The 56,139-nt window shown below is 60.5% G+C and carries 53 protein-coding genes and 2 tRNA genes (2 of these 55 running past the window's edge); 18 read left to right on the top strand and 37 right to left on the bottom strand.

What is annotated here, in order from left to right:
- Window positions 1-326: the 5' portion of a CDP-alcohol phosphatidyltransferase family protein gene (locus HQL44_15740; protein MBF0270036.1), read on the bottom strand. 292 nt of this gene lie to the left of the window's left edge; the window shows 326 of its 618 coding nt (coding positions 1-326); its start codon is at window positions 324-326; the stop codon falls past the left edge of the window.
- 78 nt (window positions 327-404) lie between these two features.
- Here HQL44_15740 and HQL44_15735 point away from each other — a divergent pair, with 78 nt between their 5' ends.
- Window positions 405-1,049 (top strand): CDP-alcohol phosphatidyltransferase family protein, encoded by a 645-nt coding sequence (locus tag HQL44_15735; GenBank protein MBF0270035.1) that lies wholly within the window; start codon window positions 405-407, stop codon window positions 1,047-1,049.
- Window positions 1,050-1,056: 7 nt separating this feature from the next.
- On the top strand, window positions 1,057-2,043 hold the full coding sequence (locus HQL44_15730) for a flippase-like domain-containing protein (protein MBF0270034.1): 987 nt from the start codon (window positions 1,057-1,059) through the stop codon (window positions 2,041-2,043).
- Window positions 2,044-2,050: 7 nt separating this feature from the next.
- On the opposite strand, the gene HQL44_15725 is transcribed toward HQL44_15730, so the two are convergent.
- Window positions 2,051-3,166 (bottom strand): 2-aminoethylphosphonate--pyruvate transaminase, encoded by a 1,116-nt coding sequence (locus HQL44_15725; GenBank protein ID MBF0270033.1) that lies wholly within the window; start codon window positions 3,164-3,166, stop codon window positions 2,051-2,053.
- A 114-nt stretch (window positions 3,167-3,280) separates the two neighbouring features.
- Between HQL44_15725 and HQL44_15720 the strand changes: the two genes are divergently transcribed.
- Both HQL44_15720 and HQL44_15715 read left to right on the top strand, forming a co-directional pair.
- On the top strand, window positions 3,281-4,030 hold the full coding sequence (locus tag HQL44_15720) for a phosphocholine cytidylyltransferase family protein (GenBank protein MBF0270032.1): 750 nt from the start codon (window positions 3,281-3,283) through the stop codon (window positions 4,028-4,030).
- A 175-nt stretch (window positions 4,031-4,205) separates the two neighbouring features.
- Window positions 4,206-4,484, top strand: a complete 279-nt coding sequence (locus HQL44_15715) for a hypothetical protein (GenBank protein MBF0270031.1) — start codon at window positions 4,206-4,208, stop codon at window positions 4,482-4,484.
- A gap of 53 nt (window positions 4,485-4,537) precedes the next feature.
- Here HQL44_15715 and HQL44_15710 read toward each other — a convergent pair whose 3' ends face one another.
- The 8 genes from HQL44_15710 to HQL44_15675 all read right to left on the bottom strand — a co-directional run bounded on the left by HQL44_15710 (window position 4,538) and on the right by HQL44_15675 (window position 9,015).
- Window positions 4,538-5,290: a hypothetical protein gene (locus tag HQL44_15710; protein MBF0270030.1), complete on the bottom strand. Its 753-nt coding sequence runs from the start codon at window positions 5,288-5,290 to the stop codon at window positions 4,538-4,540.
- Between the two features lie 37 nt (window positions 5,291-5,327).
- Window positions 5,328-6,152, bottom strand: coding sequence for a hypothetical protein (locus HQL44_15705; GenBank protein MBF0270029.1), 825 nt, complete (start codon window positions 6,150-6,152; stop codon window positions 5,328-5,330).
- Window positions 6,149-6,736, bottom strand: coding sequence for a hypothetical protein (locus HQL44_15700; protein ID MBF0270028.1), 588 nt, complete (start codon window positions 6,734-6,736; stop codon window positions 6,149-6,151). The genes HQL44_15705 and HQL44_15700 overlap by 4 nt, the downstream gene beginning before the upstream one ends.
- Before the next feature lie 2 nt (window positions 6,737-6,738).
- Window positions 6,739-7,035 (bottom strand): hypothetical protein, encoded by a 297-nt coding sequence (locus tag HQL44_15695; GenBank protein MBF0270027.1) that lies wholly within the window; start codon window positions 7,033-7,035, stop codon window positions 6,739-6,741.
- A 13-nt stretch (window positions 7,036-7,048) separates the two neighbouring features.
- A complete protein-coding gene (locus HQL44_15690; GenBank protein ID MBF0270026.1) occupies window positions 7,049-7,534 on the bottom strand; it encodes an OmpA family protein in 486 nt (161 codons plus the stop codon).
- A 38-nt stretch (window positions 7,535-7,572) separates the two neighbouring features.
- On the bottom strand, window positions 7,573-7,815 hold the full coding sequence (locus HQL44_15685) for an excisionase family DNA-binding protein (protein MBF0270025.1): 243 nt from the start codon (window positions 7,813-7,815) through the stop codon (window positions 7,573-7,575).
- A complete protein-coding gene (locus HQL44_15680) occupies window positions 7,812-7,973 on the bottom strand; it encodes a hypothetical protein (GenBank protein ID MBF0270024.1) in 162 nt (53 codons plus the stop codon). Before HQL44_15680 ends, HQL44_15685 begins: the two co-directional genes overlap by 4 nt.
- 271 nt (window positions 7,974-8,244) lie before the next feature.
- Entirely contained in the window at window positions 8,245-9,015 is a 771-nt protein-coding gene (locus HQL44_15675; protein ID MBF0270023.1) for a hypothetical protein, read from the bottom strand.
- Window positions 9,016-9,260: 245 nt separating this feature from the next.
- On the opposite strand from HQL44_15675, the gene HQL44_15670 reads away from it, so the two are divergent.
- Both HQL44_15670 and HQL44_15665 read left to right on the top strand, forming a co-directional pair.
- Window positions 9,261-9,809 carry a thioredoxin fold domain-containing protein gene (locus tag HQL44_15670; protein ID MBF0270022.1) on the top strand — a complete coding sequence of 183 codons (549 nt, stop codon included), beginning with the start codon at window positions 9,261-9,263 and terminating at the stop codon, window positions 9,807-9,809.
- Between the two features lie 34 nt (window positions 9,810-9,843).
- Complete coding sequence (locus HQL44_15665; GenBank protein ID MBF0270021.1) at window positions 9,844-10,269, top strand: hypothetical protein; 426 nt, start codon at window positions 9,844-9,846, stop codon at window positions 10,267-10,269.
- On the opposite strand, the gene HQL44_15660 is transcribed toward HQL44_15665, so the two are convergent.
- Together HQL44_15660 and HQL44_15655 are read right to left on the bottom strand one after the other, a co-directional pair.
- Window positions 10,260-10,712 (bottom strand): cache domain-containing protein, encoded by a 453-nt coding sequence (locus tag HQL44_15660; protein MBF0270020.1) that lies wholly within the window; start codon window positions 10,710-10,712, stop codon window positions 10,260-10,262. The two genes, HQL44_15665 and HQL44_15660, sit on opposite strands and share 10 nt — an antisense overlap.
- Before the next feature lie 47 nt (window positions 10,713-10,759).
- A complete protein-coding gene (locus HQL44_15655) occupies window positions 10,760-12,571 on the bottom strand; it encodes an ATP-binding cassette domain-containing protein (GenBank protein ID MBF0270019.1) in 1,812 nt (603 codons plus the stop codon).
- Between the two features lie 150 nt (window positions 12,572-12,721).
- Between HQL44_15655 and HQL44_15650 the strand changes: the two genes are divergently transcribed.
- Complete coding sequence (locus HQL44_15650) at window positions 12,722-13,330, top strand: hypothetical protein (protein MBF0270018.1); 609 nt, start codon at window positions 12,722-12,724, stop codon at window positions 13,328-13,330.
- Between the two features lie 9 nt (window positions 13,331-13,339).
- Here the strand turns inward: HQL44_15650 and HQL44_15645 are convergent, their stop codons facing one another.
- The 10 genes from HQL44_15645 to ettA all read right to left on the bottom strand — a co-directional run bounded on the left by HQL44_15645 (window position 13,340) and on the right by ettA (window position 26,110).
- Window positions 13,340-14,998, bottom strand: a complete 1,659-nt coding sequence (locus HQL44_15645; GenBank protein ID MBF0270017.1) for a response regulator — start codon at window positions 14,996-14,998, stop codon at window positions 13,340-13,342.
- Window positions 14,995-16,095, bottom strand: coding sequence for a chemotaxis-specific protein-glutamate methyltransferase CheB (gene cheB / locus HQL44_15640; GenBank protein MBF0270016.1), 1,101 nt, complete (start codon window positions 16,093-16,095; stop codon window positions 14,995-14,997). Before cheB ends, HQL44_15645 begins: the two co-directional genes overlap by 4 nt.
- 6 nt (window positions 16,096-16,101) lie before the next feature.
- The gene (locus tag HQL44_15635) at window positions 16,102-18,360 is read right to left on the bottom strand and encodes a response regulator (GenBank protein ID MBF0270015.1); all 2,259 of its coding nucleotides are present in this window, start codon (window positions 18,358-18,360) and stop codon (window positions 16,102-16,104) included.
- A 2-nt stretch (window positions 18,361-18,362) separates the two neighbouring features.
- Complete coding sequence (locus tag HQL44_15630) at window positions 18,363-19,937, bottom strand: HAMP domain-containing protein (protein ID MBF0270014.1); 1,575 nt, start codon at window positions 19,935-19,937, stop codon at window positions 18,363-18,365.
- Window positions 19,934-20,575, bottom strand: a complete 642-nt coding sequence (locus HQL44_15625) for a chemotaxis protein CheW (GenBank protein MBF0270013.1) — start codon at window positions 20,573-20,575, stop codon at window positions 19,934-19,936. Before HQL44_15625 ends, HQL44_15630 begins: the two co-directional genes overlap by 4 nt.
- Window positions 20,572-21,987 (bottom strand): protein-glutamate O-methyltransferase CheR, encoded by a 1,416-nt coding sequence (locus HQL44_15620; GenBank protein ID MBF0270012.1) that lies wholly within the window; start codon window positions 21,985-21,987, stop codon window positions 20,572-20,574. Before HQL44_15620 ends, HQL44_15625 begins: the two co-directional genes overlap by 4 nt.
- A complete protein-coding gene (locus tag HQL44_15615; GenBank protein ID MBF0270011.1) occupies window positions 21,987-22,484 on the bottom strand; it encodes a chemotaxis protein CheW in 498 nt (165 codons plus the stop codon). The genes HQL44_15620 and HQL44_15615 overlap by 1 nt, the downstream gene beginning before the upstream one ends.
- A gap of 100 nt (window positions 22,485-22,584) precedes the next feature.
- Complete coding sequence (locus tag HQL44_15610) at window positions 22,585-23,277, bottom strand: hypothetical protein (protein ID MBF0270010.1); 693 nt, start codon at window positions 23,275-23,277, stop codon at window positions 22,585-22,587.
- Window positions 23,274-24,347 (bottom strand): response regulator, encoded by a 1,074-nt coding sequence (locus HQL44_15605; GenBank protein MBF0270009.1) that lies wholly within the window; start codon window positions 24,345-24,347, stop codon window positions 23,274-23,276. Before HQL44_15605 ends, HQL44_15610 begins: the two co-directional genes overlap by 4 nt.
- Window positions 24,348-24,430: 83 nt before the next feature.
- The gene (gene ettA / locus HQL44_15600) at window positions 24,431-26,110 is read right to left on the bottom strand and encodes an energy-dependent translational throttle protein EttA (protein ID MBF0270008.1); all 1,680 of its coding nucleotides are present in this window, start codon (window positions 26,108-26,110) and stop codon (window positions 24,431-24,433) included.
- Window positions 26,111-26,180: 70 nt separating this feature from the next.
- Between ettA and HQL44_15595 the strand changes: the two genes are divergently transcribed.
- On the top strand, window positions 26,181-26,561 hold the full coding sequence (locus HQL44_15595; protein ID MBF0270007.1) for a hypothetical protein: 381 nt from the start codon (window positions 26,181-26,183) through the stop codon (window positions 26,559-26,561).
- A gap of 8 nt (window positions 26,562-26,569) precedes the next feature.
- Here HQL44_15595 and HQL44_15590 read toward each other — a convergent pair whose 3' ends face one another.
- The 5 genes from HQL44_15590 to HQL44_15570 all read right to left on the bottom strand — a co-directional run bounded on the left by HQL44_15590 (window position 26,570) and on the right by HQL44_15570 (window position 34,978).
- Window positions 26,570-30,283 carry a FecR domain-containing protein gene (locus HQL44_15590; GenBank protein ID MBF0270006.1) on the bottom strand — a complete coding sequence of 1,238 codons (3,714 nt, stop codon included), beginning with the start codon at window positions 30,281-30,283 and terminating at the stop codon, window positions 26,570-26,572.
- Window positions 30,284-30,500: 217 nt separating this feature from the next.
- Window positions 30,501-31,832, bottom strand: coding sequence for a glycosyltransferase family protein (locus HQL44_15585; GenBank protein ID MBF0270005.1), 1,332 nt, complete (start codon window positions 31,830-31,832; stop codon window positions 30,501-30,503).
- A gap of 31 nt (window positions 31,833-31,863) precedes the next feature.
- A complete protein-coding gene (locus HQL44_15580; protein MBF0270004.1) occupies window positions 31,864-32,262 on the bottom strand; it encodes a hypothetical protein in 399 nt (132 codons plus the stop codon).
- Complete coding sequence (locus HQL44_15575; GenBank protein ID MBF0270003.1) at window positions 32,259-34,040, bottom strand: tetratricopeptide repeat protein; 1,782 nt, start codon at window positions 34,038-34,040, stop codon at window positions 32,259-32,261. Before HQL44_15575 ends, HQL44_15580 begins: the two co-directional genes overlap by 4 nt.
- A complete protein-coding gene (locus HQL44_15570) occupies window positions 34,037-34,978 on the bottom strand; it encodes a radical SAM protein (protein MBF0270002.1) in 942 nt (313 codons plus the stop codon). The genes HQL44_15575 and HQL44_15570 overlap by 4 nt, the downstream gene beginning before the upstream one ends.
- 245 nt (window positions 34,979-35,223) lie before the next feature.
- On the opposite strand from HQL44_15570, the gene sdhC reads away from it, so the two are divergent.
- From sdhC to HQL44_15545, 5 genes are all read left to right on the top strand, one after another.
- Entirely contained in the window at window positions 35,224-35,607 is a 384-nt protein-coding gene (gene sdhC / locus HQL44_15565) for a succinate dehydrogenase, cytochrome b556 subunit (protein ID MBF0270001.1), read from the top strand.
- 15 nt (window positions 35,608-35,622) lie between these two features.
- The gene (gene sdhD / locus HQL44_15560; GenBank protein MBF0270000.1) at window positions 35,623-36,006 is read left to right on the top strand and encodes a succinate dehydrogenase, hydrophobic membrane anchor protein; all 384 of its coding nucleotides are present in this window, start codon (window positions 35,623-35,625) and stop codon (window positions 36,004-36,006) included.
- 6 nt (window positions 36,007-36,012) lie between these two features.
- Window positions 36,013-37,800 (top strand): succinate dehydrogenase flavoprotein subunit, encoded by a 1,788-nt coding sequence (locus tag HQL44_15555; GenBank protein MBF0269999.1) that lies wholly within the window; start codon window positions 36,013-36,015, stop codon window positions 37,798-37,800.
- Window positions 37,801-37,812: 12 nt separating this feature from the next.
- The gene (locus HQL44_15550) at window positions 37,813-38,595 is read left to right on the top strand and encodes a succinate dehydrogenase iron-sulfur subunit (GenBank protein ID MBF0269998.1); all 783 of its coding nucleotides are present in this window, start codon (window positions 37,813-37,815) and stop codon (window positions 38,593-38,595) included.
- A gap of 101 nt (window positions 38,596-38,696) precedes the next feature.
- Window positions 38,697-38,772 (top strand) — tRNA-Thr (locus HQL44_15545).
- A 76-nt stretch (window positions 38,773-38,848) separates the two neighbouring features.
- Here the strand turns inward: HQL44_15545 and HQL44_15540 are convergent.
- The 3 genes from HQL44_15540 to HQL44_15530 form a co-directional block, all read right to left on the bottom strand.
- Window positions 38,849-40,384, bottom strand: a complete 1,536-nt coding sequence (locus HQL44_15540; GenBank protein ID MBF0269997.1) for an ATP-binding protein — start codon at window positions 40,382-40,384, stop codon at window positions 38,849-38,851.
- A gap of 627 nt (window positions 40,385-41,011) precedes the next feature.
- On the bottom strand, window positions 41,012-41,485 hold the full coding sequence (locus HQL44_15535; protein ID MBF0269996.1) for a hypothetical protein: 474 nt from the start codon (window positions 41,483-41,485) through the stop codon (window positions 41,012-41,014).
- A 167-nt stretch (window positions 41,486-41,652) separates the two neighbouring features.
- On the bottom strand, window positions 41,653-43,680 hold the full coding sequence (locus tag HQL44_15530; protein MBF0269995.1) for a diguanylate cyclase: 2,028 nt from the start codon (window positions 43,678-43,680) through the stop codon (window positions 41,653-41,655).
- A gap of 182 nt (window positions 43,681-43,862) precedes the next feature.
- Here HQL44_15530 and HQL44_15525 point away from each other — a divergent pair, with 182 nt between their 5' ends.
- Window positions 43,863-44,582, top strand: a complete 720-nt coding sequence (locus HQL44_15525) for a hypothetical protein (GenBank protein ID MBF0269994.1) — start codon at window positions 43,863-43,865, stop codon at window positions 44,580-44,582.
- Between the two features lie 13 nt (window positions 44,583-44,595).
- Here the strand turns inward: HQL44_15525 and HQL44_15520 are convergent, their stop codons facing one another.
- From HQL44_15520 to mnmA, 3 genes are all read right to left on the bottom strand, one after another.
- Window positions 44,596-44,799 (bottom strand): hypothetical protein, encoded by a 204-nt coding sequence (locus HQL44_15520; GenBank protein MBF0269993.1) that lies wholly within the window; start codon window positions 44,797-44,799, stop codon window positions 44,596-44,598.
- A gap of 121 nt (window positions 44,800-44,920) precedes the next feature.
- A tRNA-His gene (locus HQL44_15515) sits at window positions 44,921-44,997 on the bottom strand.
- A 40-nt stretch (window positions 44,998-45,037) separates the two neighbouring features.
- The gene (gene mnmA, locus HQL44_15510; GenBank protein MBF0269992.1) at window positions 45,038-46,174 is read right to left on the bottom strand and encodes a tRNA 2-thiouridine(34) synthase MnmA; all 1,137 of its coding nucleotides are present in this window, start codon (window positions 46,172-46,174) and stop codon (window positions 45,038-45,040) included.
- 100 nt (window positions 46,175-46,274) lie between these two features.
- Between mnmA and HQL44_15505 the strand changes: the two genes are divergently transcribed.
- Genes HQL44_15505 through HQL44_15495 form a run of 3 tightly spaced genes read left to right on the top strand, consistent with a single transcriptional unit; the run spans window position 46,275 to window position 51,011 of the window.
- The gene (locus tag HQL44_15505; GenBank protein ID MBF0269991.1) at window positions 46,275-46,835 is read left to right on the top strand and encodes a TetR/AcrR family transcriptional regulator; all 561 of its coding nucleotides are present in this window, start codon (window positions 46,275-46,277) and stop codon (window positions 46,833-46,835) included.
- 28 nt (window positions 46,836-46,863) lie between these two features.
- On the top strand, window positions 46,864-47,976 hold the full coding sequence (locus tag HQL44_15500) for an efflux RND transporter periplasmic adaptor subunit (GenBank protein ID MBF0269990.1): 1,113 nt from the start codon (window positions 46,864-46,866) through the stop codon (window positions 47,974-47,976).
- Window positions 47,973-51,011: an efflux RND transporter permease subunit gene (locus HQL44_15495; protein MBF0269989.1), complete on the top strand. Its 3,039-nt coding sequence runs from the start codon at window positions 47,973-47,975 to the stop codon at window positions 51,009-51,011. Before HQL44_15500 ends, HQL44_15495 begins: the two co-directional genes overlap by 4 nt.
- Here the strand turns inward: HQL44_15495 and HQL44_15490 are convergent.
- Window positions 50,995-51,411 (bottom strand): hypothetical protein, encoded by a 417-nt coding sequence (locus tag HQL44_15490; protein ID MBF0269988.1) that lies wholly within the window; start codon window positions 51,409-51,411, stop codon window positions 50,995-50,997. The genes HQL44_15495 and HQL44_15490 overlap by 17 nt on opposite strands.
- 44 nt (window positions 51,412-51,455) lie before the next feature.
- Here HQL44_15490 and HQL44_15485 point away from each other — a divergent pair, with 44 nt between their 5' ends.
- Window positions 51,456-52,148, top strand: a complete 693-nt coding sequence (locus tag HQL44_15485; protein MBF0269987.1) for an RNA pseudouridine synthase — start codon at window positions 51,456-51,458, stop codon at window positions 52,146-52,148.
- Here the strand turns inward: HQL44_15485 and HQL44_15480 are convergent.
- The 3 genes from HQL44_15480 to HQL44_15470 form a co-directional block, all read right to left on the bottom strand.
- Entirely contained in the window at window positions 52,123-52,902 is a 780-nt protein-coding gene (locus HQL44_15480) for an alpha/beta hydrolase (protein MBF0269986.1), read from the bottom strand. The two genes, HQL44_15485 and HQL44_15480, sit on opposite strands and share 26 nt — an antisense overlap.
- A protein-coding gene (gene prfB, locus HQL44_15475; protein ID MBF0269985.1) for a peptide chain release factor 2 occupies window positions 52,899-54,012 on the bottom strand; the annotation gives its coding sequence in 2 pieces (ribosomal slippage) (window positions 52,899-53,942 and window positions 53,944-54,012; 1,113 coding nt in all). Before prfB ends, HQL44_15480 begins: the two co-directional genes overlap by 4 nt.
- A gap of 50 nt (window positions 54,013-54,062) precedes the next feature.
- Window positions 54,063-56,139, bottom strand: partial view of a penicillin-binding protein 1A gene (locus tag HQL44_15470; GenBank protein ID MBF0269984.1) — the 3' portion only. 374 nt of this gene lie beyond the right edge of the window; only the last 2,077 of its 2,451 coding nucleotides appear in the window; the start codon falls outside the window, past its right edge; it ends in the stop codon at window positions 54,063-54,065.

Raw genomic sequence — 56,139 nt, 5'->3', positions numbered from 1 at the left:
AATCCTTGTGAAAAGCCGATACCCATCGACAAAAACAAAGCGCCAAAACTGACGCCGCCCGCGACATAGTCCAGATAGTAGCCGAGTTTCGACGTTTTGCCCGTCTGGCGGGCCAGTTCGCCGTCGAAATGGTCAAGGAAGCGCGACAAGGCGAACAAGGTCGCCCCCCAGCCGACCGACGTCGCGTCACCCTTGGCGATCAGCCAAGCGCCGACAAGCGCCATCAGAATATTGAAAATCGTTACATGGTTCGGGTGGATCGGCGTTTTCGTCAATGGCCGAACCAGCACGCGCGCCGCTTTTTGATCCCAGGGGTCGGTTTTCATGGCGGAAAACTGATCTTTGGGGCCATTCCTGTCAAGACTTGTCTTCACGCCGGGCGGCATCTTGTCTAATCTTCGGCCATGAATCACGCATCCGCCTTTCCGCTCGTCCGCCGCCTGTCGTCCTTCGTGACGCCGGTTCTGCTTCGCCTGCCGATCTCGGCCAATCAGGTTACCGCCACAGCGATGATCCTGGGGCTGGCTGGCGCCTGGTGCCTAGCCATCAACGCCCAGATCATCGCCGCCCTGCTGCTGATCGGCGCCTACATTCTCGACAATTGCGACGGAGAGGTGGCAAGGAGCAAGAACCAGTGTTCCGAGTTCGGCAAGCGGTTCGATTCTTTCGTCGACTGGATCGTGCATGCCGCCTTCTTTCTTGCCCTGGGTTACGGCGTGTCGGCGCAAAGCCAGTCGGACATCTGGGCTTGGTTCGGCTATGCCGCCGCCGCTGGCAGCTCGATCAATTATTTTATCGGGCAATATCTTGAGACCGTCGATGCCAGATCGGCCAAGGACAAGCCGCCCGAGCCGTCTTCTCAGCCAGAAGGGTTCTTCCAATGGACGGTGTTTGTCTTTCGCGAATTGAGCCGAGCGGATTTCTGCTTTCTGGTGCTGATGCTGGCCTTGGTTGACGGCCTTTGGTTCTTGCTTCCGGCGGGCGCCATCGGCGCGCAGGTATATTGGGCTTTGCAATTTCTGTCATTCGCCCGCCGCTTTCACGTCTGATCCAGTCATGAGGCTATTAAAGCTCCTGTATATTCTTCTGGGGGTCGGGCTTCTCGTCGCGGTGGTTCTTCAGACGGATATCGGCGAAGTCTGGTCGATGGTTCTGAAGGTGGGCGCGCCCGGCTTTCTTGCCATTCTGCTTTTATATCTCGCGGCCTTCGCCATCGACGCCTTCACCTTCCATATGGCGTTGGTTGAAATCCCGCTGTCCTTCGCCTGGTTCAAGCGCATCTTCAATATTCGCCTGGTGGGCGAGATGTTCAATGCCGTCCTGCCCGCCGGCGGCATGGGCGGCGAACCCGTGAAGGCCCTGATCTTGAAGCGGCGGTTTGGCATCGGGCTTAAAGCGGGGACCGCTTCGCTGGTGCTGGGAAAAACCGTCAATATGATCGCCCTGGTGCTGTTCCTCGCCATCGGCTTTGCCTTCATGGTGCAGTCCGAGAAACTGCCGGTCGTTTACAAGTCTGTGGGTGGCGCGGGGCTTGGCGTTTTTGCTCTTTCCATTCTTGCTTTCTTTTTGATCCAGCGGGTCAGAATGACCTCGCGGATATCGAAGCGCCTGTCGGTCCTGCCTGGCGGACACAAGATTGCCCATCGCATCGTGCAAATCCAGGAATTCGACGACATGCTGGTGCGCTTCTACACCAAGCACCGAGCCAGATTCCTGGCCGCCATCGGTCTGGCCTTCGTCAATTGGCTGCTGGGCATTCTGGAAGTCTGGGCAATTTCCTGGCTGCTTGGCCAACCCGTCAGCATGACCGATGCCTGGATCATCGAGGCGGCGATCCAGCTTGTCCGCAGCGCGATTTTCATCATGCCCGCTTCGCTGGGCGTGCAGGAAGGAACGTTCCTGCTGCTTTATGCCGCCATCGCCGGTTCCGCGGATCTTGGATTGGCCGTCGCTCTGGTGCGCCGGGCGCGCGAATTATGCTGGTTGGGTTGGGGGGGGCTGGTCGGTCTCGTCTATCTGAAGAGTTCCGAAAAGCAGCAATAAAGCCACCTCAAGGTCTTCCGTCGGCAACGCCCATTTCCGCCATCGACTGTTTGACCGCTCCAACCGCCGCTTCCATGTCCTTGGCGCTCAGCCTGCCGATACATCCCATTCTGAAACTGTCGGCCACCGTCAGCTTGCCGGGATAGATCAGAAAGCCGCGCCGGGCCATCGCCTGATAGAAGGCCTGAAAATCGAAGGCAGGATCGGCAGGCATGCGGAAGGTGACGATGATCGGCGCTTGAACTTCGTCGGCCAGCAGCGTTTGGAAACCCAGGGCGCGCATGCCCAAGACGAGCATATCCAAATTTTCCCGGTAGCGCCCCCCACGGCCCTTGACCCCGCCTTCGGCGTCGAATTCGTCTAAAGCCTGGGACAAGGCCGCAATCACATGGGTCGGCGGCGTGAAACGCCATTGCCCATTTGTCTCGAATCCCTTCCATTGATCGTGAAGATCGAGCGACAGGGAATGGGAATTGCCGGCGGCGGCTTCCAACTCGCTCCTTCTAGCAATCACGAAGCCAAGGCCGGGGGCGCCCTCCAGACACTTGTTGCTGGAGGCGGCCAGGGCGAGAAAGCCTGTCGTTTCGGCATCGATGGGAAGGGCGCCGAAAGCGCTCATGGCATCGACCAGCAAAGCGCGGCCATGACGCCTTGCGACGGCGGCAACCTCTTCGACCGGGTTCAGGATGCCGGACGTGGTCTCGCACTGAACGATGGCGACATGGGTGACGCCGACATCCCTTTCAAGACGCTCATCCAGCATCACTGGCGATACGGCTTCATCCTCGGCCCATTCCATGAAAGCGACCGAACGGCCAAGCACCTGGGCGATCTTCACCATGCGACGCCCGTAGGCGCCGTTCACCAGAACCAACAGCTTGCCGCCGTCTCTAGGCAGAAGCGTTCCAATCATCGCCTCGACGGCGAAGGTGCCGCTGCCCTGCACCGGCACGGTGGCATAACCGGCTTCGCCCCCTGCGATGGCGCAAAGACGCTCAAGAATCCGCGCGTTCATGGCGATGAAGCCGGGATCGCGCGACCCCCAGTCGCGCAGCATGGCCGCTTTGACCGTCGCGGAAGTGGTAAGCGGACCCGGCGTCAGAAGCAGGGGGACCTTGTCCATGGTCGGCAATCCTTGAAGCCTGTGAGCAAAGCGGCCCTGACATAGCACGATTCGGCTTGAGAGGACCATGGGGCGACATTAAACTGTAACTTGATATTTCAAGGAAGGGAACAAATGCGCGCGATCATGCTGGCCGCCGGTATCGGCAAAAGACTGTTCGGCGGGGATGAAACGGCGCCGCCAAAGGTGCTGCTGGAATTCGAGGGCATGACGCTGTTGGAGCGCCATCTGTCGATCTTGAGAAATCTCGGCGTGAGCGACCTGACCATGGTGGTCGGCTACCGACAGGGACTGCTGCGCGAAGCGGTTGCCCGGCTGGGCGCTTCAAATTTCGTGCGCTTCGTCGAGAACCCCAATTTCCTAAAGGGGCCGATCCTGTCGCTGTGGCTGGCGCGCGACGTGCTGGATGGAAGTGACGATGTGCTGTTCATGGATGCCGACGTCCTCTATCCGCCCTTGATGATGCAAAGACTGGCTGGACGGAAGGGAACCGTCTTTTTGCTGGACCGCGACTACACGCCGGGCGACGAGCCGGTAAAACTGTGCCTGAAATCCGGGCGGATCGTCGAATTCGGCAAGGTCTTGCCCGCTGACCTAGACTATGACGCCATCGGCGAGTGGCCGGGATTCGCCAAGTTCGGTTCCGCCGACGGGCCGCGGCTGGTGGAATCTCTTCGCCCCTACATAGAACGGGGCGACCTGCACCTTGCCTATGAACCCGCGATGCGCGACCTTATGCTGGCCGAGCCTGAGATTTTCTCGATTGAAGACATTTCCGGGACGCCCTGGATTGAAATCGACTTCCCCGAAGACATCGAACGCGCCAGAAACACAATATTGCCCAGCATCAGCTTGGGCGTTTAGAGCGGATCGTCTGAAGCCGACGCCGTCACGGTCCCGCGAAGAAACGCCATCCAACCACCGAGCGGCGCAGTTGCGGCTTTAAGGCTAAAATACCATATTCCCGCCAACATAACGTCATGGTGCGGGGATAGTTTTGCTCTCCATAGTTTCCCAACAAGGGTACAGGAGAGGTTCCATGAAAATTCGCCCGCTCATCGCCGTCGCAGCGCTCAGCATGAGTCTGACCGGCTGCCTGATTGATCCCGCCTTGCTCAGCGGGCTTAACAGCTATCAGCAGCCAGCCAGCTCCTATGGATACGGGTACCAACCGCCCTCATCCTACGCCTACCAGCCGCCAAGCAGTCTTTACCCGGCCAGGAGTTATGGCCCCATATACGGCAATGCCAGACATGAGCGGCCCCAGCACGAGAGATCCCATGACGGGAAATTCGCCCGCCACCAGAACCATCGCTAAATTGGCGTGCGATCAAGCGTTGGCGGTCCTATTCGCCGTGGGAAAGAAGGCCGCTAACGTTTGTTGACGCAGGAAGACAGGTCTTCATTGCCAGTGTTTAGGCTGTCGATCATGTCGCTTAAGGCGGCGCGAACCCTGGACCAGCTCTCATGGCGATGCGCCGACTGGGCTGACCTGACATAGCCAAGCGCCTCGCGGAAATATCCAAGCGAGCCAGAGCAACCGGCAATGCCTTCCACAACCCTCATCTTGTCGTTGATGGCTTCGCCAATATAAGCAATCTCCTGATACTGCGACTGTCGGCCCGCCAGATTCTGGGCATCGGCGACTCTTTGCTTTAGCCGATTGTCGATTTTCGTCAGTTCGGAAAACGTCTCGTTGCGAGCCGCGCTCCTTTCCCAATCTTCAATCGCACTCATGAGATCGCGTCTTTCCTCTTCGTCCGGCGGAAGTTTTTCCATGTAGGCGCGAAGGCCCCGCGGATCACGATTGTTGATGGCCGTGAATTTGCTTTTGCCGTATTTCTCATAGGCCATCCAATAATCATCCTTGCTATTGGGCGCCCCGGCTGGTTGCACCTTGCGCCAGCGCTCATAGGCCTGCTGGCGCTTTTCAAACCGGTTGGGTTCAGGTTGCGCAGTCTCTGGCGGCGCAGCTTCGCCAAGGCATTTCTTCTGGATGCAGGCAAAATCACAGCCTGAATTGGTCAAGGACACAATCTCCTGGCTCGTGCAGGCGGCGCTGGCTGGTGTCGCCAATATCCACAACCCCGACGCAATGGCTATGACATTCAGCAAACGTTTCATGATTTCCCCGATATGATGACGATGGCCGATGGCAGGTTCAGCACTTAGGTCTGGGGTTCACCCTTAAGGCTAGGGTGAGTTTGCTGGTCGCAATCCCAGTTCCACCGTCTTTCATCGCGAAAACGATTTTAATCGTGCCGTATGAAGGCGTGCCGATGTGGAAATCGCCGTTCTCCATTTTTCTTGGCGCAACCTCGAGCGGCTGCCACGGCCCTTGCTTGTCAGCGCTCGGGTCGGATGAGGTTTGCATTGCATCAGCCACTTCCCACTGGTGGCCAGCCATCGCAGGCGGCAGACGGGCGAAAAAGGAACTGTAGCCATCAACCGAGGCCTTGCTGGCGTCTACGTCGCCCTCCACGACCATAACCTTCGGAACGAACACGTATGGCGCCAGCACCTTCACGATGATCGGCATGGGGATCAATCTTTTGCTCGGCCCATAGGCGGGCGATCCCTTCTGCGGCAGATAGGCCAGATGGAAACTGCTTTGGCCTTCCGCCTTTCCAGACACAAAAAGGGTGATCACATTTCCATCTCGCGTCCCACGCAGGGACATATATTCGTTTTCGACTGGCTTGAGAATGTCGTTCCAATTCCGCTCCGTGGAATGTCTGATTTCCCATTTGTCGTCTGGAGACAAGAAGCCAAGCCTGACATATCCGCTTTTGCCTGCCTGCAATTTTAGAAGCGGACTGATGTGCGTGAAAGACACATTCAGAAGATGCTCTTGATTGACAAGCTTGGAACTGGGAGCGAACGCAGGCTCGCCCGGATTGAGATCGGCATTGCCGCCACAGGCATAGGAGGGCGTCGCCAAGGCCGCCAAGCCAAGAAGGGACAGAGCAAAAAGATCTCGCTTCATGACTTAGTGACCCGCATCATTTTCACGGCTTCCCATGTATCTGGACTCCGATCCAGCAATGGTGCGAGATCTTCGTAGAACGCCTTTAATTGCTCTTTGGAAAAGTCTTTTGGGTGATCCCACGCGCCATAGTCGCGAGGCCGGAAGCCGTGCGCCAGAAGGAATGCGTCACAATCCTTATTGGAACCCTTCGGCCCCATATACCAATGCACCTCGCCACTTGACATGATGCGCATCGGGACATAGGTGGCCTCTTCGGGGGTCTTATCGGCGGGCTTGCCGCTCTCGATTCCGTCGGTCACCTGAAAGATGAAATGTCCTGGGGTTGCCAGAGCGATCAAGCCCCCGATCAGGGCAACTTCCTTGCCATCGTCATTTGTCGTTGTGATGGTGATGTGGTTTGCTTCTCGCGCAATTTTCGCCGGGGCGCTCATCGGCGTGCCCAGAACATAAACGCCATCGGCAAGAGGATAGCTGTATTCGCTGGTGGCGAAGTAGGTGCTTTTACTTTCCAGCACCAGGGGTACGCAGCCCGCCAGACTAACCGCCAATAGCGCCAATGTCGCACATAAACGTTTTTTCATGCTCAGTCCTCGTCAACAAGATTGAGGGCGCGAAAGAATGTCGAGGTTCCCACCCCGTCCGGGTCGTTCCAATATTCGTTGTAATCGGCGCGCCTTTCCGTCAAGGCGTCGCGCAAAGCGATGTCGAAGGGTTTGTCGTTTGCCATGGCGGCGGTTTTAAGCGCCAGCTTGACCCCGTCGATGGCCGCCCTGGCCAGTTTGGCGCGCCCAAACTCGCCGCCTTTCTCAAGGCCCGTTGCGTAACGCGACTCTTCGCGCAGGATCTTGTTCAACGCCACGGTCAATCCTTGTTGCGTCATTTGCATCGCACCTTCATTTGCCAAGCGTGATTTCGACCCGGCCGTTCAATTTTCCGCCCGCCTCTTGCGACAAGGGGCGCATGCGGCCCATGGTGACGACTGAAAGTCGGGAGGGCGATATGCCGTTGGCCGTCATATAGGCCAGCACGCTGTTGGCGCGCTTCTCGCCAATAGCTAGGTTGTATTCATCGCTTCCAGATTCGTCGGCATGACCTTCAAGTTTCGCCATGCGTTCCGGATGGGCCTGCAGCCAGGCGATCGCCTTGTCGAGACAGCCTGTTGCGTCTTTGCCAAGATGGAATGCGCCGACGGCAAAGGGAACGACTGCGCCACGATCAAGATTGGCCGACCGAATATAGCTGCCGGTATCGAGATTCATTTTTTCTTCGATACTGCTCTGGCTCTGGCCGCATGACGGCAAGATATCCTGGCTGGCTTCAGCGGTCATGGGCGCCACAGCGGCAACAAGGGCCGCGAACAGCATCAGACAAAACCGCATGATTCGTCCCCTTATGCAACTATGGTTGACGACAAATATCATGGCGCTGGCCCGTAATGCGCGCCAGCGATGGCCAGCGCTTGCTCAAACGCGCCGCGCTCGACTTTCAATTGCCTGCCGGTTCGCACCGCAGGCAAGTCACCCTTGGCGATGGAGCGACGAACAACCACGACATCGACGCCGAGCCTTGCCGCCACCTCGTCCAGCGTCATTAGATTGTCGCGATCAGACGATGGACTGCCCTTCTTGGCATGGATGAAATGCAGCAGGCGCTGGATCATGGCTGGTTCTCGCAGTCCATGCGGCTGAACAGAACCGTGCCGTCGGCAAGGAAGCTGCCGACCGTTGCCGTTTTTCCGCCGGGATGGATGGTGGCCAGCCTATCGACCCGCTCGCCCAGCCGCCCATCTTGTGGCTTGGCGTCAAAGGCGAACGACATTCCACCATCCTGGGCTTTGACCAATGCGACGCGGGCGCCGTAGCATCCTTCGCCAGCGCAATATGTAATCTCCCGGCTTTTGATATCGACCGTCAGCGCACTGTGCTGGGCTTGGCTCTCGCAGCCCGTTGGGCGACATTCGACTTCGCTTGCCGATTTGCAAGACAGAGAGGCGGCAATGACGGGCGCTGCAAACAAGGCATTAGACGAAAGCGCCAGCACAAAAATCGCAAAAGCTCTTAGATGGAGGACGCGCGCATATTTTTCCATGTCAGCACATTGCCGTGGGAGTAACATCAAGCAGCAGCGTTACCGTTTCTGCAGAATATTGCCCGTCACTTCCTTTCTGGACGAAGACGATGCGAGCGGATTGTCCTTGCGCCGACGTCATGAAATGCCCCTCCTCGCCCTGGCGCCGGGAAACGTCAATGGGCAGCCATTTGTCGCCGTTGCTGGTGTCCCATTCCTGATAAACGGCTTCCTTGACCTCCCAGCGATGGCCGGGCGCAAGCGGCTTCTTCAAGTGGATGAGAAATGTGCTGTGATTGTCGACGCGGCCCCTGAAGGTCTCGCCCTCGACTCTTAGCGTCTGCGGCTCGGGCGGCGACGGGGGAGGGGAGACGTAAAGGCGAAAGTGCAAGTCTTGCGGCGCGCCGCTCGCTGGCACATAGCGCAGGGGGATGTTCGTCGCCCCTTCCTTCTTGGCCGATACGCGCAGAACCAACCCGCCATCCCGCTTCTGATCGTTGCCCGTCGGCGTGAACCGCCATTTCGCCAACTCGTCTTCACCCTCAGAGATCGCTTCCCAGCGGTCGCCCGTCTCGGATGGCTGCAGGCGGATGAAGCCCGCGCCCTGCGCAGGCAGATGGCCAAAGAGTTTCCAGATCAGACCCTTCTCACCGGTTTCACTGTTGGAAAAGGCCAAGGGAATGGCGGGATGTCCGTGGCCCATGTCGATCTCTCGGTAGCCGCAGGCCCAGGCCGAACTGGCGGATGCCAACAAGGAGGCTCCAACAAGAAAGGATGCGACGCGCAGGGACATCTGAACTCCTCCTCGGCCGGGATCGAGGGGGCGCTCATTGGCCCAAATGCGAAAGCAGGCCGGACCGCTTGCTCCCCTCCCCTGATGGATGCCATCATGCGACAACAATCATGTCAACATTATGGATTGACTTAAGGGGGCACCGAAAACCGCAGTCATATTTTTGCCCCACTCTGTCCGCTTAATTCAACCTCCAGTTCGCACCCCAATTTCTAACGCGGCACGCAAGTTCAGGAGACACCCGCATGACAATCAACCGCCGCAAGGCGCTGGCCCTTGGGTTGGGCATGATGCTGTCCTTCCCCGCTTTGGCGTCAGAGACAGCGCCAGAGAATGAGGTGCTGAACGCCTTGTCCCAAGCGCCCTGGATCGGCGATGGGCCGCGAAGCAAGCGCTATGTCTATGTGGTGTACGCGCCTTGGTGTCCGGTCTGCAAACTTCTTTACCAGAGAACCAGAGAGGGGCGCTTGGACATACAGCTTAGATGGGTCGCCAGCGGCAGCCGCAACGACCGGGCGATCAACCAGAATCTCAATGCCGTCTCCAGCCGGTCGCTTGGAATGCTGGCGCGCATCTTCCTTCAACCGGACGCCGAGATCGAAGACCTGCAACAGAACACCCAGGCGCTGATGGCGCTGGCCCTGTCCGAGGCAACCGTCAAGACGATCGCTCCCAAAATAAACCTGACCGGCTATCCAACCCTGATTTTTGTCGATCGCAAGGGGGCCTTGCAGGTGATCGCGGGCGTGCCGAGAGACTTGGAAGGCGTTTTTGCGCAAGTGGGTGCGATTTGATTGACGCAATGGTTCATGCTGGCGGGAGACATGCTTGATAAGCCGTAGAATCGCAATCGCCTATGCCGTCTCGCCGGGAGCGACGGCACTTGCCATTTTTCTTCTGTTCGCCTGGGATTCCTTGGGCGGCGCCCTTCTTTTTGCATTCATCGGCGCCATCGTCAGCTATGGCGTGGCCCTGACGTTTGGAATTGCCTGTCATATCCTGCTGATCAAACTGAACGCCCGAAAGTTGGTCTGGTATCTCCTTGCAGGATTCGTCATTGGGACTGTCGTGCCGACATATTTGTTTTTGTTCATGGATGAATCGCTTGAGCAAGCCCAAGACTATTTCCAGTACGAGCCGCATCTTTTAGGAGCCGCCGCCTTGTCCTTCGGACCGCTGGGCGTTTTGAACGCCCTTGCGTTCTGGCTTATCGCCAGGCCCGACCGACAAGCGCGAAACGACTGTCAAGGATAGCAGCTATCCATGAACAGCAGTTCCCCGCTAGGCTTCACCCAAGTATGCTTGGGCACCCATTTCTTGGCCTCGGGATGGACCCATGTGTACTTGGCCCAGGCGCCGTCGGGACCGGATTTCCCGGCCTTGACCATCTCTTGAATAATCAGGATGCCATCCGTGTCCTTAAGCATCGGCAAATCGGTGTTGTCTATAAATTTTGGATTGACGGTATGAGTTTTAAAGATGCCGTCCATGGTCGAGACGACGACATAATGCCCGTTATTTACCCAACCGGGATTCCCCTTGTCCATGAAATCGGCAAAGGCTTTTTCCTGACCAACGGCCTTGTAATGACTGATCGCCTTGTCCACCAGCAACTGCGCCGTCCAGCATTCGCCTTCGGCGGCGCGGACCGTGCTCGCCCCGAACGTCAACCCGCAGGCAACCAACGCCGCCATCATGATTACAGTCTTCAAGACGATCTCCTTTTGTTGATGAAAAATTTTGACTACTTGCCTAGTTCCTCACGCAGGGTTTCCAACTCGAGCCAGCGTTCCTCCGCCGCCTCCAATTCCGTGCGGGCAAGGTCGAGGCGGGCGACGGCGGCTTCGAAGCCGGTACGGTCGCGGGCGAACAGGCCAGGATCGGCCAGCAGGCCTTCCAGCCGTGCAATCTCGCCAGCCAGGGCGTCAAGGCGGGCGGGCAGCTCGTCCAGCTCTCGGGTTTGCTTGTAGCTAAGACGCGACGGCGCCGCTTTGGGCCGAACCGGCGCAACCGAACGGACCGGCTCGCGCTTGGCCGGTGCTGGATCGGCCACGGGGCGCTGGCGCAGATAATCGGAATAGCCACCCGCATATTCGCTGACATCGCCGCCGCCTTCGACGGCGATGACGCTGGTAACCAGGCGGTCGAGAAAATCGCGATCATGGCTGACCACCAGAAGCGTGCCCTCGTATTCGGCCAGCATTTCCTCGAGCATGTCGAGCGTGTCCATGTCCAGATCGTTGGTGGGTTCGTCCAAGATCAGCAGGTTGGAGGGCTTGGCCAACAGCTTGGCCAGCAGCAGACGGTTGCGCTCGCCGCCCGACAGAGCCTTGACCGGCGTGCGGGCCTGGGCCTCCGAAAACAGAAAGTCCTTCATGTAGCCGATCACATGCCGAGGCTGGCCGCGCACCCAGACGCTGTCGCCGCGCCCTTCGGTCAACGTGTCCCAGACGCTGCGCTCGGGATCGAGAAGTTCGCGCCGCTGGTCGAAATAAGCTGGCTCCAGATTGGTGCCTAGGCGCACGCTGCCGGAATCGGGTTCCAACTCGCCGGTCAGCAGCCGCAGCAGCGTGGTCTTGCCAGCGCCGTTGGGTCCCACAAAGCCGATGCGGTCGCCGCGCATGATGCGGGTGGAAAAGCCGTTGGCGATCACAGCGCCCTCGAACTGTTTGCTGATCGCATCGGCTTCGATCACCAAACGACCGGACAGCTCGCCCGCATCGGCGCCCAGCTTGGCTGAACGACCCGCATCCGTCTTGGCCTTCAGCAACTCGCCGCGATCCTTGCGCAGGCCCTGCAACGCGCGCAGCCGCCCCATATTGCGCTTGCGCCTTGCCGTGACGCCGCGCGCCAGCCAGTGCAACTCCTGGCGCAGCTTGGTGTTCATGCGGGCCATCTCGGCCTCTTCGGCGGCATAGGTCTCTTCCTGCCAAGCGGGGAAGGCGGCGAAGCCCTGTTCGGAACGGCGCACCTGGCCGCGCTCCAGCCACAGGGTTTGGCGCGACACCGTTTCCAGAAAGCGGCGATCATGGCTGATCGCCACCAGCGCGCCCGCAAAGGCGCTTAATGTTTGCTCGAGCCATAGAATGGTCGGCAGGTCCATATGGTTGGTGGGTTCGTCCAGCAGCAAGACGTCGGGGTCGCACACCAGGGCGCGGGCCAGCGCCGCCCGGCGGCCCTCGCCGCCCGACAGCAGCGCGGGATCGCGCGCCCCGTCCAGCTTAAGGGCGTCCAGGACCGCTTCGACCCGGTAATGCTGGTCTTGCTCGGTCGCGGGCAGTCCAGCGGCGACATAGGCCGCGACGCTGGGGCCGACCAGGGCGGGGTCTTGCGCCAAAGTGGCGATGCGCGTGCCGGGCTGGACGAAACATTCGCCGGAATCGGGCAGAATCTCGCCAGCCAGTATCTTGAGCAGGGTGGACTTGCCCGAGCCGTTGCGGCCAACCAGACAGGTCTTGTCGCCGCGTCCCACCCAGGTGGTGACGCCCTCGAACAGGGGGGAGCCGCCGAAGGTAAGGCGGACGTCGCGCAGGGCCAGAAGCGGAGGTGATGCCATGCGCATCAACTACACCGGCGACCGTTTTGGTTCAAGAGAACTCGCAACCGCTAAACTTGCCGATCATTGAGCAAGCTCAAGGCCGAAATGCGAGCGGAGCGTTCTAATGTCGATCCGTTCTACCTTCTCAGGCTAGATTTTGAGGCGAAGATGAGCTTTCCCGACTTTTTCGATCTGGCTCCGCAAATCACCATGTACGATCCCTTGAGCGAATTTCTGGGGGCCAGCGAAGGCGGACTGATCACCTATGGCTATGCCGACGCAGTCAAATTGGCGGGCCATTCCTGCCCAACCGTTGCAGGCACATGGCTGATGCTGGCGCGTGGGCTTGAACGCCTCTACCCGAATTCGCCGCCCGAACGCGGCATGATCCGTGTCGCCTTTCCAAGCCCTGCCAATAGCGGGGTAACGGGCGTCATGGCGGCGGTGGCCACATTGTTAACCGGCGCTACGCAAGACAGCGGCTTTAAGGGGTTAGGCGGGCGGTTCGACCGGCGCGGATTGCTGGACTTCTCGCAATCATTCGACGGCGTCATGGCAATGGAACGCTGCGACGATCGGGCGCGCGTCATCCTGACGCTTGACACATCCGTCCTGCCCGCCGACCCCGACATGGGGCGATTGATGGGGCTTTGCCTGTCCGGCCAAGGGAACAAAGAGGACCAAAAGCGGTTCGCCGACATCTGGCAGAACCGGGTGCGCCATATGTTGACGCAGTTGGCAAACGACACGCGTTTGGTGCGTCTGACGTCGTCATGACGCAGGCGCTCAGCTTGCGACGACCCGCTCGGGCGGCAAATGCAGCGTCACCGTGGTTCCCTTGTTCACTTCGCTTTGAATGTCCAGCCTGCCGCCATGCAGCTTGATGAAGGTTTCGGAGAGCGGCAAGCCCAACCCGGTTCCGGCATGCTGGCGCTGCATTCTGTTTTCCACTTGCCCGAAGGGGGTCATCACCCGCTCGAGGTCTTCGGCGGCGATGCCGATCCCCGTGTCCGAGAAGGCGATCGCCAAGCCGCCATCCGCCTCGCGAACCGCCCTCACCGCGATAACGCCGCCCGACGGGGTGAATTTGGCGGCATTGTACAGCAGGTTGAGAAAGGCCTGTTCCAGAATGCGCCTGTCCGCACGGACATGCGGCAAGCCATCGTCCAACAAGATATCCAGCGTCAGTTCCTGCCTGCGCACCTGATCGCCCACCAAGCGGGCGACGCTATGAATGGCGTCGGCAAGTTCGAACTCTTCCTCATACAGGTCAAGCCTTCCCGATTCCACGCGCGAGATGTCAAGAATGTCGTTGATGATCCTGAGCAGATGGTGCGCGGCATGGTGGATGTCGTCCAGATATTCACGATACTTGTCGCAATCGAAGGGGCCGAACATCTTGTGGCGCATCACGTCGGCAAAACCGATGATGGCGTTCAGGGGCGTTCGCAGCTCGTGGCTCATATTTGACAGAAAGCGGCTTTTGGCGACGTTCGACGCCTCGGCGTTTTCCTTGGCCTGAAGCAAATCTTCCTCGATGCGCTTGCGCTCCTCGATTTCGCGCTGCAGGCTTTGCGTCCGCTCCTCCACCATCAGTTCGAGCTTGGCTTCGCGCATTCTGGCGTCTTCGATCAAGCGCTGGGTTTGCTTGCGCAAGAAGCGGTTGCGCAACAGCGCCCTGATCCGTCCTTTCAGAATCGCCATGTCGGTGGATTTGCCGACAAAGTCGTCGGCCCCCGATTCAAGGGCGCGGATGGCGTTGTCGCGCGATTCGAAAGCGCTCATCATCAAGATGACGATGGGCGGATCTTCCGGCCTGTTCAGCTTGACCAGCTCCTGGCAAACCGTCGTGCCGTCCATGGCTGGCATGATCAGATCGACCAGCACGCATTCATAGCTGTTTTGCTTGGCTAATTCGATGCCCTTGGGTCCATCCTCGGCGGCATCGATCGTATAGCCTTCGTCGGCCAGCGTTGCCCTTAAATATTCCAGATAGGTCGGACTGTCGTCGATCACCAGCAGATGCGCCTGGTGGAACATAGGCTCGGCGGGGCGCAGCAGCATTTCCGGCTGCGCCGAACGGCGCAACACGCCATGCACCCTTAGGATCAGCATGTTGAAATCGTCGGACTTGGCGACGTAATCGTCGGCGCCGCTGTCCAGGCCCGCGACCTGCGAATCAGCCGTAGCGTCGGATGTCAGCATGATGATGGGCAGGCTTTGCGTCGCTACATTCAAGCGAATGCGGCGGCACAGTTCGACGCCGCTGGCGCCCGGCAGGTGATAATCGACGATCATCAGATCGGGCAGCATCAGGTTCAGAGCTTCCAGCGCCTGCTCCGCTGAATTGACGCAGATGGAATCGAATCCTTCCTGCTCCAGCGCATATTGCAGCCGGATGGCTTGGGTTGGTGAATCTTCGACGACCATGATGCGCTTGCTCATGGCTTGCCTCCAGCGCGCGACCTGTTGATGAGATCATGAATTCGCGGGGCGATGGCGTCCAGCGGTAAAAGCGCGCTCACTGCGCCCAGTTGCGCCGCGGCGTCTGGCATGCCGTAGACGACGGCGGTCGAACGATCCTCGGCCAGCGTGTAGGCGCCCGCCTTTCGCATGGCCAGCAAGCCGTCGGCTCCATCATCGCCCATGCCGGTCAGCACGACCCCGATCCCCCTTTTGCCCAGGTCTTGCGCCATCGACTTGAACAGCACGGTCCCGGAGGGCCGCTGGCCTGAAACTTGCGGCCCCTTGGACAGTCGCAGATGGCCGTCTTGCAGAACCAGATGATGATCGGCGGGCGGCGCGTAAACGGTTCCGGGCTGCGGGCGTTCGCCGTCCTGGGCGATGCGGGCGGGCAAAGGCCCCGTTTCGCCCAGCCAACTGACGAAGCCGGGCAGAAAACTATCGGTCATGTGCTGCACCAGCAAGACGGGCAGCGGAAAATTCTTGCCAAGTCCGGTCAGAACCTGGCTGACGGCGCTGGGTCCGCCGGTCGATGCGGCAATGCCCAGAATCAAGGGCGGCGGCGTTTGCTTTGCGCCCTCTAGCGCCGGCATGGCGGTTGCGTCCGACGGCCCATCCAAACCCGCCCCGAAGTGAAGGCCGCGCCTGCGCGCCTGCTTGAGCACGCGCACCTCGCTCATGATGACGAACTGCCGACAAAGATTCTCCGCCATCGCCTGATAATCTTCATGCGACAGGCCGACGGGCTTTTCGACCACGGTCAGGGCGCCCGCTTTCAACGCGTTCATGGCGATGTTCAGCTCTTCGCATTCGACGTTCGCCGACACAACCACGATCGGCGTGGGATTCGTCGCCATGATTTCGAGCGTGGCATCCAGGCCGTTCATGCCGGGCAGGCGGATATCGAGTGAGATGACGTCGGGCTTCAGCCGCTCCAGCGACTGAATGGCCTCCTCGGCGCTGGCAACGGCGCCCGCCACTTCCAGGCGCGAATCCTGGCTGATGATGTGGCACAGCAACTCGCGCACGACAGCCGAGTCCTCGACGACCAGAACCTTGATTTTCTTGTTCCCCCCCATGCGCCCCTACAATATCTGACGGATGGTTTCCAGAAGCTCGGTCTGATCGAACTTCTGTTTGACGAGATAGGCGGCGGCGCCCAACTCCAGGCCGCGCTCGATATCCTCGTTTCGTTTAAGCGATGTCACCATGATGACGGGAATGTGCGCCAGCTTCTTGTCGCTCTTCAGTTCCTTCAGCAGGGCGAATCCGTCGATCCTGGGCATTTCCACGTCGCTGACCACCAGATCGACCGGGCTGGCCCGCAGCTGGATCAGCGCGTCCAGCCCATCGACGGCCACGCGCACCTTGTAGCCATGCGCCTCAAGGATGCTCTTTTCCAAAGTCCGAGTGGTGATGGAATCGTCGGCCACCAGAATGACCGGGGCCGATTCCTCAGCCGCGCGTTCTTCGGTCATCAACGCCGGGGCGGCGTCCGATTCGTCAAGCTGCGCGATCATCTCATAGGCGTTGAGCACCACCACCACGCTGCCGTCCGGCCTTAGGATGGCGCCCGTCACCACGCTGCCATGCGGCAGAGAGAAACCCACATCCTTGACCACGGCCTCGCAAACCTCGCTGAGCGCGTCGACGGCCAGGGCAATCGTTCCTTGCGGCGTGTCGATGATGGCCGCCAGGAAATTGCCTTCGCTGAGCTTAATGCCGCTTTGCCCAAGTCCCAGCAGATCGTCCAGCCCGCGAACGGGAACTTGGCGTTCGTCGATCAGAACCAGCGAACGCCCTTCCACCTGCTTGACGTCGCTGGCGGCGATGCGGCACAGACGGCTGACCGCCTCGGCGGCCAGGGCGTAAGTTTGGTTCTGGCATTCAAGCAGCAGCAGGCGCTGACTGGATACCGACAGGGGCACAGTCAGCAAAAAGCGCGTGCCGGGCCCTTCCTTGGGCTGCCACTGCGCGTGGCCGCTCAGACGGGCCGCCACTTCATGCACGACCGACATGCCCATGCCGCGCCCGGCGATATCGCCCACTTCCTTCGCCGTGGAAAAGCCCGGCATGAAGATCAGGCGCGATAAGTCGCCGTCGCTGGTTTCCTCAGCCTCTTGAGGACCGATCAAACCCCTGTCGACGGCCTGATCCTTGATGCGCTGCAGGTTAAGCCCGCGTCCATCGTCTTCAATCGTCACCAACAGAAATAGCCCTTCGACCAAGAAGGACAGAGAAAGCCGCCCGGTCGCCGGTTTGCCCGCCTTCACGCGTTCCTCCGGCGGTTCGATGCCGTGCGCCAGGGCGTTGCGCAGCAAATGCATCACCGGATCGCGCAGAGCTTCCAACACCTGGCGGTCGGCCTCGACGTCGAAACCCTGGGTCCTGAAGTCGATTTCCATGCCCAGATCGCGCGCCAGATCGCGCACCATCTTGCGAAAGCCCGCGAAGACGCTTTCGGCTGGAATCAAACGAACCTGGCGGATGTCTCGGCGAAGCTCGCCCGCCATCTGTTCGACCGTCCATGCGCTTTTGTGCTGTTGATTGCGGACCTGGGAAATCTCGGCCCCCAGCCAGCGCAGATGCTTGTCGATCCTTTCGGCCTGGCGTTCGATGGCGCGGTTGCGCACTTGGCGTTCGTGGCGATGGCGCAAATCCGGCGTCACCGCCTGCAAATTGCGCCAAGCGCGATCCAATTCACCCAGCACATCTTCGAACTGGCGCAAGCGTTTGGCCACCATCGACTGATCGGCCGCCCCACTGGCCAAGGCGCCCGCCGACAGCAAAAGACGATCCAGGGATTTGGCGCGCACCTTGATCGGCTCGTCTCCGGCCTTGGCGGGGGCAGATTTCGGAGGCGGCCTTTGAATGGCCTTGCCCGCCGCATAGGGTTCACTGGCCTTGATCGGTTCGGATGGCACCGCCCTCGCTTCGGATTGAGCCAAGGGCGCAGCCGCGCCATCGCCGTCCAGCGCCTTGTCGGCAAGGGCCAGGGCGGCATCGGCATCGGGCAAGTCCTTGCCCGCATCGAAGGCCGCCATCCAATCTTCGACCGTATCGACCAGACGCCCGGCCAGAACGCGCATGTCCGATGAAAAGGCTCGACTGCCCGAACGTATCTGCGCCAGCATCGTTTCAAGCCGATGCGCCAAGGCCTCGATGGGACGCAGATCGGTCGCCCTGGCCGCCCCTTTCAGGCTATGGGCGTGGCGGAACACTTCGTCCATTTCGGGGCGCGCAAGTTCGCCTTCGTCACGCATCACGAAGTGGCTGCGGATATGTTCCAAATGCTCCCGGCATTCGATCCGGAAAGCGTTAAGAAGGCGTTCGTGCAGATCCATTCCTACACACGATATTTTTCGACAACATCCCGCAACTGCTGGCTAAGCGCCGTAAAGCCGCCCGCCGCCGCCTCCAACTGCCCGGTCGAACTGGCGGTCTGCTGACTGGCCTGGCGGATTTCCTGCAAGGCCTGCACCACCTGTTCGAAGCCAATCTGCTGCTGGTTGGTGGCGCCGCCGATCTGCTGAAAGGCGTTGGCGCTTTCGGCGACGTTGGCCGTCATCTTGCGGATGGCGTCTTCGGCGACGGTCACCTTTTCGCGCCCATACTCAACGCGCTTCATTGCTTCCTCGGTCAGCAGCACCGAGGTGTTGATGCCGCGCTGAATCTCTTCCAAGATGCTGCGAACCCGCCTTGTGGCGTCCTTGGCCTGATCGGCCAAATTCTTGATCTCGCCCGCCACCACGGCAAAGCGCCGCCCATCTTCGCGGGCGTCGGCGGCCTCGATGGCGGCATTCAGCGCCACCAGATTCGACTGTTCGGCAATGTCGGTCACGCTGGCGATGATTTCGCCGATGGCCTGCGTGCGCTCGCTTAAGGTGACGATGTTGTCGGCCACCGAACCAGCCTGATGGCGGATGCCTTCCATGGCCTTGACGATCGATTCCACCGCCTGCAAACCCAGGTTGCTGGCGTTGGCCATCGACTGGGCCGAACCGGAAACCTGTTTGGCGCGCTCGGCCACCTGCTTGCCCGATTGGTTGATTTCCTCGACCGTGGCGGTGATTTCCTGCACCGCCGCCGCCTGCTGGCGCGTGGCCGCCGCCTGCTCTTTCGTGGTGGCGAAAATCTCGGAAGCCGACGCATTCAGGTTTTCGGTCACCGAGCGCGTCTTGCCCGCGATTTCGCGCAAGGAGTCCACCATCTTATTGAAACTTTGGGCCAGTTGCCCGGTCTCATCGCGGGCGCGCACCGCCAAATGTTCGACCTTCAGATTTCCATCGGCTATGTCCTTGGCGCGAGCGACGCAAGCCCTGAGCGGATGAATGATGTCGCGGGCGATGATCAGCGTCATCACGACGGCGGTCAAGCTGGCCAGCAGACCCAGGAGAATGATGTTTCGCATGACATTGGAAATTTTACTCTCGGCGCTGGCGTCGATCTTTTGCACCAGATCGTTGGCGGCATCGGTCATGGCCTGATTCAATTGCAACAGTTCGTCGCGCTTGGCGGCGGCGCGCGGATCGTTGATGGGCATGGCCAGCAGCGTCGCAGCCGCCGATCTGAAATCGTTCAGCAGCGCCTTCTGGCGGACCGCCTGATAGGCCTCGGCCGATCCCAGCTTATTGGTTTCGACCAGACTGTCCAGCGCTTGCTCGAACTTGCGCAGCGTTTGTTCGTAGGACGACGCACGCCCGGCTTGCGTCAGCAAAACTTCCTTCATGGCGCTTTGGGCCAGCATGCGTTGGCGACCAGCCAGATCGATCGCTTCTCCATCCGAGCGATGGGCATCGACGGCCATCACCGTGTAGCCGACGATAATGGCGATCACCGCCATTCCGCCGACGGCGGTCATGCCCAGCTTTTGGGAGATGGAAAAGCGGCCTAGAAAATTGATGCTTGTCTGCCCGTTCATGCGCGTTTTCCTTCCTGCAGGCTGTCATTCACGTTGTTGTTTCCCATGCCGGAGCCTTCCAGCAAGGCTGGAACGTCGATCAAGGCCAGCGTCTCGGCGGTAATCGCCTTGATGAAACGCCGAGGCATGCCCGCCCCTTCGGCGCTTGCCTTGTGCAATTGCTTGGCGTCGAGGGTCTGCACGCCTTCCAGAAAGTCGGCGGCCAGCCCCAGACGACGCTGCCCCCAGCGCAGGTACAAAACCGAGGCGGGTTTGGGATTCGCCCCCCCTTGTCTGGGAATGTCCAGCAAGGCGGCCGTATCAAGAACCGGGCGGATTTCGCCGTGCAGATTGGCCAGGCCCAGCAGGGCATTGCCCAGGCCCGGCACCGGCGTGCAAAGCGTTGCCCCGGACACCTCGCTGACGTCCTCGAGCGGGATGGCGAATCGTTCCTGCGAGACGCCAAAGACCAGCACCCGCATATCCTCGGACGCGTCATCTTCGTGCGAGCGGGAGGCCAGATAGGCGGCGCGCCATTTCTGAATGGCGGCGATTTGCAACGGATCAGGTTCAAGAGCTCGGGCCATCGCCTGATTGCTGGCCTTCAGGCGGCTGTGTACTTGTTCCCAATCGATGTCGGCCTGCTTCGCTTTCGTCATTTGCCGCCCTCAAGCTGGGCGCGCAGGCCCGCCATCTTGACCAGTTGCCCCGCGGTCAGGCCCTCGCCGCCCGGCAAGGGCATGTCTGCGGGCAGACCAACCGCGAGATCGTAGGCGTTCTTGAAGGCTTTTTTGGCCATCTTCAGATCTCCCCGGCAACTCAAAAGAAGCCCCAGATGGTAGTAAGCCATCTGGCACTTGCGGTCAACGAAGAGCATGCGCCGCAGCGCCTTTTCGGCGCCATCGAAATCGCTGATCTCGATCAGGACGTGAATGGCCTTAAGCGCGATATCCTGACCGGTTTCGGGGCGGGCCAGCAGACGCCTTGCCGGGCCGGAGGCCGCAATCCACTGCCCGCGATCCGACAGGCGGGCCAATTCCTGCTCTTCCTCCAACTCGCCGCCGCCGAGCGAGGCGTCTTCGTCGGCCATTTCATGCTGCAGCGCATCATCGCCGAGTGGAACGGAGTAATCGGCAACGCCATCCTCATGGGCGACGCTAGGCAAGACAGGCGGCGTCCAGGCGGGCAAAGAACTTTGCAGCTCGCCGCCACCCTTCCTATAGACGATCAGCCCATCCAGATTGACCGGCTGGAAGCCGGGCGGGCGGTCCATGCCGATTTCCGCTGGCCCCGTAATCAGCCAGCCGCCATCGTTCAGCGCGGCGTGAAAGCGTTCCATCAACTGGAATATCTGTTCGCGGCTGAAATAGATGGCGACATTGCGACACAAAATGACATCCAGGCCGATCAGCCCCAAGGCGGAATGCGGCAGCGGGTCCTGGATCAGATTGTGGTGATGGAAGGTCACCGGCTCGCGGTAGACCGGGCGCAGATGCCAGCCCTGCTCGGTGCGTTCGAAATAGGCTTGCCGCTCTTGGGGGCTGGTGGCGCGCACGGCCCAATCTTGATAAATGCCGCTTCTGGCCTGGGCCAGGAATTTCTTGTCGATGTCCGTCCCGAAAATGCCGATGCGCCAGCCTTTCAGCTGCGGCTTGAAATCGCGGGCCAACAGGATCGAGATGGAATAGGGTTCCGCGCCCGACGAGCAACCGGCGCTCCAGATGCGCAAGCCTTGCGAAGCCGCATTGCGCGACAGGATCTCGGGCACCACATGGGCGGTCAGGGCCTTGAACACTTCGGTGTGGCGAAAGAAATAGGTTTCGCCGATCGTCAGCTCCGAAACCAACTCGTCCATTTCGGCAGCACCCGCTTTTCCCCCCTCCAGGAAGGCGGCGTAGGCGGCGCAATCGGCAAGTCCGCAAGCGGCCAGCCTGGCTTTCAGAATGCGGGCGAGGTCCGCCTCTTTGTCCTCGTAATAGGCCAGCCCGGTTTTATGGATGATGCTTTCCTTGATCCTGGGAAAGTAGGGATCCGCCGTCACGTCCGGGCCGGGCGCTGGCTTTGCCTTCATCAGGGCGACGCGCCGTCGCCCGCCAGGCGAGCCAGGACCACGGTTTTGAACTCCTCGACGCGGCGCTTTTCCTCGGTCAGCAAAAGGCGGTCCACCGACAAGACATGCACGACGCGGTCTTTCAGGCGCACCTCGCCCATCAGACAGTCGTTGAAGGCGAGGCCGGGCTTGGCCTTCACCATGTCCTTGGCCGACAGACGGTAAATGTCGTCCATCCTTTCAACGGCCAGAGCGGCCTTGGCGTTCTTCAAGATCATCACCGGCGTGTAGATGCCCGAGGCTGATGCGGGAAGCCCCAAGAGACGGGCCACCCGCATCACCGGCACCGGGCTTCCATCCAGCGTCATCAGGCCTTCCAGAATGGACGGCATACCGGGCGGACGCGATAACTCGGGCAGGAACACCACTTCTTGCACCGCGGACGACGGCAAGGCGCACAGAAGCTCTCCCTCGGCAAAGACGAGCAGCGTGTCGGTTGAAGGGACTTTCAGGCTCATCTTCTATCCAGATTTGGCGGGCGGCGACATGCCCATTCTTGGTTCCGGGCGATGGTAGCAGGATGGCGGCGTGAAATCGAGGCGCTTGCTGCGAGATAACCTAGAACTTCCAGCCTTTGCAAAGATTCTGGGTGTATTGGTAGCTTTGCGGACTGTCCAGCTTGCCGTGGTCGCGCTCGGACTGTTCGTGCATCTCGTCGAGCAGCGGCTTGATGATCCGCCCCGCCTCGCCCATGAACTGGCGGGTCACGCCCTGCTCGCTGCTGGCGAAAGCGGCGCCGTAGCGCGCCACCGCCTTTTCCAGCTCGGTCTTGATCTGCCTTGAATAGATGTCCATGTTGCGCCGGAAAATGGCGACATGCTTGTTCTCGTGATCCATCACCGCCGTGAATTCGCAGCTGCCCGGCTTGTATTCCTCGGCCACGTTGACGGTCATGCTTTTGAAGAACAGCCGAACCTCGATCTGGCTGAGCCAGCCGCAATATTGAACGTTCTTCTTCAATGGGAAGATCAGGGCCTGGGCGCGCACTTCATAGCCACCCTCTGCGCGCGTCAGGCCCGCCGTGACCGCCTTGCGGCTGGCGCCGTAATTGACGCGCCGCTGTTTGGTGAACAGTTCCGTCAGTTCGGTCTGGGACAGATCGTTGCGATAGGCGGAGGCGGCGGGATCTTGCACCACCGTCACCTTCGGCGTCTTGCGGCCATTGGAGGGGCAGTTGGTTTGCGCCAGCGCCGGAGATGCCGCCAAAACTGGCGAGAGAAGAAGAACCGCCAGAAGACGGCGCGCCGTCATGCGGTGACCGAGAATTTGTCGATGGCGAATTTCAGTGCCTTGAGCAGATCCTTGCCCAATTGGCCGCCGTCGCCGGAAACGCGATCGCGGATGACGGCCCGCATGGAATCGACGTGCGACTTCACGATTTCCAGCGAGTTGTCGTCCTCGCGGCAACCGGGCTGCGTGTAGTCATAGAGCATCTTGGCGAAGATGGAGATCAGGGGATAGCCGAAGGTGCCGCCCTGGCCGCGCAATTCGTGGGCGATCAGATTGATCTCGTCGAAATAATGACGGCGCACGGCGGGCGGCTTCATCAGGCATTCCGTGCACAGGTCGAGCAGCTTGGACATATAGCTCATCGCCCAATCGGCAAAGTCGAGCGCGTCGCGCTCGAGGGCCTTTTCCGCCATTTCCAGAATGTCTTTAGGCAGTTCGCCGGTTTCATTGAACTTCATGCCGCCGCCCACTTTTTCCTTCAATCGGTTGGGCAGCCTGAAATACCAGACGTCGGTGGGCGAGCTGGGCTTTACGGTCTTTTCCGGCGAATAGACGACGGCGACGTCTTTCTCCTGATTCTTGCGCCGCTCCTCGCCGTCGGGCGCCACGCCGTTCTTGCGCCGACGCTCAGGCCCATAATAATCGCGGGTCACCACGAACTGCCTGGGATTGTCGATCACCAGCTGCAGCTTCTGATAGACGCTTTGCACCGAAAAGGGCTTGGCCAGGAATTCCGTGGTGCCCAGATCGCGCGACTGTTCGACATAGGAACGGTCAGCCGCCCCGGACAGCATGATGAACGGCATGAAGCGGTTGGGCGAATCCTTGCTGCTGCGCACCCAGCGCAACAACAGAAGGCCGTTGATGGGGCTCATGATCAGGTCGGAGATGATGAGATCGACGCCCATGGCGCCGCCGGAACCGGGCTTGCTGGCGACAAGGCGCAGGAACTCGACGGCGTCCTGGCCGTTGCGCGCCGTCGCCACCCAGCCAAAGCCCAGGGTCTTGAGAAGGCTTTCCAGAATGTCGCGGATATAGGAATTATCCTCGACCAGCAAAACCGACAAACGTTCCAGATTATAAAAGCCCACGGATCCACGCTCTCCGGCTCTAAAACTTTTCTTCTTCCCTCAGGAAAGTTATACCTAGTTTATACGCCATTCAACAAGACAAGTCAGCGGGCCAACGGCTTGTATTTGATCCGGTGCGGCTGGTCTGCCTCGTTGCCCAGGCGGCGATGGCGGTCGGCCTCGTAATCCTGGTAGTTGCCCTCGAACCAGACGACCTGCGAATCGCCCTCGAAGGCCAGAATGTGGGTGGCCAGACGGTCCAGGAACCAGCGATCATGGCTGATCACCACGGCGCAGCCGGGGAAATCGGCCAGGGCCTCTTCCAACCCGCGCAGCGTATCGACGTCCAGATCGTTGGTCGGTTCGTCGAGCAAGATCACATTGGCCCCGGTTTTCAGCATCTTGGCCAGATGGACGCGGTTGCGCTCGCCGCCCGACAGCAGCCCCACCTTCTTTTGCTGATCGCCGCCCTTGAAATTGAACTGGCCGACATAGGCCCGGCTGGGGATGGTTTTTTTGCCCATTTCCAGCACGTCGACGCCGCCCGAGATTTCCTCCCACACCGTCTTGTTGGCGTCCAGCGCGTCGCGGCTTTGATCGACATAGCCCAGCACCACCGTGTCGCCGATGCGCAGACTGCCGCCATCGGGCTGATCGACTCCGGTCAGCATGCGAAACAAGGTGGTCTTGCCGGCGCCGTTGGGGCCGATGACGCCCACGATGCCGCCGGGCGGCAACTTGAACGACAGATTCTCGATCAGCAACCGGTCGCCGAAGGACTTGGTCAGGTTCTGGGCCTCGATGACCAGATCGCCCAGCCTGGGGCCGGGCGGAATCAGAATCTGCGCCTGCCCGACATCTTGCTTGCCCGCCTCGGCCACCAACGAGTCGAAGGCGGTGATGCGGGCCTTGCTTTTCGCCTGGCGCGCCTTGGGGCTGGACCTGATCCATTCCAATTCATGCTTGATGGTGCGCGAGCGGGCCGATTCCTCGCGGGCCTCCTGCTCAAGCCGCTTTTCCTTCTGCTCAAGCCAGGACGAATAATTGCCCTCGTAGGGAATGCCCTTGCCGCGATCCAACTCCAGAATCCAGCCGGTGACATTGTCCAGGAAATAGCGGTCGTGGGTGACCACCACCACCGTGCCTTCGTATTCCTTCAAGAATCGCTCGAGCCAAGCCACCGATTCGGCGTCCAGATGGTTGGTGGGTTCATCCAGCAGCAGCATGTCGGGGCGCGACAGCAGCAAGCGGCACAGGGCGACGCGGCGCTTCTCGCCGCCCGACAGTTTCGCGACGTCGGCATCAGGGGGCGGACAGCGCAGGGCGTCCATGGCGATTTCGGTGGTGCGCGACAATTCCCAGGCGTTCAGATGATCGATCTTTTCTTGAAGCTCGGCCTGTTCGGCCAGCAGGGCGGTCATCTCGTCGTCGCTCATCTCCTCGGCGAAGCGGGCCGAGATGTCGTCGAAACGGTCCAGCAGCGCCTTGGTCTCGGCCACCCCGTCCATGACATTGCCCAGCACGTCCTTCGACGGGTCAAGCTGCGGCTCTTGTTCCAGATAGCCCACCCGCACCCCTTCGGCGGACCAGGCCTCGCCGCCATAATCCTTGTCCAGCCCGGCCATGATCTTCAAAAGGGTGGATTTGCCAGCGCCGTTATAGCCCAGCACGCCGATCTTGGCCCCCGGCAGGAACGAGAGCCAGATGCCCTCCATGATCTTTTTCCCGCCCGGATAGACTTTGGACAGGTTTTTCATCACGTAGATATACTGGTAGGAAGCCATGGCCTAAACGTCTCCGAAGAATGTCCGGCCTCGTTGTAGCGCAGCCAGCAGGCAAAGGCTAGAGTGGCGCATGACCAAAGAGCGTGAACGACTGATCGATCTTTACCGGCGCATGGCCGAACATACGGCCCAGGAATGCGCCACCCCCAGCGAATTTGGCTGCAAAAGGGCCTTCGCCTGCTGCCACCCGGCCATCTGCTTTACGGTGATCGCCTGGGCTAAGGAGAAATGGGGGGTGGACCTAGCCCCCACCGGCCATGAACGATTGCCGCTGATGGGGCCGAATGGCTGCATCGCCGCCCCGCATCTGCGCCCCACCTGTTCGGTCCATGCCTGCTGCATGGTGGAATATGGCGAAAAGCCGGGCGACCCGGATTGGACGCGCGCCTATGCCGAACTTCTGGCCGAAATCAAAGAGATCGAGGACCCGAAGGACCAGTTGCTGCGTTGACGAACGCCCTAGGCGGTGGTCTGGAAATCGGTGACGGCCACTTGCGAGGTGTTGATGCCCGACAGGCTGGCGATCTGATAGGAATTGCTGGTCGAGGCCGCTTCCTGGTTGGTCGTGTACCAAACTTCGACGCCCGCAGAGCCGGTATTGGCCCCGATGACGATGATGGCTTTGCCGGTCGAGGAATCGGTCAGGTTGAAATCGTAGCCCGTCCCCCCCATGGCCGTCGTGCTCGTGATGTAGCTTTTCGAATTCGCCGTTTCGGACAAGGAAAGGCCAAAGCCAAAACTGGTGGCGTCGACGAAGAATTTGTCCGTGCCGCTGACGAAATCGGTAATCGTGTCAACGCCCAGGATTGACGGCGTTCCCGAGTAATAGAACACGTCATTGCCTGCGCCGCCGGTCAGATGATCACTGCCCATGCCGCCGATCAACGTGTCGAAACCGGACCCGCCGTTGATGGAATCAGCGCTCGACCCGCCGACCAGCGTGTCGTTGGCCGAGCCGCCGGTGATGGAATCGGCGCCAGCGCTGCCATGGAAGGAGAAACCGCCGCCGTTGGCCGAGCCGTCAAAAATGGCGCTGCCGGCCGTGGAGGCGTCGATATAGGTCAGATCGCTCGAAACGCCCAAGGTCACGTTGTAGCTGGTGCCGCCCGTCAGCGAGACCGTTTCCACACCGGACAGGTTGGTCAGCGTAACGCCGCTGGAATAGTCGCCCGTCAGGTACAAAGTATCGGTGCCCGCCCCGCCGGTAACCGAGGTGGCACTGGTGAACAGGTTCGAGAAATAAAAGAAATCGTTGCCGCCGGAACCCTGGACATGTTCGATGCCAGATAGGCTGTCGTTGTAGGACGTCGAGCTATAGACGGTCGAGGCCGTCCCCGTGCCCATATAAACTGACACGCTGTCGGCATCGGAATACCAAGCCCAGTCATTGCCGTCACCGCCGTATAGCGCGTTGTAGCCAGCGCCAGCGTTCAAGGTATCTGTGTCGGCGCCGCCATACAATTTGTCATTGCCGGCCCCGCTGGTGATAATGTCGTTGCCGGTACCGCCGTAAATATTATCGCCTGTTGCCGTGCCGGTAATGACGTCGGCCCCCGTTCCGCCGAAAATGATCGACCCCAAGGGGCTTGCGTATGTACCTGTATTCGACAGATCAAGCGTATCGTTTCCGGTCGTGCCCGCCAGGATGTAGCCGTAGGAGCCGGAATTACTTTTCACCTCGTCGATGACGCCGCTTAGAAGGACGCCATCCGAAATGTTGCCCAGGGTCAGGTCGGAATCGGCAGCCGCCAACTGTTCGATGCCGGTCGAAATGTCGATCGTGCTGACCACGGAAGCGCCCACTTGAATTTCGGCGCGTACATAACCGTCCACCGAATTATCGAAGATCTTGAGCAGCGTTGTGTCCGAGGACAATTGCGCCAGGTTGTTGAAGGTGACGCGGTCCGTTCCGCCGCCATCCGACACCGTATCGCTGCCGTAGATCGCGCTGTTCGCCGCATATTGCGTGAAGATGAATTGCGAATTGCCCGTGCCGCCCACCAGCGTGTCGCTTCCGTTGGTGCCATACAGCGTGTCGGCGAAAACGGTGGTCGAGTTGTTCAAGTTGGTGACATAAGAATTGTTGCTAGACGTGGTGGAGGTCGCCGCCACCTGAGCCGCGATCTGCGCTTGAAGCTGCGCTTGTAGCTGGGCCTGAATCTGTGCCGCCACTTGATTGGCGATCTGGGTTGGCGACAATCCGCCACCAGCCTGCGCCAGCGTTTGATTGACCAATTGCTGCACGTTGAACCCGGCTGAAAAACCGCCGCTGCCCGCCATGCCAAACTGATTGGCCGCTCCGCTCATGGTGCCAGCGCCGCCAGTGCCGAAGATGCTGCTGGGTTGTCCGAAGGTGGTCGGGCCAAAAGCGCCGCCGCCCGCCGCGTTGAGGGCCGCCTGCGCCGCCGCCACCGCCGCCGCCGCCTGTTCGGGTGTTGCGCCCTGGCTGACCGCGCTGGCAATGCCCGCCTGGGCCGCCGCGCTAAAGGCCTGCTGGGGCGAAGCCCCGCCAGCCAAAGCCTGCCCGGCAGCCTGCGCCGCCGCTTGATTGGCTTGCGCCGCTTGTCCCGACGTAGCGCCAAGCGCCTGAGCGGTTTGTCCTGCCGCGTTGAAAGCGGCGCCGCTTGCCGTGACCAAAGTGCCAAGCGGATTGATCACCGCCTGTCCGCTAGCCACGGCGGCAAAGGGATTGCTGGCCTGCGTGGCCCCGCCCGTCCCCGCCTGCGCGCCCAGAAGACCGGCCTGCACGGCGGCCTGACCCGCAGCCGCCAAGGCTTGCTGCGGAGCCGCACCCTGCGACAGGGCATTGTTAAAGACTGCCTGCACATTCATAGCCGCCGTCTGGGCTTGCTCGATGCTGGCACCCTGCGAAATGGCCTGATCGATCGCCGCCTGGGCAGCAGCCGAAAACATCTGAGCCGTCTGGCCCTGGGCTGGGCCTTGCGGGCGGGCTGCACCCGCTGCCGCGCCAACGCCTGGGCCGCCTGGACCGATTTCGACCAAGCCGAAGGCAACCCCGCCGCCAGCGGCCTGCTGCGCTCCTGCCGGACCTTGCTGCGCACCAGCCGCCGCTTCGCCGGGGGCCGCCGGAGCCGCTTGTCCCGGGGCCTGCGGACCAGCCGCCGCACCAGGGGCCTGGGCGCCTGGGACCGCACCGGGCGCGCCAGCCGCCGGAGCCAGACTTTGAATTTGCTGCACAGTCAGCGCCGCCCCTGCCGAGGCGGGCGTAGGCGGCAGGGCGGTCAGCGTCTGGGCAAAGCCGGAACTGGCGAATTGCTGCGGCGTAAAGGAGAATGCGGGCGGTGGCGGGTTGAAAAAGCTGGTGACCAGGACCGCCGAATTGGCCGTGTTGATGGTTTGCGATCCGGCGGCGTTGGAAATGGTCACTTCGCCGGTCCCCTGTCCGCCTTCGGACAGAACGGCTACCGTCAAGCCCTGCGCAGGTGAATAGCCGCCCGAACCCAACGTGCCGCGAATGCCGATGGTGGCCACCGGGGTGCGCACGGTCATGGCGTCGGGCGCGGATTTGGCGATCTGGCCCGACACGAAAGAGAAGGTGCCCTGCACCAGCGAGAAGGCCGACTTGCCGGTGCCACTGGATGGGTCGAAAACCATCTGATCCAGCACCATGCGCCCTTCGCTGCCCAGCGACAGCGATGTCTTGTCAACGAACAAAAGGCCGACCGCCGCTCCCTTGGAGGTTTGCAGCACGTCGCCCTGGAAAACCGAGTCGCCCTTGTTCAGAACGCCCTTCGAACCGTCGGCATGGATCACGTTGACCGGGCCGGAAATGGTTTCGACATGGCCGATCGTCTGTTTAGCGACGCCGCCAGCGCCCGCTTGCGCGAATTGGCCGGGCGCCATCGAACCGGCTAGGCTTTCTGCCAAATCGCCGGAAATCCTGGCACCGTCGTCGGCCACCAGATCGGGCGGCGCGTCGGTCAGGAAATAATCTTGCACCAGCACCTGCTCGCCGCCCGGGCCGGTGATCATCAGATCAAGACCGATGCGGGCGTAATCGCCCTCGGTCAACATGGAGGAGGAAGGAATCCGCACGGCACCGCCATGGCCACCCGCTTCGGGGGCCGCAAGCCGCAATGGAAGCGCTTGTTTGCCCTGCGTCTGGGCCTCGGTTAGAATGGACAGGGTTTTCGGATCGGCGTGCGCGTTCATGACTGTACTTCCTTGCTGCGACGCTTGCGAGCGGACGGTTCTGTCGTCGTCAAGCCGCATCAATTTCTATAAAATACTATTCTTAAGAAATTGCTGTGTCCAGCGTCACAGGTTGAATTTAAAGGCCTTAGACTAGCCGTTATGATCAAGCTGGGCTTATCTGCCGATTATCCTAATGAAGGAAAATGCTTGTTTTTCAGGGGCCGCTCAGGGCCGATCAAGCCTTCTGACGATCCGCCAGCCATTGCTGAAAAGCCCCGTACAGGGCGTTGAGCGCTACGTCCCAATCACCGTGCCTTGTTTGACGGATCAGGCGCAGCGACGAATACCAAGGCGAGCTATCGCCGCTGACACCCCAGCGCCAATCGGAATAATGCAGCAGCAACAAGAAGGTGGGCACGCCCATGGCGCCCGCCAAATGCGCCACAGCCGTATCGATGGTGATCAGCAGGTCAAGCTGGGCAAGCAAAGCGGCGGTATCGGCGAAATCGTCGATGGCTGGGGAAAGATCGGCGATCAGGGGGCGGGCATGCAGCCGCTTGATGTCATCCTTGCGCTCGCCCATTTGCAGGCTCATCAGCAAGACCTGGGGATGGCTGGCCAAGCCCAGCAGGCGTTCCAGCGGCGCCGAACGGTCCCGGGGCGTCATCTTGCCCGCCCAAACGAGCCCCACTTTCAGGCGCTTCTGATCGACGATGCGGGCCTTGGGTTCCGACACCGCCTTCAAATAGGGCTGACCGCCCGCCAGATCATTGACCCCCAGCTTCATGATCCCCGGCAGGCTGAGCAAGGGCGCCCAATAATCGGCACCCTGCACCGTCGTTCCCCGCGGCACGGCCTTGACGACGCCGGGCAGGGCGGAAAAGAGGCGGGCCAGCGTCGGCTGGCATTCCAGCACGATCCTGGCCCCCATCTCGGCCAAGTTCCTCGTGAAGCGGGCGAATTGCAGCGCGTCGCCAAAGCCCTGCTCGTCATGCAGGAAGATGGATTTGCCTTTAAGCGGCTCGCCTTGCCAGCGCGCAAAGGGAAATTGGCGGGGCGGGCTTTTCTCAAGCGCCCAGCGACTTTCATAGGCGGGGAATCCCCGGCTGTAATCGCCCATCATCATCAGCGTCAGCGACCGGTCCCAGGCCGCTTCCGGATAGTCGGGGCGCAGGGCGAGCGCCTTGTCCAGCGCCGCCAGACAGTCAGCCGGGCGATTGGCGTCGCGCCAGACCAAACCCAGATTGTTCCAGTATTCGGGCGTCTCGGGCTGAAGCTCCAGGGCCTTCTTCAAGGCCGCTTCGGCCTCGGCGTGGCGTCCGCAGTCTCTGAAGACGTTGCCCAGATTGGACAGAATGCCGGGATCGTCGGATTTCAAGGCATAGGCGCGAAGCTGACAGGCCAGCGAGGCGTCGGCCTTGCCCTGGCTGCGCAGGGCGACTCCCATATTGCCCCAGGCGGCGGTCAGGCGGCTATCTTGGGCCAGCGCCTCGCCGTAAGCCTTGACCGCCCCGTCAAGATCGCCTTTGCGCTGGCGGGCGATCCCCTCGCCCAGCAAGGCCTGCACGCCGGGAGGGGACTGGTCGGGAGAGGCGGCGTCAGTAGGGAGCGTAGGATTTCTCCTCGATCAGGCGCGACCCCAACAGCAGGTTGATCTCGCGCTTCAAATTCGCCCGCTCGTCGTTGGTGACGTAAACGGCGCGCGCCAGTTCGACGAATTTGGCTCCGAAGTCCCTGGCCCGCTCGCAATCCCTGATCTCGTCCTCGATCACCCACAATTTCTCGTTCACGGCCTTCAGCTTGGCGCTGAGGCCGGACAGGTCCGCCGACGGGGCCATGGCTTGGTCGCGCGTGGCGGCAAGCGTTTGCAGCTCGGCACGGATGTTGGACAATTTCTGGGCATCCGAAATGCGCTCGGACTTGATTTCCAGGATGGTGATTTTGTCGATCAATTCGCCTGCGGGAATTTCGACCAGAATGGATGCGGTGTTTGTCATGGCGCGGGACTATCGGGGAAACGGGCGCGGATTGCAATATCCAGCCTGTCCGCCACCCCGGCCCAATCTTCGGGGGCGGGTTGGCGAAACAGTTTCAGCGTGGGGTACCAGGGGGTCCCTTCACCCGCGCGGCCCCAGCGCCAGTCGGGGGCCGAAGACAGCATGACCCAGCATTCGACGCCCAAGGCGCCCGCCAGATGCGCCACCGCCGTATCCGAACAAATCAGCAAATCGACGTTTTTCAGCAGGGCGGCGGTGGAATCGAAACCCTGCCCCACCAAAGGATCGTCGCCGTCGCCCAGATCTTCCAACAGGCCGCCCAGGCCAAGCGAAAACATCTCCTGGCGGGCCGGGTCGCGCTGCAAGGACAGCCACCTGACCTGGGGATTGTTCAAGATCATCCGCTTAAGCGGCGTCAAACCCGGCGCCCGTCTGGCCTCGCCCTTGAAACCCGGATTGCCGCGCCAGACCAATCCCAGCTTGGGTTTTTGCGCGCCGGACAAGCGCTTGGCCCAGGCGGTCACACGCTCGGCATCGGCAATCAGATAGGGGATGGAGGCCGGTATCGTTTCAAGGCGCGTGCCCAGCTTATGGCCCAGGCTGGCCACCGCCACCCAGGCGGCATAGGCGGGGGGCGGGTCCGATTGGGCGATCACCTCGGCCAATCCCGCGAAAGAGCGGCGGATCAGGGGAACCAGACTGTCTTGGCAGCGCACGATCACCTGGATGCCCGTCGCCGCCAGCAAGGGGACATAGCGCAAGAAGTGGATGGTGTCGCCGAAGCCCTGCTCGGCCTGGACCAGCAACGGGCCTGAAAGATTGGGCAGGCCGTCCCAGACCGGCCCGTCCAAATGGAAGCCTTGCATATCGGCCAGCCCGAATCTGGCTTCCCAATCCGGCCAGCCGCCCGCGTAATCGCCGCAAAGCAGGCGGGCGAAGCCCCGGTTGAATCTGGCCGTCGCCAGTTCGGGCTTCTGGTCCAACGCCTGATCATAGGCCTTCAGCGCCTCGTCCAGCCGTCCAGCACCCAGCAACACATTGCCCAGATTGCCCGCCGCCTCGGCGTAGGTGGGCTTGCAGGCCAGAGCTTCCTTGAAGGCGTCGCCCGCAAGGTCGAACCGTCCCAGATCGTTCAGCAAGACGCCCCGGTTGTTGTGGGCCTCGGCGCAATTGGGGTCGAGGCGCAAGGCGCCGTCCAGCGCCGCCAGCGCCTCTTCAAGCCGCCCCAGTTCCTTCAGCACGGAGGCTCGGCCCAGATGAAGATCGAGCCTTGTGGGCGCGCCGGACAAGGCGACGTCGAAAGCCGCCAACGCCTCTTCCTGACGCCCCGTGGCCTTCAGCAGTTGGGCCAGATTGCCAAGGATGCCGGGATCGCCCGGCTTTTGCGCCAAGGCCTCCATATAGGCGATCTCGCCTTCGGCGAATTGCCCCATTTCCTGCAAGGCCGCGCCCAGGTTAAGCCGCACGTCAAGATAGGAAGCGCCAAGCCGCAGCGCCAAGCGATAAGCCGCCACCGCGCCTCGGAAATTGCCGATGGCCTGGCGCGCAACACCCAGATTGTAGGCGGCGTCGGCATGGCCCGGCGACAAAGCCAGCACGCGGGTTAGAAAGGACTCGGCCTCGCCCGCCCGACCGGTTTGGACCAGCAGCACGCCCAGCAAGAAACGCACATCCGCCCGCTCTGGCGCCTGGGCGGCCACGGCGCGATAGACGGCCTCGGCCTCGATGAGCCGCCCGGTCTGATGCCACTGGAACGCGGTGGCGAGTTGGTCGTTCATGCCCCCCCGAAATGCAGGCACAGATCGCATTGCGAAAGCCCCGGATGATCTATGCAGGAGCGATAATGCCCGAAATTGCCGCCGCTTAGTATCTCTTCGATGGTTTGCAGCAAAAGATTTCCCACCGGCCCGTTTTTCTGGGCGGCATGGCATTGCGGCGTCAGAAACCCTTCGGGATCAAGCCTGAATCCGTCGCGCGGGGCCAGACAGGCGCTGCGTTCCCAGGCTGCGAACTCGCTCTCGGTTCGGTAATCGGGCGATAGAAAGGCCACCCCCAGCAGTTTGGCCATGTCCGCCGCTTCGTCCAGGCTAGCGCTGACGGCCCGCTTGAACGCCTCGTCGATGAAGCGCAGATCGAAAGGGGCCAGCTTGTGGGTGGTGACGCTATCGACGCCCAGCTTGGACGCCAGATGGATCAGGCGCGGCAGTTCGGCGTAATTATTGCGCATGACGGTGTAATTGAATTCGACCAGCACGTCATGGCCGCCCTTGGTGCGCAGTTCGCACAGCCTGGCCACGTTGTCCATCACCTTGGCAAAGCGAGCGCCCTTGCGGATGTCCTCATAGGTCTGGGCCGTGGCGCCATCGATCGAGATGCGGATTTTTCCCAGCACGGACGAGTCCAGCAATATCCTGGCCGTCTCTTCCTTCAACAGCGTGCCGTTGGTGATGATCTGGCCGCGAAGGTCGGGCCGCATGTACTGACGCATCAGGCCAAGCGCCTCGCCCAGATAGGGCAACATCAGGGGTTCGCAAGCGCAGCCCAGTTGGAAATCGGCCACGCGGGCGAAAACAGGGGCCACGCGGCTTTTGAACAGCTCTGGCGGCAGCACCTTCTGATCCCTAAGATTGGCCCTGGGGCCGCACATGCTGCATTTCAGATTGCAGCCGTCATTCAGGTCGATGAACAGGTGCAGATGCGCGGGCAAGTCATTCATGACTGTTGTTTCCATGGGATTTGCGAGGCGTCGATGTTAAAACGCCAAGCAAGCCTTTCATTGTGGCATTTCAGCCGCCTTGACGGCAAGAACTGCAAGCTGGAAATGTTGATGATCGCTCCGTTAAGAGGGGGTAGGTACCCACCCGCCTGCCCGGGTGGTATTTCGCGTTGACTTCGCGCCTGCGAAAGGATAAACAAAATTGAGTTTCACCCCCGGTTCGCGTTGCCAAGGCTGATCACCCGATGTCCACTCGCCCCCGGCCCCTGTCGCCGCATTTGCAGGTTTACAAGCCGCAAATCTCTTCGTCTTTGTCCATTCTGCACCGCCTCACCGGCGTAGCGCTCGTCTTTGGCTTGCTGCTGCTGACCTGGTGGCTGGGCATGGCGGCCTATGGCCCCGAGACGTTCGAAACCGCCCAGTCCATCGCTGGCTCCTGGTTCGGCTGTTTGGTGATGTTCGGATTTTCCCTGGCCCTGTTCTACCATCTGGCCAACGGCATACGCCATCTGGCCTGGGACTTCGGCTACGGCTTTGCCAATGAGCAAGTCACCAAATCGGGCTACGCCGTCCTGGCGGGCACGCTTGTTCTGACCCTGGCGGCCTGGGCCGCCGCCTTTGTCATCTGATCGGGAGGCGATGCAATGACCATCATGCGTTCTCCCCTGGGCCGGGCGCGCGGTTTGGGTTCCGCCAAGGAAGGCCTAGCTTCCTTCATGGCGCTGCGCGTCACCGCCATCGCGCTGATCCCGCTTTGCCTGTGGTTCGTCGTGTCGGTTATCCGCCTGATGGGCGCCGATTACGACGCTTTGCGGGAATTCCTGGGCAGCCCCGGCAACGCCACGCTTTTTTCCCTGCTGATCCTGGCCGCCTTTTATCACGGCTGGCTGGGCCTTCAGGAAGTGATCGTCGATTATGTGCATGCCAAGGCTGCGCAGATCGCGCTGCTGCTGCTCGTCAAGTTCCTGGCCGCCGCCCTTTCGGTTTTCCTGGTCCTGTCCATCGTCAAGCTCGGTTTCGGAGTCTAGTCGGTCATGCCTTCCTACAAGATCATCGATCACACCTATGACGTTGTGGTGGTGGGGGCTGGCGGCGCTGGCCTGCGCGCCACGCTGGGCATGAGCGCCGCGGGATTGCGCACGGCCGCGATCACCAAGGTGTTCCCCACCCGCAGCCACACGGTGGCGGCGCAGGGCGGCATCGGCGCAGCACTCGGCAACATGGCCGACGACAATTGGCGCTGGCACATGTACGACACCGTCAAGGGATCGGACTGGCTGGGCGACCAGGACGCCATCGAATATATGTGCCGCGAAGCCATTCCAGCGGTCTACGAGCTGGAACATTTCGGCGTGCCCTTCTCGCGTACCGAGGATGGGCGCATCTATCAGCGCCCCTTCGGCGGCCATATGCGCAATTTCGGCGAAGCCCCGGTGCAGCGCGCCTGCGCCGCCGCCGATCGCACCGGCCACGCCATCCTGCACACGCTTTACCAGCAGTGCCTGAAGCACAACGCCGAATTCTTCATCGAATATTTCGCGCTCGACCTGATCATGGACGAGAACGGCGCTTGCAAGGGCGTGGTGGCCTGGAATCTCGACGACGGCACCATTCACCGCTTCCGCGCCCAGATGGTGGTGCTGGCCACCGGCGGCTATGGCCGCGCCTTTTTCTCCTGCACCTCGGCCCATACCTGCACCGGCGATGGCAACGGCATGGTGGCCAGGGCTGGCCTGTCCTTGCAGGATCACGAATTCGTGCAGTTCCACCCCACCGGCATTTACGGCTCGGGCTGCCTGATCACCGAGGGCGCCAGAGGCGAGGGCGGGTACCTCACTAATTCGGCTGGCGAGCGTTTCATGGAGCGCTATGCCCCCAACGCCAAGGACTTGGCTTCGCGCGACGTGGTCAGCCGCGCCATGACGGTGGAAATCCGCGAAGGACGCGGCGTCGGCGACCATAACGACCATATCCATCTGCATCTGGAGCATCTGGGACCCGAAGTGCTGCATCTGCGCCTGCCCGGCATTACGGAAACCGCCAAGATCTTCTCGGGCGTCGATGCGACGCGCGAGCCGATTCCGGTTCTGCCGACCGTGCATTACAACATGGGCGGCATTCCCACCAACTATATGGGCGAGGTGCTGCGCCCGACCAAGGACGACCCCGATGCCGTCTGCCCCGGCTTGATGGCGATTGGCGAATGCGCCTGCGTTTCGGTGCACGGCGCCAACCGATTGGGCACCAATTCGCTTTTGGATATCGTAGTGTTCGGACGTGCTGCCGCCCTGCGCGCCGCCAAGATCATAACGCCGGGCGCCATGCAAAAGCCCTTGTCGCGTGACGCCGCCGAGAAGGCGCTGTCTCGCTTCGACCGCTTGCGCCACGCCAAGGGCGACCTGTCGGTTTCGGAAATTCGCCTAGCCATGCAAAAGACCATGCAAAGCGACGCCGCCGTCTTCCGCACCTCGAAGTCGCTGGCCGAAGGTTGCAAGCGCATGAGCGGCGTTGCCGCCACCATGGACCAGATATCGATCAAGGATCGTTCGATGATCTGGAACTCGGATCTGGTTGAGGCGCTGGAGCTTGAAAACCTCATGCCCTGCGCGATGGCCACCATCTTCGGCGCCGAGGCGCGCCACGAAAGCCGCGGCGCCCATGCGCACGAGGATTTCCCCAACCGCGACGACGCCAATTGGATGAAGCACACGCTGGCCTGGGTGGACGAGAACTACAAGGTGAAGCTCGACTACCGCCCGGTGCACACCTACACGCTGACCGACGAAGTGGCGTATATCCAGCCCAAAGCGCGCGTTTACTAAGGACGCAGGAAGATGGTCGAATTCAATCTGCCCGCCAATTCCCAGGTCAAGGAAGGCAAGACCTTCAAGGCCCCGGCCAACGCCAAGAAGGTCAGGCGCTTCAAGATCTATCGCTACGATCCCGACCTGGGCCAGAACCCCAGGCTGGACACGTTCGAGATCGATCTGGCTGCCTGCGGCCCCATGGTTCTGGACGCGCTGATCAAGATCAAGAACGAGGTGGACAGCACGCTCACCTTCCGCCGCTCGTGCCGCGAGGGCATTTGCGGCAGTTGCGCCATGAATATCGACGGCACCAACACGCTGGCCTGCTTGAAGCCCATCGAGGACATCTCGGGCGACGTGAAGATCTATCCGCTGCCCCATATGCCGGTGGTCAAGGACTTGGTGCCCGACCTGTCGGTGCCCTATGCCCAATATGCGTCCGTCGAGCCTTGGATGAAGGCCGACACCATGCCGCCGCCCGGCGCCGAGCGCCGCCAAAGCGTGCAGGAGCGCGAAAAGCTGGATGGGTTGTGGGAATGCATCTTGTGCTTCTGCTGCCAGACCTCATGCCCCAGCTATTGGTGGAACGGCGACCGCTATCTGGGGTCGGCGGTGCTGCTGCAGGCCTATCGCTGGATCGCCGATTCAAGGGACGAAGCCACCGGCGAGCGGCTGGACCAGCTGACCGACCCTTTCAAACTTTACCGCTGCCATACGATCTTGAATTGCAGCCGCACCTGCCCCAAAGGACTGAACCCGGGCAGCGCCATTGCCGACATCAAGCGCTTGATCGCCGAACGCAGCCTGTAATTTCAGGTTGTTAGCCTCTGACGCCGCCCGGTGAAAACCGGGCGGTTTTCATATCCCCTCTTGCCTTCTTGGGGGCCTCGCACTACCGTCCGACCGGAAAAGCCGGTTTAGCTCAGTTGGTAGAGCACTTGATTTGTAATCAAGCGGTCGCGGGTTCGAATCCTGCAACCGGCACCAAGTTTTTCAATGGGTTATGATGTTGTGCGGGGGGCTATTTTAGCTGTGTCCGCACTGTGTCCGCAACTTAAGGCTTCTAGTCGCGCTTCAAGCGTTGTCCATACGGATAACGCTTTAGTTTTCTAAGGTCTTTTGCCGTCGGCTGGGTAGGCCTTTCCTGAAATTCTTTTACGCTTGGGGCTTTTCTGAACCCTGTATAAAAAGCATAATCAAGCATATATGCCTCATATTTTTCGCCCGCTTTTGCAGGGGTAATTCCGGGATGGAGCACGTGGATAAACCTTAACTCGCTCACTTTCTTAATTAGTCGATATAGAGGATCAGAGCTATCCAAACGCACCAGAAAAGCGTTTGAGTGAATATCATTTAAGCAGAAATCCTTTATATCGTTAACAATACTCATCATAAGGGTGCTATCTTCAACAACATCATCTGACACATATCGCTCTTTCTCGGTCAGAGAATCGGCTGCCGCCATATTAATGTCTGTAATCGCAACATTCTTCCGCCTTGCTGCTTTGGCTTTGGTTATCGCGTTATTGAAGATGTAAAGTGCATCCCTAGGCACTCCAGCCGAAACCCACGCCAAACGCTCAATAACCTTATTCTCCGCAATACTTGAGAGGCTCGGAATTCCGACATATTTGGTATAACTTCCCAGAATTTGTTGCAAATGTGCGAGAGCAGCACCAGGATCAAGCAAATTGTAATCGAGCCGAATAACTTGCGCATCTCCTGGAGTCTGCAGTCCTTCGTTAGCTACCTCATTCATTAAGGTCGTTAAGTTCTCAATGGCAGTAATTTTGAGGTAAACATTATTACCACGAGAAAACGCATATAAAGCTGACAGGAAATACGGTTGTAAGCTCGGATGGAGTAGGTGAAGATCATCAAGAAATATATAAAATTGGCCATGTTTCTGCACAAACGCTAGGAAGTCCCTCGCAAATATTGGCAGAATTGTGTTTATATCTTGTTTAGTTAGGTTGTCAAATTTACTTTCTAGGCGATAAATTATTGACTTAAGGCGTTCAATCCCACTCTCGTCGACGGGGGTATACTTGGAAACACTATCAACAATTTCATATAGAACCTGCGGAATGACCTGTAGGTCAATTCTACCTCTATACTGCTGAAGCGCGATCCAGGAGTACGGCTTGCTTTCACGCTTAGCCTGGCTGCAAGCATAGAGAACAAGACTAGACTTCCCTGCCCCTCGACGACCAAAGACCACATGATTTGCAGCACTATAAATTCTACGCTCTTCCCCGCCAAGGAATGGAATAAATTTTTCGTGAAACCGAGAATCCAAAGTTCCCTTCCCCACTGTAAGCGACTCAGAGAAAACCCTCTGAAGCAGCTGCACTTCAAGAGATTGCAGCCAAGGCTTAGGAGTGATTGGCTTTAGAAAGACCCGCTCAGCATATTCGTTTGTGCCAGCTAACTCATTCCGGACAACCGATAATGCCTCGGTATACAGATCGTTGATAGCACCGACATGAATCGCAAGGAATTGTTCCCCAGCCTTGTCAACGATTGTCGATTGGGGAACAGTCGAATTGCAATGACTGGCAAAGCGTTCAAGCAATTCCAGTGCCGCAGTCTTGGACATCACAATGCTCCTCTAACCCTCAAGTACTGTCTCACTTCTTTAAAGAATTCTTCAGCTTCTTTGACGTATTGGAGACTTGTTAACTCGAGGTCCTTCTCCGAAGCCGAATGGTCATAATCCGCAATATTACGGTCAGCTCGAAACTTCGTTAATAAATCCTTCCAGCGAGATGCTAAGAGAAAATCGCCTGGCAGATCACCTATCTTTTGGTGGTCCGTCGCCTCCTGACTGTAAGCGCCAGTTACCTCCAAGCGAACCGCTTTACTCGCCGAGTATGCGCAATAGTATCCCCGTGAGACACGTTGGCGCCAACTTTGCGGCCCATTTGCATTTTTTGCAAATCGCAAATGAACCTGACCAAGTCTCATTAGTCGCGCGACATGCTTCCTGAGTTCCGCCTCAATCTTGGCCAACTCGCCAGCTGAGATTATCGGACTTAAGCAGTTAATTGCTTTCCGAAGATTCAGCTTAAGCATCTCTTTTGAGTCCATATTTTCAGAGACCTGCTTTCGTATATATGTAATAGCTTATTACAACAAAGACGCTAGTTAGACAAGTTGGCAAATAGGTTGGCTGCTTCTGCGGCCCGCGATGACCGCGTCTGCGCTCGGCCTTCTTAGCTTTGTCTCACTCCTGCCTCCTTTCTTCGTTTAGAAATATGTACCGATCCGAAGCCCGTTGATACCGAGCAATAAGCTTTTCAGGGTCAGCGACAGCCTCGCGCATCATGTCTTGCTCGATATAGGCGATGATGGTTGGAATCTCCGAGATATCCAAACCCTTCGCAACCGCATAAGACGTGTTGAGGCCGATGATTTGCTGGCGCAACTGCCGTAACAAATCTTCGCGCATGATTTCCTTCGCCTTGCCCCGTTCGGCATGGATGATGTAATCGGCCAGCGAATCACGCATCACGTCCTGCGCCTCTTTCCAAAATGGTGCCGTTTCCCAGCGGGATTTATTGGCGTCTGTTGACGATGGCACCGTGTAGCGGATGGCGTCCATGATCGAGACGAATACGTCTCCCGCCATGCGTTCGAGATCATTGAAGGTCCGCAAATTCCACTTGTTCAGTTCCTCTTTTCCGGCGCGGACTTCCACGCGCCGCCAAACATCGCCGAGGGAATTGAGAACCAGGAATGCTGGGATTTATTGGGAGGCTTGGGCAGCAATGAAGCGCAGGGCTATTTCATCGCCAAGCCGATGCCCGCCTGCGACGTTCTCGATTGGCGCTTGGATTGGGACAAACGGCACGGCTGCGCATAACGTCAACGCGTCACGCGATCGCGCCCGCCCTGTTTGGACCTGCCAAGAGCTTGGCTGGCCCGCGACAGCATCTGGTCGAAGCCCTTGTCCTCGCCGGCCATCGCGGCAACTCCGGCGCTGGCCGAGATGGCGATGGGAGCGGCAAGCCCCTCAAGATCGAGCCGGGCCTCTTTAATCGAAACGCGAATGCGCTCGGCCGCCTGAAAGGCCTTTTCGCCGTCCGTTTCCGGCAGCAGCACGGCGTATTCCTCGCCGCCCGTACGACCCAGATGATCAATTTCGCGCAAGCCGCTTTTGCAGATCAACGCCACGGCTTGCAGTACCTTGTCGCCCGCCAGATGGCCGTGCAGTTCGTTGACGCCCTTGAAACCATCGATGTCCAGCAGCACGAGGGAAAGTGCGTGGCCATAGCGTTTGGCGCGGGCGAATTCACGCTCGGCGACGTCGATGAAATGTCGCCGGTTGGCGACCCCGGTCAGAGGATCGGTCGTGGCGCTGCGGCGCAGCTCGTCTTCCATTTCCTTGCGGCTGGTGATGTCGTCGACGCTGACCAGCAAAACGGCTTCGCCCTTGAACTCGGTGCTGGCCGCCGACATGGACGCCCAAAACCAACTGCCGTCCGAACGTTTCAGCCGCGCCTCGACGTTGTGAAGCCGCCCGCCTTCCGCCTTCAGCATGTCCTTCATTTTCTCGCGGCTGGCGGGATCGACCCAATAGTCGGATGCCGGATGCCCCAGCACGCTGGAATCCTTGGGAACGCGAAACAGGTCCTGGGCCAGGCGGTTGACGTACAGAACCGTGTCGTCGGCGACCTTGGTCAAGACCAGCGGCACCGGCGCCGTTTCCACGATCAGCCGCAGCTTTTCCTCGCTTTCTTGCAGCCTAGCCATAATCAGGCGATGTTCGGTTACGTCGCTATAGCCCAGCACCAGAACTGTTTCGCCGCGATAAGAAAGCGTTATCGCCGACACCAGCATCGAGCGAACGTCACCGTCGGCAAGCTTCATCGCCACCTCGGCGCCGACAACTTTGCCGTGGCGGCGTAATTGTTCGACGAAACGCGCCCGATCCTCGGGATTGGCATAGAACTGCCGAACGTCCAACCCTTCGCCACTTCCCGTCACCTTGAACAGATCGCGGCAACGCTGATTGGCGTAGACAACTTTCCCTTCGGCCAGCCGGGTCAAAGCCAGCGGCACTGGTGCTGCGTCCAGAATGTTCTTAAGCCCTTCTTCGCTTTCCGCTAGGGCCGCCAGCGCCGTTTGGCGCTCGAGGATGGCGCGGCGGAACAGATCGAGCGCTTGCGAGACTTCGGCGAATTCCTGGCCCAGCCGCACATCGACAGAAGCGGCTTTATCGTCGCCCCTGGCTAGGCCGCGCATGGCGCCGGCCAATCTGCCAAAGGAATTGAGCAGGCTTTGCGTAATGGCCAGGCTGGCGGCCAGGGCCGTCATGACGCCGACGATGGTCAGAAGGATGGCGGCGGGCAGCGCCGCCTCGGCTTCGAGACGGGCGCTGGTCGACGTCTCCGCCAAAGCCATATGATGCGCCTGATCGTTCTTCTTAAGTCTGGCAGCCAACAACCCGTGCAGATGCTCGATCTCATCGTAATAAACCGGTGACGACTGGCTGTGGCTGAGTTGCTCAAGCAGCTTGGCGTAATTTTTTATCAATTCGCGGTCGGTTTGCGCGTTGTCGGACATGCCGCCCGCAGGGGCGTTGAACCCTTCGGCCAGCGTCAAGAGACGCTCGGACTCGTGGATCAGCTTGGCGCGGATATCGGGCGGCGGGCCGTTTTGTCCGTCCTGCCGCTCGCTGGCCTGAAAAAGCCTGAAAGCCACCTCGGCTTCGTGAATCAGGACGATGGCCTCGATATTCGCCCGCATATCGATTTGAATTTTGTCGATCTTGCGCACGTCGTTGCGCAGATCAAGGCTGGCCACGATCTGTCCGCCGGCAATGGCAATCAAAACCAGCAGCACCAACACTGGCGCCAGGATGACCTTGCCAAACAAAAATCCGTGCTTCATGCGTTGAAACCGGCCTTCCCATCCACTGCGCGCGACACCCGGCGACCTTTCAGGCCGCAAGGGAACGCCTTTACGACATTTAAGTGTGCAACCGGCCTATTTCGCGCCCTCTTAATGGATTTGACAAGTAAGGATTTTGCCAAGGACAATTCAACCTGAAGCGGACGAGGCGAAAAATGAAAATGTTCTGCAGACCATATCTGCTTTTGGCGCTTGTCTGCGCCGTTCTGGGCATATCTTGTCCAACGAGTGCCCAGACAGGAGCGGCGCTGGACAGAGTGCTGGAGCGCAGCCTAGCCGCCTATGGCGGCCAAGCCAGGCTTTCGGCGCTGACGTCGCTGCGCCTGTTGGGCCGGATCAGCGCCAAGGGTCAAGCAGGCCAGGGACGGGTCGAGCGATTGTTCCAGGCACCTGACCGGCTAAGCAGCGTCATTTCTTATGGGGGGGGGGCTAGCGAGCGGCGCGTCCTGATTCGCGACAAGGCATGGCGCAACGGCCAAGCCGCCAGCGTGCCTGAACATTTGGCCATGAGCCTGCAGATGGCGCGCCTGCGCCTGCCTTTGCTGTTGCTGGAAAACAGGAGCAGCTTGACCGATCTGGGCGAGCGCGAACAGAGCGGGCGGCGCTATCACGCCGTTGCCCTTGCGATCGCCGAAGGGGTGACGCTGACGGTGATGATTGATTCCGCCAGCGGGCTGATCTTGCAAACAGCGGGCAAGCTGGCCCTGGCCGACGGCACGAACACCGACTTCACCACGCTGTACAGCGATTATCGCAGCATCAGCGGCCTTGCCGTCGCCATGCGCGAGGATCATTACAGCCAGGGAAGCCAGAGCGGCACGACCATCCTGGAACAGGCCGACGTCAATCAGCCGTTGCCAAGCAACGCCTTCAAACCCTGACTGCTGGCGGGTCTCAGACCTTGATGTCGAGCGACTGGCCGCGATAGGACGGCGGCGGCGGCGGGCTGGACTGCGCCGCTTGCACCTGAGATGCTGCTTGCTTGTTCGCATCGCCTCCCTGGCCGCGTTCTGCGGCGTCCTGCGGAACCGTACGATTTTGAATGACGGCGGGATTGATCTGGCTTGAGGCCGATCCGTTCAGGCTGTCGATGGCCATGAGCAGCTCCTTTCTGGTGTGTCCACACGGCTATTGGACGGATTCTAACCTGAATCCATTCCCAAGCGCAAGCCGCCCCGAGTCGGGTTAACGAAATTTAAAGTGCTGATCTTGGGAAAAGTGGGGCGAGCGATCGGATTCGAACCGACGACATCCAAGACCACAACCTGGCGCTCTAACCAACTGAGCTACGCCCGCCACCGTGGGGGCGATTGTTTATCCCCAAGCCCCTCTCCCGTCAAGGATTGATCCCATCTTTCTCAATCCAGCCGCCGCCCAGCACCCGGCTGCCCAGATAGACGACGCAAGCCTGGCCTGGGGCGACCCCTTCTTCGGGTTCGTCCAAAACCACTCGGGCGGCCGCATTTGGCCCGCGCGACAGGGTTCCTTGCACCGGCAGGCGGGTGGAACGGATGCGAAAGGCCGCCTGTAGACTGGCCTCGGCCCGCTCGGTCGCCAGCCAGTAAAGATCGCGCAGGATGATGTTGCGCCGCCCCAGCGAGCCTTTTGGGCCGACCACCAGCCGCCCAGTCCCGGCATCCAGCGCCAACACATACAGCGGCGGGCCGCCGCCCAGGCCCAGGCCCCGGCGCTGGCCCACCGTGTAATGGGCCAGCCCCTTATGTCGGCCAAGAACGCAGCCTTGCTCATCCACGATTTCGCCCGGCGTCAGCGACTGCGGCTGATAACGACCCACCAGCTCCGCATAGCCGTTTTCGGCAACGAAACAGATATCCTGGCTATCGGGCTTGGAAGCCACCGGCAGGCCAAGACGCGCCGCATAGGCCCGCACCTCCGACTTGCTGATGGCCCCCAGGGGAAAGCGCAGCCGGTCAAGGTTTTGGGGCGACAGGGCGAACAGAAAATAGCTTTGATCGCGGGTTGGGTCCGCCCCCATATGCAGTTCCGGCCCATGCGCCCCCTTTAGCCGCCTTGCGTAATGGCCGGTCGCCAGCGCCTGGGCGCCCAACTCGCTGGCCGTTTGCAGCAAATGGCGGAATTTGAGGCTGCGATTGCATTCGATGCAGGGGCTGGGCGTTTCGCCCATGGCATAGGCCGCCGCAAAGGGGCGCACCACCTCGTCCTCGAACTCTTGTTCGAAATCAAGCACATGATGGGGAATTTTCAGAAAATCCGCCACCCGCTTGGCGTCTCGCATATCCGGGCCGCCACAGCAGCCGCTGGCGGACGGAAGCAGCCCGCCCAAAAGGCGCATGGTGACGCCCACGACATCCAGCCCACTTTCCTTCAGCAGGGCCGCCGTCACCGAGGAATCGACCCCGCCCGACATGGCCACCGCCACGCGGGTCCCCTTGGGGAGATCTATCAAAGCCGGGTCGAACAGAGCGGATATCCTTTCCGAAAAGCGACGCATCTTAGGTTAGGAAATTTGTTATCGGACGATATTTTTCTATTGACCTGGGAGGTCGTCAATCTATATACCGTCCAGCCGGTACAGTCTCATGGATAGCCCAATGCCGCCCATCGTCCGACCTTCCAACCGCGACAAAATCCTGGAAGCCGCCATGAATCTGGTGCGTGACCAGGGCGTGGGCAAGCTCACCTTGGATGCGGCGGCCAAAATGGCGGGCGTCAGCAAGGGCGGCGTTCTCTATCACTATCCTTCGAAGAATGCTCTGGTCCGGGCCATGGTTGCCCGCGTCATCGAGCAGTGGGAAACCTTGCACGCATCCCATCTGGAAAACGAACCGCTTGGCCCCAATCGCTGGATGCGGGCCGCCGTGCACGCCTTTTTCGACACCGACAGCCCTTGTTGCAAAGACCCCTTGGGTTCGGCGCTGCTGGCCGGACTGGCGCACGATCCGGATCTGATCGATCCCTTGCGGGCCAAGTATCGCGAATGGATGGAACAATCGATGAAAGAATCTCCCAACCCGTCCTTGATGGGCGTCATCGGCCTGATGGGCGACGGGTTGGTGCTGCATCAGCTGATCGGCCTTGACGTGCTGGACGCCGACGCGCGCGCCTCGATCAAGCAAGCGGCCCTCGACCTTCTAAAACAGAAAGACCAATGACATGAGACGTCGCACCAAAATGATCATCATGCTGGGGGCCAGCGCCTTGGTGCTGGGCGGCACGCTGGGCTTCGCCCAATTTCGCGATCAGATGATCAAGCAATATTTCGCCACCATGCCCAAGCCGGTGATTCCCGTCTCGGTCGACATGGCGCACGAGGACGCCTGGACGCAGGAATTAAAGGCCGTCGGCACTTTGAAAGCCGTCAACGGCGTCGATGTCACGGTGGGCACGGCGGGGCTGGTCAAGGAAATCTTGTTCCAATCCGGCGATCAGGTCACCAAGGGCCAGGTGCTGGTGCGCCTCGACACCGATGTCGAGCGGGCCGATCTGGCAAGTGCGAGCGCCGAACGGTCACTGGCGGCCACGCAGGAAGCGCGCTCGCGCACGCTGGCCCAGGCCGGGCATGTGGCGCAATCGGCGCTCGACAAAAGCCAAGCCGAATTGAAGGTCAAGGACGCCAAGATGGCTCAACTGGCCGCCTTGATCGCCAGGAAGACGGTGACAGCTCCCTTCGCGGGCGTGCTGGGCGTGCGCAAGATCGATGTGGGACAATATTTGCAGCCCGGCCAATCCGTCGCCACGCTGCAAGACCTGTCGGTGCTGCGTCTTGAAATTCCCGTCTCACAAAAGGATCTGGCCGGACTTGAGCAAGGGCTGCGCGTCGAGGTCGAGGTGGATGCTTGGGCAGGGCGCGTCTTTGAAGGCGTCATCAGCGCCATCGACCCCGAAGTGGACGTCTCGTCGGGCATGGTCGCCATGGAAGCGCGCATTCCCAATCCGGACGGCGCCCTCAAACCCGGCATGTTCGCGCAGGTGCGCATCGGAAGACAGGACATCAAGTCCGTGCTGGTCGTGCCGGTCACCGCCGTGACCTACAGCCTGTCGGGCGATTCCGTCTTTGTGGTCGAGCCAAGCGTCGATGGCGACAAAGCCGTGATGGCGGCCAAGCGCGTGCCGATCAAGGTAGGCGAAAGGCGCGACGGCTGGGCCGCCGTGACCGGCGACCTGAAACCCGGCGACAAGGTCGTGACCTCGGGCCAGTTGAAGCTGGAAAGCGGCACGCTGGTCTCCATCACCGAGGGCAGTCCTTTCGCGCCTGCCCCCCAGCCCGCCCAGGCGAACGCGGCCAAGCCATGAATGTGTTTTCCATCTTCATCCGCAGGCCCGTGCTGGCCAGCGTGATCAGCCTGCTCATTCTGGTGCTGGGCTTGCGCGCCCTGTTCATGCTGCCGGTGCGCCAATATCCCGAGATGAGCAATACGGTGATCACCGTCACCACCACTTATCCCGGCGCCGACGCCGATTTGATGCAGGGTTTCGTCACCGACCCGGTTCAAAAGGCGGTGGCCACCTCGAAGGGCATCGATTATCTCACCTCGTCTTCCGCGCTGGGCGTCAGCGAAGTCAAGGTCTTCGTGCGCCTGAACGACGATCCCGGCGAAGCCATGACCGAGGTGATGAGCAAGGTCAACGAAGTGCGCTCGGTGCTGCCGCGCGGCATCAACGATCCCGTGATCAAGAAGACGACCGGCGAAGCCTTCGCCGCCATGTATCTGGCCTTCTCGTCGGACAAGCATTCGCCCCAGCAGATCACCGATTACGTCAGCCGCACCGCGCAACCCAAGCTGGCCACGGTGCCTGGCGTCGCCAATCCCGAAATCCTGGGCGGCCAGAAATTCTCGATGCGCGTCTGGCTGGACCCGCAACGTCTGGCCCAATACGAGATCAGCCCGGCCGAGGTGAAGGCGGCGCTGTCTAGCAACAATTTCCTGTCGGCTGCCGGAAGCTCGAAGGGCGGCTTCGACATGATCGGCACGCAGGCCAAGACCGACCTTAAAAATCCCGAGGAATTTCGCGATCTGGTGATCCGCGGCGAAGGGGCCAAGCTGGTGCGCCTTGGCGACGTGGCCAATGTCGAACTGGGACCTGAATATGAAGACGCCTCGGTCTATGTGAATGGCAAGAAGGCGGTATTCATCGGCATCAATTTGCAGCCGGGATCGAACCCGCTGGACGCCATTTCAGGCGTGCGCGAGGTTTTGCCCAGCATCGCCAAGGAACTGCCGGAAGGCATGGGTCTTGAGATCGCCTATGACAGCACCGTCTTCATCCGCTCGGCGATCTGGGAAGTGGTGAAAACGCTGATCGAGGCAACGTTGATCGTGATCGGCGTCATCTTCTTGTTCATGGGGTCGGTGCGCGCCGTAATGATCCCTGTGGTCACCGTTCCCTTGTCGCTGATCGGCGCCGCCCTTTTCATGCTGTCGATGGGCTATTCGATCAATCTGTTGACCCTGCTGGCCATGGTGCTGGCCATCGGTCTGGTGGTCGATGACGCCATCGTGGTGGTCGAGAATGTGCATCGCCACATCGAGGAAGGACTAAGCCCCTTCGAAGCCGCCTTGAAGGGGACAAGAGAGATTTCAGGCCCCGTCATCGCCATGACCCTGACCCTGGCCGCCGTTTACGCGCCTATCGCCTTCATGGGCGGGTTGACCGGCGCGCTTTTCAAGGAATTCGCCTTCACGCTGGCGGGCAGTGTGATCGTTTCCGGCGTCGTGGCCTTGACGCTTTCGCCCATGATGTGCTCGAAAATTCTGGCTCACGAAACCAACGCCCAGGGCTTGGCGGCGCGCATCGACGCCCTGTTCGCTCGCGTGCAGGCTCTTTATGGACGCCTGCTTGCCGGATCGATGAAGGACAGGCCGGTCACCGTCATTTTCGCCATGCTGATTCTTATCAGCCTATGGCCGCTTTACCAAGCCGTGCCGACCGAACTGGCGCCGGAAGAGGACAAGGGCGCCGTGATGGTGGCCTATCAGGGTCCGCCCAGCGCCAACCTGGACTATATGGAAACCTTCAGCAAGCAACTGGACAAGGTGCTGGCCTCGCCCGAGGAGGCAGGCAGCGTCTTTACCATCAACGGCTTTCCGACGCGCGCGGGCGGTTTCGCCGCCACCATCTTGAAGCCCTGGGACGAGCGCAAACGGGGCCAGAAGGAATTGGTGCCGGTGATCCAGGCGGGCATCGACGGCATTTCAGGCATCCAAGGATCGGCTTTCGGCTTGCCCCCGCTTCCGGGATCGGACGGGTTGCCAGTCCAGTTCGTGATCACCTCGACCGCCAATTGGCGCGTTTTGTCGGAAGTGTCGCAAGGCCTGCTGGGCAAGGCCCGTCAAAGCGGCATGTTCGCCTATGTCGATCTGGACTTGAAGGTGCAAAGCCCGCAAACCGTGGTCGAAATCGATCGCGACAAGGCGGGCGCCTACGGCGTCACCATGCAGGCGATCGGCGAGGCTTTCGCCACCATGACCGGCGGCAACTATGTCAACCTGATCAACATGGACGGGCGCAGCTATCAGGTGATACCGCAAGTGTCGCGCGACTTTAGAACCGACCCGCAGGCGCAGGGCCGCATCCATGTGAAAACGGCGGGCGGAGCGGCCATCCCGCTGTCCAGCTTGGTGAAACTGTCGCATGAAGTGCGCCCGGTGGCCTTGTCGCAGTTCAACCAATTGAATTCCGTGACGCTGCAAGCCTTCCCCATGCCGGGCGTTTCGCTGGGCACGGCGCTGGCCTTCCTGGGCCAAGCCGCCAACGAGGTTCTGCCCAAAGGGATGAGCGTCGATTATGCCGGGCAGTCGCGTCAATATTATCAGGAAGGCAACGCGTTGATGTTCACCTTCTTCTTTGCGCTGATCGTGATCTTCCTGGTGTTGGCCGCTCAGTTCGAAAGTTTCCGCGATCCTTTGGTGATTCTGGTCAGCGTTCCCCTGTCGATCTGCGGGGCCTTGATTCCCCTGGCTCTCGGCGTCACCAGCATGAACATCTACACGCAGGTAGGTCTGGTCACGCTGATCGGACTGATCAGCAAGCACGGCATTCTGATCTGCGAAGTGGCCAAGGAAAAACAGCAAGCGGGGATGAGCCGCATCGAGGCCGTTCAGGCGGCGGCGCAGTTGCGCCTGCGCCCCATTCTGATGACCACGGCGGCGATGGTGGTGGGATTGACGCCCCTGCTGATCGCCAGCGGCGCGGGAGCGGCCAGCCGACTGTCTATCGCCATCGTCATCGTGGCGGGCATGAGCATCGGCACCTTGTTCACGCTGTTCGTGCTGCCGGTGGTCTATAGTTTTGTGGCTGCCGAACGCCAAACTATCTCAGAGCATTAGAAATAAGATAGGCCCCGATCTCGGCCGGTTTGGCCTTTTTGATCTTGGTGGGCCTGCCTTCCAGCGCTTCCTTGACCAGAATGCTGTTCTCGACATTGGCGATCTTGATCTTGAAAATGCCGACGGCGCCGCGAATGCCCGGATATATCTTGGGATCGACCAGCTTTTCCTTGCGGGCCAAGCGTTCGATCAAGGCCGCTTCGTCGGGCAGGTCTTCCGGGCTTTCGCTTTTCAAAAGCACCCAATCGTCGCGCCCGCACAGTTTATCGCCATTCAGGGCGGCGGCGATCTCTTCGGCTTCGCCCTCGAACACGCCCAGCTTGTAAAGATGCTGGGTCAGCCCGACATCGCCCCCCCATTCGCAAAGACTTTTGCTTTTCGCGACATAGACACACGCCATGGCTTGCCTCCCTCCATGCTTCTCATGATATATCATGGATCATCATGAGCGACGACATCCTTGCCCGCGTCCTGTACCGCGACACCAGCTTCATCGTGCTGAACAAGCCAGCCGGTCTGCCCGTTCATCCGGGACCCGGGGGCGGCGTTTGCATCGAGCACTTCTTCCCCCTGCTGACCTTCGGCCTGCCCAGGCCGCCAGCACTGGCGCACCGGCTTGACCGCGACACGTCGGGTTGCCTGATCCTGGGCAGGCACAGGAAGACGCTGGCCAAACTGGGCAAGCTGTTCCAGCAGGGCCGAATCGGCAAAACCTATTGGGCCATCGTGCAGGGTGCGCCGCCCGCAGACTCCGGCACCGTCGACGCCCCGCTGGCCAAGCAAACGCCCAAACAGGGCTGGAAGATGGTGGTCGACGAAAAGCACGGCCAACAGGCCGTGTCCGATTGGCGCCTGCTGGGCAAGGGCGAGATTGAAGGCGTTGGTCCGATCAGCTGGATCGAATTCAAGCCTCGCACCGGGCGCACGCACCAAATCCGCATCCATGCCCAGCATCTGGGCTGCCCGGTTCTGGGCGATCCGATTTACGGGCTTGTCCCCAAGCCGTCGCTGCCCTTGCATCTGCATGCCAGAAAGGTGGTGATTCCCTTCAAGTCGGAAGCGCCGCCGGTGGAAGTGGAAGCGCCCGCCCCCGATCATATGCAAGCAGCGCTTAGGGCCTGCGGCTGGGAAGGCTGACCCAATCTTCGATCAGGCCCGCCAGCCGGGCGGGCGTTTCCAGCATCGGATAATGCCCGGCTTCCAGTATCTCGACGAAATCGAGATTGGGATACCATTTGGAAAAGCGCTTTTTCTGCGCCGCCATGCCGTAAAAGGGCAGATCATGCTTGCCCGCGATCAGGCGCACCGGCATGTCTTGGCCTTTCACAAGACCCGAAATGTCCGAGCCGGTGAACATCTCAAGATAGCCCTTCTGCGCAGCCCTGGTTCCCGCCTGACGGGCGATGGCCGATTTCCTGGCGATCCATCCTTCGCCCAAACGATTGCCCGTGCGCGCATGGATGGCGTCGCGCAACGCCTTGTCGTTTGTCAGAACCTTTTGCATGCGCGCCAGCGCCGCCTTGTCGGCAGCAAAGCCGCTGGCGGGAACGGGGCAAACCAGAGACAGCGAGGCGATGCGTCGGGGTGCTGCGACGGCCACCGCCTGCGCCACCAATCCGCCCATGGAATGGCCGACCAGATGGAACCGGCCCGCCTTTAGATGATCGGCCAGGGCCAGCACGTCGCTGGCGGCTTCGTCCAGGCTGAAATCGCCCTTGATGCGGCGCGACCAACCATAGCCGCGCAGATCGGCCAGCACCCAACGCGCCTTGTCCTTGGACAGATAGGGCAGGACGGGCAGCCAGTTGTCGTGATGACCCAGCCATTCATGCAAGAAGATCGCCGTCTTGCGCCCGGAACCGAAAACACGGTGGCCGAGCGGGGCCATCATGCGTCGTTGCCACTGCCCAGGCGGCTGGCCAGCGAGGCCGCCATGAAGCGATCCAGATCGCCATCCAGCACGCCCGCCGTGTCGCTGGTCTCGACGTTGGTGCGCAGGTCCTTGACCATCTGGTAGGGCTGCAACACATAGGAGCGGATTTGGTGCCCCCAGCCGATGTCGCTTTTGGCGTCGGCCTCGGCTTGCGCCGCCGCTTCGCGCTTTTGCAGTTCCTGCTCGTAGATGCGGGCGCGCAGCATGTCCCAGGCCATGGCCCGGTTGCGGTGCTGCGAGCGATCGACCTGACAACTGACCACGATGCCGGTCGGCATATGGGTGATGCGGATCGCGGAATCGGTTTTGTTGACGTGCTGGCCGCCCGCGCCCGAGGCGCGGTAGGTGTCGATGCGGCAATCCTTTTCCTGAATATCGACCTCGATCGTGTCGTCGATGACGGGATAGACCCAGATCGAGGAAAAGCTGGTGTGCCGCCTTGCATTGGAATCGAAGGGGCTGATGCGCACCAAACGGTGAACGCCCGATTCCGTCTTCAGCCAGCCATAGGCATTGGGACCCGATATCTGAATGGTCGCCGATTTCAAGCCCGCTTCCTCGCCCTGGCTTTCCTCGATCCATTCCGCTTTGTAGCCGTGCTTCTCGGCCCAGCGCGTATACATGCGGGCCAGGATTTCCGCCCAGTCCTGAGCCTCGGTGCCGCCCGCTCCGGCATGGACTTCCAGATAGCAGTCGTTGCCGTCGGCCTCGCCGGACAGCAGGGCTTCCAGCTCCTTCTGGCGGGCCATCTCGGCCAAAGCGGCCAATTGCGCCTCGGCATCGGCCACCATGGCCGAATCGTTCTCGGCTTCGGCCAGTTCGATCATGCCCAACTGATCGGCCAGATCGCGTTCGATGGACAGGCAGGCGTTGATCGAGGTTTCAAGGCGCGTGCGCTCGCGCAGGATTTTCTGCGCCTTGGCGGGATTGTTCCAAAGTTCGGGATTTTCGGCGGAAGCGTTCAGCTCTTCCAGACGGCGAACGGCCTGATCCCAGTCAAAGATGCCTCCTCAGCAGCGCCATCGACTGCTGGATCTTTTGGGCCAAGGCCTCGGTTTCGGCTTTCATTTCCTGTCTTCCTTCACGTTCCGGCCAAGCTCTTTAACGCAAACCATGTCTTAATACAACCCGCCCGCCGACGGCGCGGAAGGCCCGCCCTGGGGAGTCACGCCATTGTCGTCTTGCATGCCGCCAAAGCCTTCAAGCACGCCGCCGTCGCCCGGCATTTGATCGGGCTTGTAGGCTTCAAGGATGGCGTTCTTGTCGTTGGGTCCGGCCGGGCGGCCCATCTGCTGATCGACCCGCACTAGGCGAATGCCCGGCGGAATGCGAAAGGGCGTTGCGGGCTTGTCGGCCAGCGCTTCCTTCATGAAATCGCGAAAGATGGGGGCCGCCACCGCCGAACCGGTTTCCTTCTTGCCCAGCGTCAGGGGATCGTCGAAGCCGGTGAAGACGCCGACCACGAAATCGGGCGAGAAGCCCACGAACCAGGCGTCGCGAAAGTCGTTGGAGGTGCCGGTCTTGCCCGCCAGCGGCTTGCCGACGCTGGCGATGATGGCGCCGGTGCCGCGCTCGACCACGCCTTGCAGCATCGAGGTCATCTGATAGGCGCTTAAGGGATCGGTGACGTATTCGCGCGTATCCGGCACCACCGGGGGCGACTGGTTGGTCCAGAAGGCGGCCGTGCAGGTCGGGCAAGGGCGCATGTCGTGACGGTACACGGTCTTGCCGTTGCGGTCCTGCACGCGGTCGATCAGCGAAGGCGTTACCTTGCGCCCGCCATTGACGATCATCGAATAGGCGCTGGTCAGGTTGAGAACCGTCGTCTCGCCCGCCCCCAGCGCCATCGACAGCACCGGCTGCAGATTCGGCGTAATGTTGAATCGCTGAGCGTAATCGGCCACCTTGTCCATGCCGATGGCCTGGGCCAGGCGCACGGTCATCAGATTGCGCGATTTCTCGATGCCAAGGCGCATGGTCGATGGGCCGTAGAATTCGCCGCTGTAATTCTGCGGCTTCCATTTCGGCAGGCCCGGTCCCTGTTCCATCACGAAAGGCGCGTCCAAGATCAGCGACGAGGGCGTGTAGCCCGCATCGAGGGCGGCAAGATAGATGAAGGGCTTGAAGGCCGAGCCGGGCTGACGCATGGCCTGGGTCGCCCGGTTGAACTGGCTGCGCGCATAGGAGAATCCGCCGGACAGGGCCAATACGCGTCCCGTATGCGGATCCATCGCCACCAAAGCGCCTTCGATCTTGGGCGGCTGGCGAAGCGCGTAGCTGTGGGCGGGATAGGCCACGCCCTCGGAATTCGCCTTCACCGGCTGAACCGCCACCACATCGCCGGGCTTTACGACATCAGAAGCCCGCTTGGGCGAAGGCCCCACTTCTTGTTCTTCCAGCGTGGGGCGCGCCCAGGACAGTTCAGTCCAGGGAATGCGGCCCCGGCTGCCGTCGATCAGACCGATATCGGCGAAATTCTCACCCACCGCCAGGACCAGCGCCGTTTCCCAAGGATCGATGCCGCCCGGCGGCTGAACCTGCGCCAGTTGGGTCGTCCAATCCGCGCTCAGTTCGACCCGGCCGATGGGGCCGCGCCATCCATGGCGGCGATCATAGGCCAGCAATCCCTGGCGCAGCACGCGGTCGGCAAGTTCCTGCAAGCGCGGGTCCAGGCTGGTGCGCACCGAAAGGCCGCCCTTGTAAAGCGTTTCCTCGCCGTAACTTTTGGCCAGACGACGGCGCACCTCTTCGGCGAACCAATCGGCACCGCGCACATAGATGCTGTCAGGCCTGGGGCGCATGAACAAAGGCTCGGCCTTGGCGGCGTCGGCTTCCGCCTGGCTGATCACCCCATCCTCGGCCATGCGTTCCAGAACCCAATCGCGCCGCGACTTGGCCGCTTCGGGAAAACGCTGCGGATGATAGTTGTTGGGGGCCTTGGGCAGGGCGGCCAGGAAAGCCGCTTCGGCAATCGACAATTCATCGAGCGACTTGTCAAAATAGTGCGTCGTAGCCGCAGCGACGCCGTAAGCGCCAATGCCCAGATAGATTTCGTTCAGGTAAAGCTCGAGGATATGGTCCTTCGTAAAGGCCCGCTCGAGACGGAAGGCCAGGATCATCTCCTTGACCTTGCGCTCGATGGACACTTCGTTGGTCAGAAGAAAATTCTTGGCCACCTGCTGGGTGATGGTGGAC

It is taken from the genome of Alphaproteobacteria bacterium (assembly GCA_015231795.1).
In the GTDB taxonomy this organism is placed as follows: Bacteria; Pseudomonadota; Alphaproteobacteria; order Rhodospirillales; family WMHbin7; genus WMHbin7.
The sequence above is the reverse complement of the archived record's forward strand: the minus strand, read 5'-3'. Positions and strand labels throughout refer to the sequence as shown.

What these genes read in the sequence shown, in the direction of transcription:
- HQL44_15735 (MBF0270035.1), top strand. Translation starts at nt 405, where the DNA reads ATGAATCACGCATCCGCCTTTCCGCTCGTCCGCCGCCTGTCGTCCTTC.
- HQL44_15730 (MBF0270034.1), top strand. Translation starts at nt 1,057, where the DNA reads ATGAGGCTATTAAAGCTCCTGTATATTCTTCTGGGGGTCGGGCTTCTC.
- HQL44_15725 (MBF0270033.1), bottom strand. Translation starts at nt 3,166, where the DNA reads ATGGACAAGGTCCCCCTGCTTCTGACGCCGGGTCCGCTTACCACTTCC.
- HQL44_15720 (MBF0270032.1), top strand. Translation starts at nt 3,281, where the DNA reads ATGCGCGCGATCATGCTGGCCGCCGGTATCGGCAAAAGACTGTTCGGC.
- HQL44_15715 (MBF0270031.1), top strand. Translation starts at nt 4,206, where the DNA reads ATGAAAATTCGCCCGCTCATCGCCGTCGCAGCGCTCAGCATGAGTCTG.
- HQL44_15710 (MBF0270030.1), bottom strand. Translation starts at nt 5,290, where the DNA reads ATGAAACGTTTGCTGAATGTCATAGCCATTGCGTCGGGGTTGTGGATA.
- HQL44_15705 (MBF0270029.1), bottom strand. Translation starts at nt 6,152, where the DNA reads ATGAAGCGAGATCTTTTTGCTCTGTCCCTTCTTGGCTTGGCGGCCTTG.
- HQL44_15700 (MBF0270028.1), bottom strand. Translation starts at nt 6,736, where the DNA reads ATGAAAAAACGTTTATGTGCGACATTGGCGCTATTGGCGGTTAGTCTG.
- HQL44_15695 (MBF0270027.1), bottom strand. Translation starts at nt 7,035, where the DNA reads ATGACGCAACAAGGATTGACCGTGGCGTTGAACAAGATCCTGCGCGAA.
- HQL44_15690 (MBF0270026.1), bottom strand. Translation starts at nt 7,534, where the DNA reads ATGCGGTTTTGTCTGATGCTGTTCGCGGCCCTTGTTGCCGCTGTGGCG.
- HQL44_15685 (MBF0270025.1), bottom strand. Translation starts at nt 7,815, where the DNA reads ATGATCCAGCGCCTGCTGCATTTCATCCATGCCAAGAAGGGCAGTCCA.
- HQL44_15680 (MBF0270024.1), bottom strand. Translation starts at nt 7,973, where the DNA reads ATGTCGTTCGCCTTTGACGCCAAGCCACAAGATGGGCGGCTGGGCGAG.
- HQL44_15675 (MBF0270023.1), bottom strand. Translation starts at nt 9,015, where the DNA reads ATGTCCCTGCGCGTCGCATCCTTTCTTGTTGGAGCCTCCTTGTTGGCA.
- HQL44_15670 (MBF0270022.1), top strand. Translation starts at nt 9,261, where the DNA reads ATGACAATCAACCGCCGCAAGGCGCTGGCCCTTGGGTTGGGCATGATG.
- HQL44_15660 (MBF0270020.1), bottom strand. Translation starts at nt 10,712, where the DNA reads ATGATGGCGGCGTTGGTTGCCTGCGGGTTGACGTTCGGGGCGAGCACG.
- HQL44_15655 (MBF0270019.1), bottom strand. Translation starts at nt 12,571, where the DNA reads ATGGCATCACCTCCGCTTCTGGCCCTGCGCGACGTCCGCCTTACCTTC.
- HQL44_15650 (MBF0270018.1), top strand. Translation starts at nt 12,722, where the DNA reads ATGAGCTTTCCCGACTTTTTCGATCTGGCTCCGCAAATCACCATGTAC.
- HQL44_15645 (MBF0270017.1), bottom strand. Translation starts at nt 14,998, where the DNA reads ATGAGCAAGCGCATCATGGTCGTCGAAGATTCACCAACCCAAGCCATC.
- cheB (MBF0270016.1), bottom strand. Translation starts at nt 16,095, where the DNA reads ATGGGGGGGAACAAGAAAATCAAGGTTCTGGTCGTCGAGGACTCGGCT.
- HQL44_15635 (MBF0270015.1), bottom strand. Translation starts at nt 18,360, where the DNA reads ATGGATCTGCACGAACGCCTTCTTAACGCTTTCCGGATCGAATGCCGG.
- HQL44_15630 (MBF0270014.1), bottom strand. Translation starts at nt 19,937, where the DNA reads ATGAACGGGCAGACAAGCATCAATTTTCTAGGCCGCTTTTCCATCTCC.
- HQL44_15625 (MBF0270013.1), bottom strand. Translation starts at nt 20,575, where the DNA reads ATGACGAAAGCGAAGCAGGCCGACATCGATTGGGAACAAGTACACAGC.
- HQL44_15620 (MBF0270012.1), bottom strand. Translation starts at nt 21,987, where the DNA reads ATGAAGGCAAAGCCAGCGCCCGGCCCGGACGTGACGGCGGATCCCTAC.
- HQL44_15615 (MBF0270011.1), bottom strand. Translation starts at nt 22,484, where the DNA reads ATGAGCCTGAAAGTCCCTTCAACCGACACGCTGCTCGTCTTTGCCGAG.
- HQL44_15610 (MBF0270010.1), bottom strand. Translation starts at nt 23,277, where the DNA reads ATGACGGCGCGCCGTCTTCTGGCGGTTCTTCTTCTCTCGCCAGTTTTG.
- ettA (MBF0270008.1), bottom strand. Translation starts at nt 26,110, where the DNA reads ATGGCTTCCTACCAGTATATCTACGTGATGAAAAACCTGTCCAAAGTC.
- HQL44_15595 (MBF0270007.1), top strand. Translation starts at nt 26,181, where the DNA reads ATGACCAAAGAGCGTGAACGACTGATCGATCTTTACCGGCGCATGGCC.
- HQL44_15590 (MBF0270006.1), bottom strand. Translation starts at nt 30,283, where the DNA reads ATGAACGCGCACGCCGATCCGAAAACCCTGTCCATTCTAACCGAGGCC.
- HQL44_15580 (MBF0270004.1), bottom strand. Translation starts at nt 32,262, where the DNA reads ATGACAAACACCGCATCCATTCTGGTCGAAATTCCCGCAGGCGAATTG.
- HQL44_15575 (MBF0270003.1), bottom strand. Translation starts at nt 34,040, where the DNA reads ATGAACGACCAACTCGCCACCGCGTTCCAGTGGCATCAGACCGGGCGG.
- HQL44_15570 (MBF0270002.1), bottom strand. Translation starts at nt 34,978, where the DNA reads ATGAATGACTTGCCCGCGCATCTGCACCTGTTCATCGACCTGAATGAC.
- sdhC (MBF0270001.1), top strand. Translation starts at nt 35,224, where the DNA reads ATGTCCACTCGCCCCCGGCCCCTGTCGCCGCATTTGCAGGTTTACAAG.
- sdhD (MBF0270000.1), top strand. Translation starts at nt 35,623, where the DNA reads ATGACCATCATGCGTTCTCCCCTGGGCCGGGCGCGCGGTTTGGGTTCC.
- HQL44_15555 (MBF0269999.1), top strand. Translation starts at nt 36,013, where the DNA reads ATGCCTTCCTACAAGATCATCGATCACACCTATGACGTTGTGGTGGTG.
- HQL44_15550 (MBF0269998.1), top strand. Translation starts at nt 37,813, where the DNA reads ATGGTCGAATTCAATCTGCCCGCCAATTCCCAGGTCAAGGAAGGCAAG.
- HQL44_15540 (MBF0269997.1), bottom strand. Translation starts at nt 40,384, where the DNA reads ATGTCCAAGACTGCGGCACTGGAATTGCTTGAACGCTTTGCCAGTCAT.
- HQL44_15530 (MBF0269995.1), bottom strand. Translation starts at nt 43,680, where the DNA reads ATGAAGCACGGATTTTTGTTTGGCAAGGTCATCCTGGCGCCAGTGTTG.
- HQL44_15525 (MBF0269994.1), top strand. Translation starts at nt 43,863, where the DNA reads ATGTTCTGCAGACCATATCTGCTTTTGGCGCTTGTCTGCGCCGTTCTG.
- HQL44_15520 (MBF0269993.1), bottom strand. Translation starts at nt 44,799, where the DNA reads ATGGCCATCGACAGCCTGAACGGATCGGCCTCAAGCCAGATCAATCCC.
- mnmA (MBF0269992.1), bottom strand. Translation starts at nt 46,174, where the DNA reads ATGCGTCGCTTTTCGGAAAGGATATCCGCTCTGTTCGACCCGGCTTTG.
- HQL44_15505 (MBF0269991.1), top strand. Translation starts at nt 46,275, where the DNA reads ATGCCGCCCATCGTCCGACCTTCCAACCGCGACAAAATCCTGGAAGCC.
- HQL44_15500 (MBF0269990.1), top strand. Translation starts at nt 46,864, where the DNA reads ATGCTGGGGGCCAGCGCCTTGGTGCTGGGCGGCACGCTGGGCTTCGCC.
- HQL44_15495 (MBF0269989.1), top strand. Translation starts at nt 47,973, where the DNA reads ATGAATGTGTTTTCCATCTTCATCCGCAGGCCCGTGCTGGCCAGCGTG.
- HQL44_15490 (MBF0269988.1), bottom strand. Translation starts at nt 51,411, where the DNA reads ATGGCGTGTGTCTATGTCGCGAAAAGCAAAAGTCTTTGCGAATGGGGG.
- HQL44_15485 (MBF0269987.1), top strand. Translation starts at nt 51,456, where the DNA reads ATGAGCGACGACATCCTTGCCCGCGTCCTGTACCGCGACACCAGCTTC.
- HQL44_15480 (MBF0269986.1), bottom strand. Translation starts at nt 52,902, where the DNA reads ATGATGGCCCCGCTCGGCCACCGTGTTTTCGGTTCCGGGCGCAAGACG.